Genomic DNA, 56,298 nt, shown 5'->3' with positions numbered 1-56,298 from the left:
CTGGCGACCTTTCTGTTCGCCAGCCATGACGGTTTGTCCAAGTACCTGACCGGCTTTTATCCGGTGGTGATGGTGGTGTGGGCGCGCTACCTGGTGCATACGTTGCTGATGGCCGGGATCTTCCTGCCGCGCAGCGGGCTGTCGGTGCTGCGCAGTCGGCGGCCGGGGCTGCAGACCCTGCGTGCGCTGAGCCTGCTGGGCACCAGCCTGTTCTTCACCACCGCGCTGTATTACATCCCGCTGGCCGAGGCCACGGCAGTCAACTTCCTCACCCCGTTGCTGGTGACCGCGTTGTCCGTGCCGCTGCTTGGCGAGGCGGTCAGCCGTGGCCAGTGGCTGGCGGTGCTGGGTGGCTTTGTCGGGGTACTGGTGATCGTCCATCCGGGTGGCGAGCTGTTCACCCCGGCGATCCTGCTGCCGTTCTGTTCGGCGCTGTGCTTCAGCCTTTATCAGTTGCTCACGCGCATCCTCAGCGAGGTCGACAGCCCGACCACCAGCAACTTCTTCGCCGGGCTGTGCAACACCCTGGTGATGAGCGCGCTGGTGCCGTTCTTCTGGCAACTGCCGAGTGTTGGTCATGGGGTGCTGATGCTGGTGCTGGGCGCCTGTGGCATGGCCGCACACCTGTTTCTGACCCAGGCCTTCCGGCATGCCGCGCCGGCACTGCTGGCACCGCTGGGCTATGGTCAGATCGTCTTCGCCGGGTTGATCGGCTGGCTGGTGTTCGCCCATGCCCCTGATCTGCTGGTGCTGGTGGGGATCGCGATCATCTGCATCAGTGGCATTGTCGCGGTGTGGCAGAGCCGGCCACGGCCTCGCTGATATTGTTCGATTATCGAACATAAAATTAACCAGTTGGACCATTTTTCCTATGCGGCGCCCGCGTGCCCGCCAATAATCAGGGCATCCCCAACAACGAGCACCGTGCACGGTGCCGACCCGGAGTTGAAGCATGCAGCGTTCAATTGCCACCGTTTCCCTCAGCGGTACCCTGCCGGAAAAGCTCGAAGCCATCGCCGCCGCCGGCTTTGATGGGGTCGAGATCTTCGAAAACGACCTGCTCTATTACGACGGCAGCCCGCGCGACGTGCGCCGCTTGTGTGCCGACCTGGGTCTGGCGATCACCCTGTTCCAGCCGTTCCGCGATTTCGAGGGCTGCCGCCGCGAGCGCCTGCAGCGCAATATCGACCGCGCTGAGCGCAAGTTCGACCTGATGCAGGAGCTGGGCACCGACCTGGTGCTGGTCTGCAGCAACGTCGCCGCCGACGCCCTGGGCGACCCGGATATCATCGTCGACGACCTGCGCCTGCTCGGCGAGCGCGCCGGTGCTCGCGGCCTGCGCATCGGTTACGAGGCCCTGGCCTGGGGACGCCACGTCAACACCTACCAGCAGGTCTGGAACCTGGTGCGCCAGGCCGATCACCCGGCCGTGGGGATGATCCTCGACAGTTTCCATACCCTGTCGCTCAAGGGCGACCCGGCGGCCATCGCCGAGATTCCCGGCGACAAGATCTTCTTCGTACAAATGGCCGATGCACCGATCCTAGCCATGGACGTGCTGGAGTGGAGCCGGCATTTTCGCTGCTTCCCCGGCCAGGGCGAGTTCGACCTGGCGGGCTTTCTCGCGCCGATCATGCGCACCGGCTACCGCGGCCCGCTGTCGCTGGAAATCTTCAACGACGGCTTTCGTGCCGCGCCGCCGCGGCAGAACGCGGCTGACGGTCTGCGCTCGCTGCTCTATCTGGAAGAGAAGACCCGTCAGCACCTCGAGCGCGAAGGCGTGGAGATCGAGCCGGGTGTACTGTTCAACACCCCGCCTGCCAGCCGCTACGGCGGCGTCGAGTTCCTCGAATTCGCGGTGGACGAGGCCTCGGGCGCCAAGCTTGGCAACTGGCTGGAGCGCCTGGGCTTCAGTCGCGCCGGCGCGCACCGCTCCAAGGACGTGACCCTGCTGCGCCAGGGCGATATCAACATCGTACTCAATGCCGAGCCCTATTCCTTTGCCCATAACTTCTTCGAGGCCCACGGCCCCTCGCTGTGCGCCACGGCGCTGCGGGTGACGGACGGCCAGGCGGCGTTCCAGCGCGCCTGTGATTATCGCGGCCAGCCGTACCGCAGCCTGGTCGGCCCCAACGAGCGGGAAATTCCCGCGGTACGCGCGCCCGATGGCAGCCTGATCTACCTGGTTGGCCCCGACCAGAACGGCCAGAGCATCTACCAGACCGACTTCAACCTGGCCGCCGAGGGCGAACCCAGCGGCGGCCTGCAGCGCATCGACCACATGGCCCTGGCGCTGCCGGCCGATGGCCTGGACAACTGGGTGCTGTTCTACAAGAGCCTGCTGGATTTCGAGGCCGACGATGAAGTGGTGTTGCCCGACCCCTACGGCCTGGTGAAAAGTCGCGCGCTGCGCAGCCGCTGCAGCTCGGTGCGCCTGCCGCTGAATATTTCCGAGAACCGCAACACCGCCATCGCCCACGCGCTGTCCAGCTACCGGGGTTCGGGCGTGCACCACATCGCCTTCTCCTGCGAGAACATCTTCCGTGAAGTCGAGCGGGCCAAGGATGCCGGCGTGCCCTTGCTCGATATCCCGCTGAACTACTACGACGACCTGGCCGCGCGTTTCGATTTCGACGACGAGTTCCTCAGCGAGCTGGCCTACTACAACGTGCTGTATGACCGTGACGCCCAGGGCGGTGAGCTGTTTCACGTCTACACCGAGGCGTTCGAGGAGCGGTTTTTCTTCGAGATCATCCAGCGCAAGAATGGTTATGTCGGCTATGGTGCGGCCAACGTTGCCGTACGCCTGGCAGCCATGGCCAAATCACGCAGTGGCGCAGCACGTCGGGCATCGCTTTAACAACCTGAAAAAGCGATGCTGTGCGCTGATTTTGCTTGTGTAGGAGCGAATTTATTCGCGATTGTGCCGTGAATGACGCGAATCAGGCAGGACGCCCCCTGCGCTCCTGCAGGGCGTTCAACCGTAACTCATACATAACCTAAAACAATCCGTGCGCGGCTCGAACCGCGCCACCGTTTCGTGAGCCCGTGATGACTGAATCAGCCGTAGCCGAACTGGCCGCCGTGGCGCCGCGCAAGGCGCGCAAGAACAACCCGGAAAAGACCCGCGAGAGCATTCTCCAGGCGGCCATCACCGAGTTCGTCCAGTTTGGCCTCAGCGGCGCGCGGGTCGATGCCATCGCCGAGCGCACCCAGACCTCCAAGCGGATGATCTACTACTACTTCACCAGCAAGGAGCAGCTTTACCTGGCGGTGCTGGAGAAACTCTACGGTGACATCCGCAAGACCGAGGGCACCCTGCACCTGGGCGAACTGAGCCCGCCGGAGGCGATCTGCCGGCTGGTCGAATTCACCTTCGATCACCACGACCGCAACGTCGATTTCGTGCGCATCGTCAGTATCGAGAACATCCACCACGGCGAGCATATCACCCGCTCCGAGGTAATCCCGACCCTGAACAATTCGGTGCTGCAGGCGATTGCCGACATTCTCCAGCGCGGCGAAGCCCTGGGGTTGTTCCGCCCAGGCCTGGAGCCGCTGGACGTGCACATGCTGATCAGCTCGTTCTGCTTCTATCGGGTGTCAAACCGCCACACCTTCGGCACCATCTTCCAGATCGACCTGTCCGCCGACGCCACCCGGCAGCGGCACAAAGCGCTTATCTGCGAATCGGTGCTGCGCTATATGCAGGTTTGATAGAAAAGGCGATGCGCCAATTGGCTGTTGCAACCCCGTGCAGGCCATAACGCTGCACCCTGTGGTAGGAGCCCCGCCTCGGGGCGAATCGATTGCAGCCATGCCACTAAATTTGCGTTGCGCATGACATTCGCCGCGGGGCGCGGCTCCTACGAAAAGCCGCGGCGCGGTGCAACACAGCACAGGAGCATCGCCACAGGAAAAGGGCCGGTAGGCCCTTTCGTAAGGCGTCAAAAACTCGCGAAATGTTCGAGCATGCGGTCAGCATCGGCCTCGCAGCCACTGAACAGCTCGAACGCCTTGACTGCCTGGAACACCGCCATATTGCCGCCATCCAGGGTGCGGCAGCCGAGGGCGCGGGCGTCGCGCAGCAGCTCGGTTTCCAGCGGGAAGTAGACGATCTCCGCGACCCATAGCGCCGGGTGCAGCAGGGTCTTGGGCACGGGTGTGCCCGGCAACTTGGCCATGCCCATGGGCGTGGTATTGACCAGACCGTCGGCGTGCGTCACGGCAGCCGCCAGGTCGCTGCCGAGCTGGGCGCGGGCGCCGCTGAAATGCTGGTTGAGGTTGTCCGCCAGGGCCTGGGCGCGGGCCGGCTCGACATCGAAGATATGCAATTGCTCAACGCCTTCGCTGAGCAGCGCATGGGCCACGGCAGCGCCAGCGCCACCTGCGCCCATCTGCACCACCTGGCGCCGCGCGACGCCGTTCAGACCACGCCGGAAACCTTCGGCAAAACCCAGGCAATCGGTGTTGTGGCCGATGCGCTTGCCATCCTGAAACACCACGGTGTTTACCGCGCCTATGCCGCGTGCTTCCGCTGATAGCTCATCGAGCAACGGGATGATCGCCTGCTTGCACGGGAAGGTGATGTTCAACCCGGTAAAGCCCATCTGCTGGGCCGCGTCGAGCAACTGCGGCAGGGCGCTGCTGTCGAGGCCGAGCTTGTCCAGGTCGATCAGCCGATACAAATAGCGCATGCCCTGGGCATCGCCTTCGCGCTCGTGCATGGCTGGCGTGCGCGAGCCCTGGATACCGGCGCCGATCAGGCCGGCAAGAATGCTGGGGGAGGTGGCGGACATGCTGGTTATCCTTTGAGCAACTGGCTGAAGTACTGCAGACCCAGGCGGTAGCCCTGGCTGCCAAGGCCGCAGATCACCCCCACGGCGATCGACGAAACGAAGGAGTGATGACGGAAGGCTTCGCGCTTGTGCACGTTGGACAGGTGCACTTCGAGCACCGGCAATTCGCTGGCCACCAGGGCGTCGCGGATCGCCACCGAGGTGTGGGTCCAGGCCGCCGGGTTGATCAGGATGCCGGCGCAGCGCCCACGTGCCGCGTGGATCCAGTCGAGCAGTTCGCCTTCCTGGTTGGTTTGGCGAAATTCTGTGCGCAGCCCGCATTCTTCTGCCGTGGTGGCGCAGAGCTGGGCGATATCGGCGAGGGTTTCGTGGCCGTAGGTGGCCGGTTCACGGGTGCCGAGCAGGTTCAGGTTGGGGCCGTTGAGCACCAGAATCAGAGGAGACATGGGTGAGCCTTATTGTTTTAAGTAAGGGGGCATAGCGCCTGGCCAGGAAAATGTACCAGCTGGTTAATTTGGTCAATCACTGTCGAACATGTTGGTCGCTGCGCCCTGGGTCGTTTAACCGCGAGGTATCCGCTGGCAGGGCTGTAGGCCACGCGTCACTAGGCGTACGGGATGTGAAGGGGTGTGTAGGGCGAGCGCGCTGAGGCAGGAAAAACCGTTCGTTTATCGAACGGCTGGGCTGGCCAGCGAGCCGGCGAGGCGTTGCACCTCGCCGGGCGGGTTCAGCGGCGTTCGAGCAGTACGCCGGCTTCCATATGATGGGTGTAGGGGAACTGGTCGAACAGCGCGCAACGGGTCACCTGGTGGGTATCGCTGAGCTGGGCGATGTTGGCGGCCAGGGTCTCGGGATTGCAGGAGATATACAGGATGCGCTCGAAGCGTCGGGTCAGCTCGCAGGTGTCCGGGTCCATGCCGGCGCGCGGCGGGTCGACGAACACGCAGCCGAAGTCGTAGCTTTTCAGGTCGACATCGGCCAGGCGGCGGAACGGGCGCACCTCGTTCAGCGCTTCGGTCAGCTCTTCGGCGGACAGGCGCACCAGGGTCACGTTGTCCACACTGTTATCAGCCAGGTTAGCCAGGGCGGCATTCACCGAGGTCTTGCTGATCTCGGTGGCCAGCACCTTGCGCACGCGGGTTGCCAGGGGCAGGGTGAAGTTGCCGTTGCCACAGTACAGCTCCAGCAAGTCATCCTGGCGCTCGCCCAGGGCGTCATAGGCCCAGCCGAGCATCTGCTGGCAGACCTCGCCATTGGGCTGGGTGAACGCGCCCTCCGGCTGGCGGTAGCGGTAGGTGCGACCGGCGACCTGCAACTGCTCTTCGACATAGTCGCGGCCGATGACCAGGCGCTTGCCCTTGGAGCGACCGATGATGCTCACCTGCAGGTCAGCGGCAAGTTTTTCCGCCTCTGCCTGCCAGGCGCCGTCCAGCGGGCGGTGGTAGCACAGGGTCACCAGGGCATCGCCGGACAGGGTGGTGAGAAACTCCACCTGGAACAGCTTGAAGCTCAGCACGCTGCTGGCCTGCCAGGCGCTTTTCAGGAGCGGCATCAGTGCGTTGATCTTGCGGCTGGCGATGGGGAAATCGTCGAAGAAGATCGGCGTGTGCTTGTCGCCGGCCTCGAACATCGCGTAGTGACGCTGCTCACCTTCGCGCCACAGGCGGAACTCCGCGCGCAGACGGTAATGCTCGCGCGGCGACTCGAACACCTGCGGCGCCGGCGCGGCGAAGGGCGCGAGCAGGGCATTGAGGCGTTCGACTTTCTCGTCGAGCTGGGCAGTGTAGGTGCTGGTGTCGAAGTGAGGACGGCTCATGGATGGTTCTTCAACAAAAGGGAGCGAGTGAGTGATGCCTCACCCGCAGGGCAACATGCAACGGCCTACAGATAGTCTGTAGGAGCGAATTTATTCGCGATTGACCTTGAAGACGCTGAAGTTTTCGCAGCTGAAGCGGAGAGCCGCCTAAGTGCCGATTTCATCGCCTTAGGCAAACCAGGCCAGCTTGACCACAAACAACGCCGAGAGAATCACCAGCGCCGGGTTGAGGTCGCGCCAGCGGCCGGCCAGCAGCTTGATCAGGGTCCAGGCGATAAAGCCGAAGGCAATGCCGTTGGCAATCGAGAACGTCAGCGGCATGGCCAGGGCGGCAACCACTACCGGTGCGGCGACGGTCAGGTCGTCCCAGTCGATCTGCGCCAGGCTGCTCATCATCAATACGGCAACGAACAGCAGCGCCGGGGCAGTGGCGAACGCCGGCACGGCACCGGCCAACGGGGCGAAGAACAGGCTCAGGAGGAACAGCAGGGCGACCACGCACGCCGTCAAACCCGTGCGTCCGCCGGCGCTGATGCCAGCCGCCGATTCGATATAGCTGGTGGTGGTGCTGGTGCCCAGCGCGGCGCCGGCCATGGTCGCGGTGCTGTCGGCCAGCAGGGCGCGGCCCAGGCGCGGCATCTTGCCGTCCTTGTCCAGCAGCTTGGCTTTCTGCGCCACGCCGACCAGGGTGCCGGAGGTGTCGAACAGGTCAACGAAGAGGAAGGCGAAGATCACGCTGAGCAGGCCGATGTCCAGCGCGCCCATGATGTCCAGCTGCATAAAGGTCGGCACCAGCGACGGCGGCATCGACACCACGCCGTTGAGCTGCGACAGGCCGAACAGAATCGACAGGCCGGTGACCAGCAAAATACCGATCATCACCGCACCGGTCACCCGGCGGTAGGCGAGGGCGGCGATCACGAAAAAGCCCAGGCAGGCCAGCAGCGGGCCGCCCTGGGACAGGTCACCGAGGCCAACCAGGGTGGCCGGGTTGTCGACCACGATGCCGGCATTTTTCAGAGCGATGATCGCCAGGAACAGGCCGATACCGGCGGCAATACCGGAGCGCAGGGCCAGCGGGATGCTGTTGATGATCCATTCGCGGATCTTGAAGATCGACAGCACGAAGAAGATCGCACCGGAGAGGAACACCGCGCCCAGCGCGGTCTGCCAGGTGTAACCCATGGTCAGGACCACGGTGTAGGTGAAGAAGGCGTTCAGGCCCATGCCCGGTGCCAGGGCGATCGGGTAGTTGGCGAGCAGCCCCATGATGGCCGAGCCGATGGCCGCGGCCAGGCAGGTGGCGACGAACACCGCGCCCTTGTCCATGCCGGTTTCGGCGAGCATGTTGGGGTTAACGAAGAGGATGTAGGCCATCGTCAGGAAGGTGGTGAGACCAGCGAGGATCTCGGTGCGCACCGTGGTGTTGTGCGCCTTGAGGTGGAATAGACGTTCCAGCATGCTCGTTTCCCCATGCGCGTGACGCGCCGTTGATGACCTGATCGAAAGCAAAGCACATCCGCGTAGGGATGCATGATTGTGCTGCCGATCGGAAAAAAGGCGCGCATCATAACAGCATGGCTAGACGTGGTGAATTTATGACCGAGTGGACAGCGTAGCCCTAGTGTCGCAACACAGGTCATCCGCCGCTCTCTGGAGCGAATTTATTCGCGATATGTCTTGAAGACGCTATAAAAGTCGCGGCTAAAGCCCCTCCCGCGCGACCTGGCATTGACCGACATTTGATTCATAGCCCCCTGTCTGCATAAGGAGTTGGACATGACCGCACGCGCTGTAATCACCGTCGCCGATGGGGTTGAAGACCTCGAATGCGTGACCCTGATCGACGTGCTGCGACGCGCCGATATCGAAGTCGTGGTGGCCAGTATCGAGGCCCGGCGCATGATCACCTGTGCCCGCGGTACCCGGCTGACGGCCGACGCCATGCTGGTCGATGTGCTGGCGCAGGAGTTCGACCTGATCGTGCTGCCCGGTGGCATGCCGGGCGCCCAGCGCCTGGCCGAGCATGAGCCCTTGGCCGAGCGGGTGCGCCAGCAGGCCAAGGCCGGCAAGCTGTTCGCCGCCATCTGTGCAGCGCCGGCGGTGGCGCTGCAGCACTATGGTGTGCTGAAACAACGGCGCATGACCTGTCACCCGAACTTCGATGATCGCCTGAGCGGTTGCAGCTACGTCGATCAGGCCGTAGTGGTCGATGGCAACTGCATCACCAGCCAGGGCCCAGGCACCGCCCTGGCGTTTGCCCTGACGCTGGTCGAACAGTTGCGCGGCAGAGGCGTACGCCGGCAGGTGGCCGAGGCCATGCTGGCCGAGTAACTGCGCAACTGCCAATCCGGCGTTCAACGCCCGGCTTTGGGCGTTGACGGTCGACCAGCAGCCGAGCAGCGCTGGTGAAGATTCTCACAGACTGAGGGCTGGAGTCGGTTGCGCACTTAAAGCACTTTACTGTCCAGAGCTGGGCCGCTGTAATAGAGTGCTGGCCGATGAATACACGCGATTCGAGGCCGTGACACATCGCATAAGGAGCCCGCGGCCAGATGATCATCGGAATAGACCTTGGTACCACCAACAGCCTGGTTGCAGTCTGGGACGGCGAAGCCGCCCGGCTGGTTCCCAATGCCCTCGGCAGCCTGCTGACCCCCAGCGTGGTTGGGCTAGACAACGATGGTCAGTTGATCGTCGGCGATATCGCCCGCGAACGGCTGCAAACCCATCCGCAGCTCACCACTGCCTTATTCAAGCGGCAGATGGGCAGCGCCCAGGACACCCGCCTGGGTGAGCGCTCGTTCCGCCCCGAAGAACTCTCGGCGCTGGTGCTACGCAGCCTTAAAGAAGACGTCGAACGAGCCTACGGGCAGCCGATCAGTGAGGCGGTGATCAGCGTGCCGGCCTATTTCAGTGACGCCCAGCGCAAGGCCACGCGTATCGCGGGCGAACTGGCCGGACTCAAGGTCGAAAAACTGATCAACGAACCCACTGCTGCAGCCCTGGCCTACGGCCTGCACCAAAAGGGCGAGGCAACCTTTCTGGTGTTCGACCTGGGTGGTGGCACCTTTGACGTGTCGGTACTGGAACTGTTCGACGGCATCATGGAAGTGCGCGCCAGTGCTGGCGATAACTTTCTCGGCGGCGAGGACTTCGATGATGCGCTGGTCAGCCACTTTCTGGCCGAGCAGGCAGGGCAGGGTTTGCCCGATGCCAGCCTGCCGACTATCCGCCAACGCCTGCGCCGTGAGGCCCAGCGTGTACGGCATGTGCTGGGCCAGCAGACCCAGGCCAGCTTCCAGTTGCGTGAGGATGGCCGCGAGTGGCTGCAGTCGATAAGCCAGGAGCAGCTGTTGCATATCTGCGGGCCACTGCTCGATCGCCTGCGCGCGCCTATCGAACGGGCGCTACGCGATGCGCGGATCAAGGTGGCCGACCTCGACGAGGTGCTGCTGGTCGGCGGCACTACGCGCATGCCCTTGGTGCGTAAACTGGTGGCCAGCCTGTTTGGACGCTTCCCGTCGATGAGTCTCAATCCGGACGAGGTGATCGCCCAGGGCGCTGCCATCCAGGCCGCGCTCAAGGCGCGCGACGCATCGCTGGAGGAGGTGGTGCTGACCGATGTCTGTCCTTATAGCCTGGGCGTGGAGATTTCCAGAGAGGTCGGCAACCAGCTTGAAAACGGTCATTACCTGCCAATCATCGAGCGTAACAGTGTGGTGCCTGTCAGCCGGGTGAAGAGCGTGCAGACACTCCGTGACGGGCAGAAACAGGTCAGCGTGCGGATCTTTCAAGGTGAAAGCCGGTTGGTGGCCAACAATATCTTTCTCGGCGAATTGGACATTGAGGTACCGCCACGCCCGGCTGGTGAAGTGTCGCTGGATATCCGCTTCACCTACGACATCAACGGCCTGCTCGAGGCCCAGGTGGACACCCCGCTGACTGGGGTCAGTCAGCGTCTCGTGATCGAGAATAACCCCGGCGTGCTCAGCCCCGAGGAAATCGCCGAGCGCTTCCAGGCGCTGCAGGCGTTGAAGGTGCACCCGCGCGATCAGCAGGTCAACAGTGTGCTGATGGCGCGGATGGAACGCCTCTACCAGGAAAGCCTGGGCGACCTGCGCGAGCACATCGGCCAATTGGCCGCGCATTTCGCCAGCATCCTGGAGCGCCAAGACGAGCGCGAGATCCGCGAGTCGCGTAGCGCGCTGTTAGCGAATCTGGACTCCATCGAAAACGGCTACTGAGGTGCCCATGAATCCCTGGAGCCTGCTCGGCCTGGATGCCGATGTCGACACGCGCAGCATCAAGCGCCGTTACGCCCAACTGCTCAAACAACACCGCCCGGACGAAGATGCCGAGGCTTTCCAGCGCCTGCGCGAGGCCTATGAGTGGGCCATGACGCTGGCTATTGCCCGCCAAGACGTCAATCCAGACGATGCGCTTGCCATGCCTGCACAAGGCCGCGCTGAGCTGCACCGTTCTGCAGACCTGGCGCAGGCGTTGACTGCACCCAATGTGGCGACAATAGCGGTGGATGCTCAGGCCCGCATTAGGCAATTGCTTGAGGCCTGCCCGTCGCTGGATGAGGCGTTTCGGCAAGCGCGAGCGCAAGGGCTGGATGCCGACTTTCAGCGCTACCTGCTCTCACGCTGTATGCCTTTCGATGAGCAAGGCGTGATCACCTTGCGTTGGTGCATGCAGCAGTTGCACTGGCTGTCGCCCTGGCAGGCGGACTACCTGCCGCAGGCTGCTCTCAATGACCTGGCTGTGCGGCTGCTGGCTCTGGAGTTGGAGCAACTGCAACGGCGTTTGCAGGCGGGCGAGGAGCGCGCCGTGCTGGAAGCTGTTGCCGCGCTGGTGGTGAGCGACTGGTTGCAGTCGTTCGACCGTCGCCTGCAACTGCAACTTGGGCTGATCCACATGCTTGAGTCGACCGAGCAGTGGTCCGCCGCGTTTTTTGAGCGGCTGGGAAAGCTGTTTGGCTGGGAGGAGGAGAAGGGCGAACTGCCTTGCTCCGCTGAACGCTGGTACAGCCTCTGCTGGCGTTGTGAACGCGAGGCGGCGGGGCAGCGTCTGCAGCAGCATTTACAAGAGTTCTGGCCGCTGAATGCCGAGCAGCGCGCCGCCTGGCTGTTACTCAAGCCCTTGACCGAGCGCGAGTGCAGGCGACTGGTCGATCAGTTTAGCGAGAACGACTGGCAGGCCTGCGAGGCATTGGATGAGTTGCTGAACGCGCGTTATCCCGATTTGCCGGCCCAGCTCGGGTTAGCAACTCCAGATGGCTGGCGCCGCTGGCAGCCGCGCAAATGGACGGCGCCAGCAGCAGCTTATGCCTGGCTGCTGCTGTTCGCTGCCCTGTTTGGCGATGCCCTGTACGGTTCGGGAGCTGTTGCAGCGCGCTCCAGCGAGATGTCTCAACTGGTATTCAATAGCCTGATAACCAGCCTGGGGCTGATCGCCATACTCGTCTGCCTGGTTCGTAGCTGGAGTTGGCTGGCGCGGTTTCTTACTGCGCTCGACGTGCGGCTAAGCCGCCTTTTGCTACCGGCAGCGTGGCGCGATCATGGCGCTGGCATGCTGCTGTTGCGCCATGGTGTGCCTGCGGCATTGTTCGCGGCGCTGGTTGCCTTTTTCGCGCCCGATATGCTGGAGAGTCGCGTGGTGTTTGCTGTTGCGTTCGCCTTGCAGCTAGTGTTTCTGCTCCTTGTCGGCAGTGGTCGCTCACCGTGGCCGCGCTTGGCGCTGTTCAAACGCCGGTTGTTCCGGACCGACTACAGCAGGCCGGCCGAGTGGTGAGCCCATGGAGCCTGCTCGGCCTGGATGCTGATGCCGACACGCGCAGCATCAAGCGCCGTTACGCACAATTGCTCAAGACTCATCGGCCGGATGAAGACGCCGAGGCTTTTCAGCGCCTGCGCGAAGCCTATGAACAGGCTCTGCTGCTTGCCGAGGGCAATGTGCGCGAGCCGGTTGACCCGGCACGTGCACCTGCGCAGCACTCGCTGTCTGCTCTCGCCACGCGGGGCGATGAAACGCTAATCCAGCTTCAGCCGGCGCCAGTGGAAACCCTTGAGGATGATCGCGCCGAGCGTCTGCTCGAACAGTCGGCATCGCTTGACGAGGCGTTGGCCGCTGCCCGTGAGCAGGGGCTTGAGCCAGCCTTGCAGCGGCATTTATTGACGCGCTGCCAGGCGCCCGGCGAAGACGGGTTGGCGATCCTGCGCTGGGCCATGGTTCGCTTGCAGTGGCTAACGCCCTGGCAGGCCGATTACCTGCCTTTGGTCCACATGAATATCCTTGCCATGCGCGTGTTCGATTCAGCGCTGTGCGCGTGGCGGCAGCAGCTCAATGCGGGGCAGGAACGCGCCGTTCTCGACGACGTTCAGCAGTTGCTTGCTGAGGCATGGCTGCAACCCTTCGACCGGCGCAGTCACGCGCAGCAGGAGCTGTTGGCGTTGCTGGAAGAGGGCGATGGCTGGTCGCTGATATTCTTCGATGGGCTATGCCAACTCCTTGGCTGGGATGAAGGGCAAGGCCAGATACCGTGCGACCGCCAGCGCTGGGAGCGTTTGTGTTTGCGCTGCGATGGGCTGGCTCTGCGCGATGAGCTGCGCCGTCTGCTGGACGAGGCGCGGCCTGAATACGCTCAGGCCCGCGCTGCATGGCTGTTATTCAAACCATTGAGCGACGCCGAGCGCCGGAAACTGACCGATGCTTTCGAGGAGGCGGACTGGCAGGCCTGTGAGTCACTGGCCAGGCGTCTGGAGCTGCAGGGCAGCAGTGGGCTGCTCGAGCTACTGGGCGTGTCCTATCTGCAGCAGTGGCGTGCATGGCGTCCTGGCCGTGGTTGGCGCCAACTCTACCCGCTGCTGTGGGCTGGTATCAGCCTGGTACTGTTGCTGTTGATCGTGCTGAAAAAGGATAAAGGCGTCGAAGGCTTCGCCGATCTGGCCATGACGCTGTGCATTGTGTCGGTCCTCGCGACCACCCTGGTGGTCATGCTCAGGTTCTTCGCGAAGGGCTGGAACCGGTTTGCCCGATGGCAGACACTGTTCGACGTGACGCTCAGTCAGTGGTTATTACCGGCGAGTTGGGCACGTCGAGGCACGGGTATCCTCGTGTTGCGCCACATCGTGCCCAGTGCGGTATTGGCTGGGCTGACATTCAGCTGGGCGGGGGATCTGCTCTACGCCCCAGTATTCGCGTTGCTGACATTTGCCTTGTGTGTGCAATTCGTCAATGTCGCCACGCGAGACGGTTTGCCGGCAGCCTGGTTGATTGTTATCTGGCGCAGGGTGGCGCCGCTGGGCAAGCAGATTCTGCTATGGCTGCTGATTCTGACGCTAGCGTTCGTTCTGTCACGGCTGCTGATTGAGTCGAAACGGCAGGAGCATGAGGCAACGGCTAGTCGTCCGTTGGAGGTATTGCACGAGGGCCTGGATTCTGGCGATGCATTGCAGCAAGGCTATGAAAACGCAATGAAAAGTCTACAAGAAGCCTTAGCCTAGCAGCCTGTCGGACTTAACACTGTTCTACTGCACAAAATCCGGATTTGGCCACTTTTGCTATAACACCTTGGCTGCGTGCTCTGTGGTCGGTTCGTGCATATGGTCACGGCGCGCCAGGGTTGGGAACAGCTTGATCCACAGGCCGGTGACGACGATGGCGCCAACGCCGCCGATCAGCACCGCTGGCACGGTGCCGAACCAACTGGCGGTGAGCCCGGCACGGAAGTCGCCGAGCTGGTTGGAGGCGCCGATGAACAAGCCGTTTACCGCGCCGACCCGGCCGCGCATTTCGTCCGGCGTCTGCAGCTGCACGAAGGCGCCGCGGATGACCATGCTGATCATGTCTGCCGCGCCCAGCAGCACCAGGGTCACCAGGCTGAACCACAGTGAAGTGGACAGGCCGAAGCCGATGGTCGCCACGCCGAAGATCGCCACCGAGCTGAACATCACCGGGCCGACTCGCCGCTCGATGGGATGACGTGCCAGGTAGATCGACATCAGCAAGGCGCCCACCGCCGGTGCCGAACGCAGCAAGCCCAGGCCCCAGGGGCCGGTGAGCAGGATGTCCTTGGCGAACACTGGCAGCAGCGCCGTGGCGCCGCCGAGCAGTACGGCGACCATGTCCATCGACACCGCGCCAAACACATCCGCGCGGCTGCGTATAAAGCGAAAACCGGCCAGCAGCGACTCGACGGATATCTTCTGTTTCAGCGGTTTCTGCTGCGCCGGCAGGCTCAGCATCAGGCTCAGAGCAATCACGTACAGCAGCGTGGCCGGGCCATAGACCCAGCCGGCGCCGAGGGCGTAGAGCAGGCCGCCGAGGGCGGGCGCGACTATGGTGGCGCTCTGCATCGCCGAAGCGGAGGCCGCTACGGCAGCCGGGAACAGGCCCGGCGGCACGATATTCGGCAGCAGCGCCTGGGTGGTCGGCATCTCGAAGGCGCGGGCGGTGCCGAGTAAAAAGGCGATCAGGAAGATCGTCTCGCGGCTGATGCCGTCGACCGTGGTGCCGATCAGCAACCCCAGCGCGACCAGGCCCTGAGCGCTCTGGCACAGGGCCGCGACCTTGCGCCGGTCAAAGCGATCGGCCACATGGCCGGTGATCAGGATAAACAGGATCTTCGGCAGGAACTCGATCAGGCCGACCAGGCCAAGGTCGAGCACGCTGCCGGTCAGTGAATACATCTGCCAGCCGATGGCCACGGTAAGCATCTGGAAGCCGCTGGCGGTGAACACCCGCGCCAGCCAGAAGGCGATAAAGGGGCGATGGTGGCGCAGCAGCAAAGTACCGTGGACGGACATGGCGATCGCTTAGCGTGAGGGCGCAAGGTAGGGGCAAGTAGGTAGCAGCCTATCATTTTCCTCGGTACGGAAGCAGGGCGTGCTGGCATTCGCGCGACAAATGACCACAGCGTTGGTGCGGTCTGTGCGCCGTATCATTTGCTTATGATTGATCCAGATCAGTCAGCGCAGTGACTGTTCATGCTGTGGGGCACCCCTTGGTGTCCCCTGTCGATTGTAAAAAACAAGAACAATTGAATCCGATTGCGCTCCAATTCCCGGAGCGTGCACATGGCTGTGCTCCGAATTAACCTGAACGAGGATGCTCTATGTTCGGCTTAGAGGCGTTAGACCTGGCACGAATCCAGTTCGCCTTCACCATCTCGTTTCACATCGTTTTCCCTGCCATCACCATCGGTCTGGCCAGCTACCTGGCTGTGCTCGAAGGCCTGTGGCTGAAAACCCGCGAAGAGGTGTACCGCGACCTCTACCACTTCTGGGCGAAAATCTTCGCGGTGAACTTCGGCATGGGCGTGGTCTCTGGCCTGGTCATGGCCTACCAGTTCGGCACCAACTGGAGCGCGTTCTCCGATTTTGCCGGCGCGGTCACCGGGCCGCTGCTGACCTATGAAGTGCTCACCGCCTTCTTCCTCGAAGCGGGCTTTCTCGGCGTCATGCTGTTCGGCTGGAACCGCGTAGGGCCTGGCCTGCACTTCTTCTCCACGGTGATGGTGGCCGTCGGCACGCTGATCTCGACGTTCTGGATTCTCGCCTCCAACAGCTGGATGCACACGCCTCAGGGCTTCGAGATCATCGATGGGCGAGTGATCCCCACCGACTGGTTTGCGGTGGTGTTCAACCCCTCGTTCCCGTATCGCCTGGCGCACATGGCCACGGCGGCGTTCCTCGCCACGGCATTCTTCGTCGGCGCCTCGGCGGCCTGGCACCTGCTGCGCGGGCGCGACAACCCGGCGATCCGCAAGATGCTGTCGATGGCCATGTGGATGGCTCTGTTGGTAGCGCCAGTGCAAGCGGTGATCGGCGACTTCCACGGCCTCAATACGCTCAAGTACCAGCCGGCGAAAATCGCCGCGATCGAAGGTCACTGGGAAAACGTCGGCGACGAGCCGACCCCGCTGATCCTCTTCGGCTGGCCGGACATGGAGCGCGAAGAGACCCGCTTCAAGATCGAAATTCCGGCCCTGGGCAGCCTGATCCTGACCCACAGCCTGGACAAGCAAGTGCCGGCGCTCAAAGAGTTCGCCAAGGAAGACCGGCCCAACTCGACCATCGTCTTCTGGACCTTCCGGGTGATGGTGGCGCTGGGCATGCTGATGATTCTGACCGGCCTGTGGAGCCTGTGGCTGCGCATGCGCGGGCGCCTCTACGAGAACCGCGCGTTCCTCTATATGGCACTGTGGATGGGCCCGTCGGGGGTGATCGCGATTCTCGCCGGCTGGTACACCACGGAAATCGGTCGCCAGCCGTGGATCGTCCACGGCCTGATGCGCACCGCCGATGCCTCGTCCGGGCACAGCTTTGCGCAGATGAGCCTGACCCTGGCGTTGTTCGTGGTGGTCTACTTCGCCCTGTTTGGCGCCGGTATCAGCTACGTGATGCGTCTGGTGCGCAAAGGCCCGGTGATCAACGAAGGCAAGGAAGAAGGCGCCGGTGGCCCCGGCCAGAAGCGTACCCCGGCGCGGCCGCTGTCGGCGGCCGATGAAAGCTTCGAAGAAGGTCAAAGCGACGACCTGGGCGAGAGGAATTGAATATGGGCATTGATCTGCCGTTTATCTGGGCCGTCATCATTATCTTCAGCATCATGATGTACGTGGTAATGGATGGCTTCGACCTGGGCATTGGCATCCTCTTCCCGTTCGTCAAAAGCGAGCGCGAGCGCGATGTGATGATGAACACCGTGGCGCCGGTCTGGGACGGTAACGAAACCTGGCTGGTACTCGGCGGTGCCGGTCTGTTTGGCGCCTTCCCCCTGGCCTACTCGGTGGTGCTTAGCGCGCTTTATCTGCCGCTGATCTTCATGCTGCTGGGGCTGATCTTCCGTGGCGTGGCCTTCGAGTTCCGCTTCAAGGCCAAGGCCGAGAAGCGCCACCTGTGGGACAAGGCGTTTATCGGCGGCTCGCTGACTGCGACCTTCTTCCAGGGGGTGGCGCTGGGTGCCTTTATCGATGGCTTTCAGGTGGTCGAGCGCAAGTTTGTCGGCGGCGCCTTCGACTGGTTTACCCCGTTCTCGCTGTTCTGCGGCGTGGCGTTGATCGCCGCCTATGCGCTGCTCGGCTGTACCTGGCTGATCATGAAAACCGAAGGCCGCCTGCAACAGCAGATGCACGACCTGGCCCGACCGCTGGTGTTCGTGGTGCTCGGCGTTACCGCGCTGGTAAGCCTGTGGACGCCGCTGGCCCACAGCCCGATTGCCGAGCGCTGGTTCAGCATGCCCAACCTGCTGCTGTTTATGCCGGTGCCGGTGCTGGTGTTGCTGGCGACCTGGGCGTTGCTGCGCGCCATCGCACGCAACGCCAATATCAGCCCGTTTATCCTCACCCTGGTGCTGATCTTCCTCGGCTACAGCGGTTTGGGCATCAGCCTGTGGCCGTACATCATCCCGCCGTCAGTGACCATCTGGGAGGCCTCGGCGCCACCGCAGAGCCAGGGCTTTATGCTGGTTGGTGCGCTGCTGATCATCCCCTTCATCCTGATGTACACCGCCTGGAGCTACTACGTGTTCCGCGGCAAGGTGACGGAAGAAGACGGCTACCATTGAGGGCTTCGTAATGGACGAGCACACCGAGAAAAAACCGTTTTGGCAGCGCTTGGGTTGGCTGGTGCTGATCTGGACCGGCAGTGTGTTGGCGCTGGGGCTGGTGTCCTGGCTGCTGCGCCAGTTTATGCAGGCCGCGGGTATGGGCACGCCCTGAGTCGCCTCTGCCGCTGAACGAAAAACGCCGCGATTCCTTCATGGGGTCGCGGCGTTTTTTATTGATTACAGTGTAATGGAATATCAATGACTCGGTTGGCGGGCTTGTTGTAGGAGCGAAGGGGGCGCCCAGCCTTTATTCGCGATGCTTTCGCGACGCCATCGCGAATAAATTCGCTCCTACAGGGGCGCAACAGGTCTGCGTTTTAGCGCAGCCCCCGCTTAATAAATCGCCTGGTACAGTCGCCGACGATACTGGGTCACCAGCGGGTGGTCATTGCCCAGCAGCTCGAAGACCTGCAGCAGGGTTTTGTGCGGCAGGCCGTCGGCGTAGCTGCGGTTGCGCACGAACAGGCGCAGCAGGCCGTCCAAGGCGGCGTCGTACTGTTGGCGGGCGAGTTGCTGCACGGCCAGTTGGTAGGTCGCTTCATCATCTTCTGGCTGCTGCGCCAGGCGCGTTTTCAGGCTGGCGACTTCCGGCAGGTCGGCGGCCTGGCGCAGGAAGGTCAGTTGCGCCCGCGCACCGGCCAGGGCCTGCTTGTGTTCGTCGCCGCTCACTGCGCCCAGCACCCGTTCGGCTTCGTCCAGCTCGCCGCGTTCGGCCAGGCAGCGGGCGTAGAGGATCAGCGCCGATGGGTTGTCACTGTTCTCGCCGAGCAACTGGGTCAGCAGCTGTTCGGCATCGCCACTGCGGCCCTCGGCGTACAGCGCTTTGGCCGCTTCCAGCAGGTCGGCTTGCGGTGCCGGCGGCTCGGCGACATGGGGTTGCAGCAGGGCGCGGATCGCTGACTCGGGCTGCGCGCCGGAGAAGCCGTCGACCGGCTGGCCATCCTTGAACAGCACCACGGTCGGCAGACTGCGAATACCGAAGCGCGCGACTATGTCCTGCTCCACGTCGCAGTCGACCTTGGCCAGCAGCAGCTCGCCTTGATAGCCCTCGGTGATCTGCGCCAGGATCGGCATCAGCGCCTTGCACGGCGCACACCATTCGGCCCAGAAATCCACCAGCACCGGCTTGTGGAAGGAGTTCTCGATCACCAGCTGCTCGAACTGAGCGGCGCCGCTGACGTTGAAGATATAGGGGGAGTCGCTCATGGTCGGTCTCGTTGGGCGAAAAGTCTTGGGGGCTGTTCCGGTTGCGCTCGCGGCTCGCGGCTCGCGACGAAATGGCAACAGACCCTATCACTATAAGTGCGGGTGCTCGGCGGCGAAAACAAGGTCGCCGTCAGCCGCGCCTCGCATGGTACAGGCTCACATGGCGAAATTCGGCAGGCTCGGCCAGATCCGGCCAGGTACTGGCCTCGTGCATGGCCAACTGGCGATACAGCGGGTGGCGGAAATCACGTACCCGTGAGTCGGCCACCAGGGCTTCGCGGCCGCGGCTGAGGAACTGGTCGAGCAGTGGCAGATTGGCGCGGTCGTAGAGCACATCGGCCACCAGGATTAGATCGAAGCGGTCGGCTTCGGCGAAAAAGTCTGCCGAATAACTCAGACTCACCCCATTCAGTTCGGCATTCGCCCGGCAGGCGTCGAGGGCCAGCGGGTCGAGGTCACAGGCCACCACTCCCAGCGCCCCTGCCTTGGCCGCGGCGATGGCGGCCACCCCTGAACCGGCGCCAAAATCCAGCACACGCTTGCTGCGCACCCACTCGGGATGGGCCGCCAGCCAGCGCGCCAACACCAGGCCACTGGCCCAGCAGAAGCACCAGTAGGGCGGCTCCTCGAGGATGCGTCGGGTTTCTTCGGGGTTGAACGCGCGGTCCATATTCGCCGCATCGATCAGCCACAGCTGCAGATCGGTGCCCGGCAGCGCCGTGGCGCTCAAACGGGCATCGCCAAGCAGCTTGCCCAGCGCCGTTTGCAGGGCGCCGGGTGGCGTCATGGGGCGCTGACCAGGCGCAGGGCGCCGAGGTCCTGGCTGTCGGTACCAGTGATGGTTTGCGGCGTCAGACGCAGAATCAAACGGCCATCGAGATGGGCACGGCCGTGCAGCTCGACGCGCCGCTCGGCCTTCACTGCCTGCGGGTTGAACGGCAGGCGAAAGGGCAGGGCGGCGCCGTTGCTGCGCACCTGGATATTACCCAGCAGGCCCTGGGGGCGACCGCGTTCGTCAACCTGCAGCAGCGCCAGTTCGACCACCGCATTGGCCGGCACATCCAGCAATTGGCCGCTAAGGGCGTGGCGGTAGTCGGTTTCCACCTCGGCTGGCGCCGGGGCCGCGGGAGGTGCGGTTGGCGCGGTAGGGGGCTGCGGCTGCGACGGCTCGCTGGAGCAGGCCAGCAGCGTGGCGCCAAAACCGATCAAGGCAAGGGCGCGCAGGGCGGGGCGAAAGGTGTTCAGGTCGATGAGCATGGGCAGGCCGTGTTCTCAATGGGTGCGCGCGCCTGTATACCGCAAAGGCGCTGGCTTGTCTTGCCGGTGGGATGCGCTAGGAGCCTGTCGGGCTTGACCGTTCGTAGCGAGGGAAAGATCGGTTTGCGACAGTTTTGCTGCTTTACCGAGGCGAATAGCGAGATATTTAACGAGGGAAAGCAGCAAAAATGGCCAAATTCGGCTTTCCCGCAGTAGAACAGTGTTAAGTCCGGCAGGCTCCTAGGGTCTGTTGCCGTTTCGTTCGCGGCTTGCGACGAAACGGGAACAGACCCTAACATGGCGCCTCGAACTTTCTGGCCTCGCTTTCCTATGCACTGTCCTTTCTGCGCTGCCAATGATACCAAGGTGATCGACTCCCGGCTGGTCGCCGAGGGCGAGCAGGTGCGCCGTCGGCGCGAGTGCCTGGCCTGTGGTGAACGCTTCACCACCTTCGAGACCGCTGAGCTGGTGATGCCCCGCTTGATCAAGCAGGACGGCAGCCGCCAGCCGTTCGATGAGGACAAGCTGCGCGCCGGCATGCAGCGGGCCCTGGAAAAACGCCCGGTGAGCATCGAGCGCCTGGAAGCGGCCATCGCCCACATCAAGCACAAGCTGCGTGCTACCGGTGAGCGCGAGATCAAGTCGCTGGTGCTCGGTGAGCTGGTGATGACCGAGCTGCAGAAGCTTGATGAGGTGGCCTATATTCGCTTCGCCTCGGTCTACAGGCGCTTCCAGGACCTTAACGAGTTCCGCGAGGAAATCGACCGGTTGTCCCGCGAACCTGCGCAATCCTGATGGGCGGTAACGACCACGCCTTTATGGCGCGCGCCCTGGAATTGGCGCGCAAGGGGCTGTACTCCACCCACCCCAACCCCCGCGTCGGCTGCGTCATCGTGCGCGACGGGGAGATTGTCGGTGAAGGCTGGCATGTGCGCGCCGGCGAGCCCCACGCCGAGGTGCATGCCCTGCGCCATGCCGGCGACAAGGCCCGTGGCGCCACCGCCTACGTCACCCTGGAACCCTGCAGCCACCATGGCCGCACGCCGCCCTGCGCCGATGCACTGGTCGCCGCCGGCATCACCCGGGTGGTCGCGGCCATGCAGGACCCCAATCCCGAGGTGGCCGGTAACGGCCTGCTGCGCCTGATGCACGCCGGCATTGCGGTGCAGAGCGGGGTGCTCGAAGCCGAAGCGCGGGCACTCAACCCTGGTTTTATCAAGCGTATGGAGCAGGGCCTGCCGTTTGTGCGGGTCAAGTTGGCGATGAGCCTGGACGGGCGCACCGCCATGGCCAGCGGCGAAAGCCAGTGGATTACCGGCCCTGCCGCCCGCGCCGCCGTGCAGCGTTTGCGTGCGCGCTCCAGCGTAGTGCTCAGCGGTGCGGACACCGTGATGGCTGATAATGCCCGCTTGACCGTGCGCCCCGATGAGTTGGGTCTGAACCCCGAATTGAGTTTTCTCGCCGCCAGCCGGCCGCCCCAGCGCGTGCTGGTCGATGGCCGTCTGCGCGTGCCGCTGAGCGCGGCGTTCTTCCAGGCCGGCCCGGCCCTGGTGGCGACCTGTGCGGCGGCCGCCTCGCGTGATCGCTATGCCGACGATGGACACGAACTATTGGCCGTGGCCAGCAGCAATGGGCATGTTGACCTGCGCAAGCTGCTGCTGGAGCTGGCGCGGCGTGGTGCCAATGAAGTGCTGGTGGAGGCCGGGCCGCGTTTGGCCGGGGCTTTTGCGCGGCAGCGGCTGGTCGATGAGTACCAGTTGTTTATGGCGCCGAAGTTTCTCGGCTCCAGTGCGCGACCGCTGCTCGACCTGCCGCTGGCGCGCATGGCTGAAGCGCCTGAGTTGACCATCGTCGACATGCGCGCGGTGGGTGACGACTGGCGCATCATCGCCGTGCCGTCGCCGAGCTGACTGCTGGGTCAGCGTCTGCCGTGCGGTACAGCCAGCGGGCAAATGTGGTAAAACGCTTACCGGCCACTGCGGTGGCCACAACGTTCTCAGGGCGGGGCGCAATTCCCCACCGGCGGTAATGACGCGCAATGCGTCTAGCCCGCGAGCGCTTGCCACGCTGGCAAGGTCAGCAGACCCGGTGTGATCCCGGGGCCGACGGTTACAGTCCGGATAAAGAGAGAGCGGGATTTGTAGACCCCGGCCTGCGCTTGCCTGCCGGAATGATCCCTATCGATCCAACACGCCCTGTTTTTCATTAAACAGGAGTTCGAACGATGTCCCATCAGTATTCCCTTTCTGCCGTAGGCCGCTTGCGCGTGCCCGGCGGCCGGGCTTTGTCCGCGGAGGCGCCATGTTCACCGGCATAATCGAGTCTATCGGCAGCATCCGCGCGATCACCCCCAAAGGCGGCGATTGGCGCCTCTATGTCGCCACCGGCAAGCTCGACCTGGGCGACGTCAAGCTCGGCGACAGCATCGCCGTGAATGGCGTGTGCCTGACCGCAGTCGAGCTGCCGGGCGATGGCTTCTGGGCCGATGTCAGCCGCGAGACCCTGGCGCGCACCGCCTTCGTCGACCTCAAGACGGGCAGCAAGGTCAACCTGGAAAAGGCCCTGACGCCGACCAGCCGCCTTGGCGGCCACCTGGTCAGCGGCCATGTCGACGGTGTCGGCGAGATCGTCGCCCTGGCGGAAAACGCCCGCGCCTGGCAGTTCACCGTGCGTGCGCCGAAGGAGCTGGCCAAGTACATCGCGCACAAAGGCTCGATCACCGTCGACGGCACCAGCCTGACGGTCAACGCGGTGAATGGTGCGGAATTCGAGCTGACCATCGTGCCGCATACCCTGGCCGAAACCATCATGCTCGACTACCGCCCCGGGCATAAGGTCAACCTTGAGGTCGACCTGCTGGCGCGTTACCTGGAGCGCCTGCTGCTCGGTGACAAGGCCGCAGAACCCAAGGCTTCCAGCCTGACCGAAGGTTTTCTCGCCGAACACGGCTACCTGAAGAATTAAGGACACTGCCCGATGGCACTCAACACCGCTGAAGAACTGATCGAAGACATCCGCGCTGGCAAGATGGTCATCCTGATGGATGACGAAGACCGCGAGAACGAAGGCGACATCATCATCGCCTCGGAATGCGTGACCGCCGAGCACATCAATTTCATGGCGCGCTTCGCCCGTGGCCTGATCTGCATGCCGATGACCCGCGAGCGCTGCGAACTGCTCAAGCTGCCGCTGATGGCACCGCGTAACGGCTCCGGTTTTGGTACCAAGTTCACCGTGTCCATCGAGGCCGCCGAAGGCGTCACCACCGGTATTTCCGCCGCTGACCGTGCGCGCACCGTGCAGGCCGCCGTGGCCAAAGGTGCCGTGGCCGACGATATCGTCAGCCCTGGGCATATCTTCCCGTTGATGGCCCAGGCCGGTGGCGTGCTGGCCCGTGCCGGCCACACCGAGGCAGCCTGCGACCTGGCGCGCATGGGTGGGTTTGAGCCGAGTGGGGTGATCTGCGAGATCATGAACGACGACGGCACCATGGCCCGTCGCCCGGAGCTGGAAGCCTTTGCCGAGCTGCATGGCCTGAAGATCGGCACCATCGCCGACCTGATCCACTACCGGCTGATCCACGAGCGAACGGTCGAGCGTGTCAGCGAGCAGCCCCTGGACACCGAGCTGGGCCAGTTCAACCTGGTCACCTACCGCGATGCGGTGGAAAACACCGCGCACATGGCCCTGACCCTGGGCACGGTCTGTGCCGAAGAACCGACCCTGGTACGGGTGCACAATATGGACCCGCTGCGTGACCTGTTTCTGGTCAACCAGCCGGGGCGCTGGAGCATGCGCGCGGCCATGGCCGAGGTGGCGAAAGCCGGCAGCGGCGTGGTGCTGCTGCTCGGCAACCCGCTCACCGGCCCGGAGCTGCTGGCCCTGCTCGGTCGTCAGCAGCCGTCCAATCCGGCGACTTACAGCACCGTGGGTGCCGGTTCGCAGATTCTGCGCGACCTCGGTGTGCGCAAGATGCGCCTGATGAGTTCGCCGATGAAGTTCAACGCGATATCCGGCTTCGACCTGGAAGTTGTAGAATACTTGCCCGCTGATTGACAGCCGACCACGGTCGGCACAGGCCTGACCCATCAAGGGCGGGCCTGGCGACAGACAGAATGCTTATTTCGGGGTGCCCAGCGCCCTGGCTCTTTACACACTGCGAGAACTCGAAATGACCCTGAAGACCATCGAAGGTACCTTCATCGCCCCCAAAGGCCGCTTTGCCCTGGTGGTCGGCCGCTTTAACAGCTTCGTCGTCGAAAGCCTGGTCAGCGGCGCCGTCGATGCCCTGGTACGCCACGGTGTGAGCGAGAACGACATCACCATCATCCGCGCGCCGGGTGCCTTCGAGATTCCGCTGGTGGCGCAAAAGGTCGCGCAGCGTGGCGACTTCGACGCGATCATCGCCCTGGGCGCGGTGATCCGTGGCGGCACTCCGCATTTCGAGTACGTTGCCGGTGAGTGCACCAAGGGCCTGGCCCAGGTTTCCATGGAGTTCGGCGTACCGGTTGCATTCGGCGTGTTGACCGTCGACTCGATCGAGCAGGCCATTGAGCGTTCCGGCACCAAAGCCGGCAACAAAGGCGCCGAAGCTGCGCTGTCGGCTCTGGAAATGGTCAGCCTGCTGGCGCAGTTGGAGGCCAAGTGAGCCAAGCCGACGGCAAGCAGCCGCAACCTGCCAAGAAAGGCCCCAGCGCCAAGACCCTGGCGCGTCGCGAGGCGCGCACCCTGGCCATGCAGGCGCTGTACTCCTGGCACATGGCCGGGCAGAGCCTGAACGAGCTGGAAGCGCAGTTCCGCGTCGACAATGACTTCGACAAGGTCGACGGCGCCTACTTCCACGAGATTCTCTACGGCGTGGCGCGCAACAAAAGCGACATCGACGGCGCCTTCGAGCCACTGCTCGACCGTCCGCTGGCCGAGATCGACCCGGTCGAGCTGTCAATCCTGCGCCTGTCGACCTTCGAGCTGAAGCAGCGCATCGACGTGCCGTACCGCGTGGTGATCAACGAAGGTATCGAGCTGGCCAAGGTCTTCGGCGCCACCGACGGGCACAAGTTCGTCAACGGCGTACTGGACAAGCTGGCACCGCAACTGCGGGCCGAAGAAGTTCGCGCGTTCAAGCGCTGATGCCGTTGGGTGAGTTCGAGCTGATTCGCCGCTACTTCGCCGCCGCGTCCTGTGCGCAGGGGGCGGCGGGTGTGGCGCTGGGCATTGGCGATGATTGTGCGCTGCTCGAACTCGCCGGCGACGAGCAACTGGCCGTGTCCACCGATACCCTGGTGGTGGGCGTGCATTTTCCCGAGCAGGCCGATCCTTTCCTGCTCGGTCAGCGTGCGCTGGGCGTGTCGGCCAGCGATCTGGCCGCCATGGGCGCGGCGCCCCTCGGTTTTACCCTTGCGATCACCTTGCCGGCGGCCGATGCCGACTGGCTGGAGGCGTTTGCCCGTGGCCTGGACTGTATGGCGGCGCGTTGCGGCTTGCGCCTGATCGGCGGCGATACCACCCGTGGCCCCCTGAGCCTGACCCTGACGGTATTTGGCCGCCTGCCCCGTGGCCAGGCGCTGACCCGCGCCGGTGCTCAGGTCGGCGACCTGCTGTGTGTTGGCGGAGCGCTCGGCGAGGCGGCGGCGGCGTTGCCGCTGGTGCTGGGGCAGGTGGCGGCCGATGGGGTGCATGCCGAGGCGCTGCTGGCGCGTTATTGGTCGCCAATGCCGCAGCTCGACCTGGGTCAGGCTCTGCGCGGCCGGGCCACGGCGGCGCTGGATATTTCCGATGGCCTGCTCGCCGACTGCGGGCATATTGCCCAGGCCAGTGCTGTGGGCCTGCGTATCGAACTCGAACATCTACCGTTGTCCGTGGCCCTGCGCGAGCAGGCTGGTGCTAAGGCACTGACCTGTGCCTTGGCCGGTGGCGACGATTATCTGCTGGCTTTCACCTTGCCACCTGCCGAGCTGGCGCCACTGCAACAGGCCGGTTGGCCGATCCAGGTGGTCGGCCAGGCGGTCGCGGGCAGTGGCGTTCAGGTAATCGACTGCAATGGTGCCCCCTTCGTGCTGTCTCATGGCGGCTACCAACACTTTGGACCTTCCCGTGACTGATCACCCCAAGCAAGTCCCGGCCGAGTTTGTGCCCCCTTCGGTGTGGTGCAATCCCTGGCATTTCATCGCTTTTGGCTTCGGCTCCGGCACCCTGCCCAAGGCGCCCGGTACCTGGGGTTCGCTGGTCGCGCTGCCGTTCGTGCCGTTGTGGCAGATGCTGCCCGACTGGGGCTACTGGCTGATGCTCGGGGTAACCATGCTGTTCGGCTTCTGGCTGTGCGGCAAGGTCGCCGAAGACCTGCGCGTGCACGACCATGAAGGCATCGTCTGGGACGAAATGGTCGGTATGTGGATCACCCTGTGGCTGGTACCCGAAGGTTGGGGCTGGTTGCTGCTGGGCTTTCTTATGTTCCGCCTGTTCGACATCGTCAAACCCTGGCCGATACGCTGGATCGACCGGCACGTGCATGGCGGCGTAGGCATCATGCTCGATGATGTGCTGGCAGGTGTTTTCGCCTGGCTGGCGATGCAGGGCGTGATCTGGGCCTGGGCCAACGGCCTGGGCGCTGGCCTGGGTTTCTAAAGCCTTCATTAGAGGTGCTTGTGCGAGCATGGTGTGGGTGCTTACTGGTGTTGCTAGCGCTTATGGCAAGCGTGCACGCAGGCGAACGCCCAGCGGACATTCGCCTGGCCAGCGAGGTGTGGGAGGACTACAGCGAGGAAGACGGTCGCGGGCTGGCCTGGGATCTGTTGCGCAAGGTATTCGAGCCCGAGGTTCGCCTGCGCATGCAAAGCGTGCCCTACACCCGCGCGATTGGTCTGGTGCAGCGTGGTGCCGCCGATGCCTGGGTTGGTGCCTATCGTGACGAGATCAGCGGCGGCGTGTTTTATCCGCGCTGGCCCTACGACTATGACCAGATCAGTGCGCTGGGGTTGACCGAACAACCGGCACCCACGCTGGACTCGCTGGGCGATTTCCGCCTGGTGTGGATGCGCGGCTACCAATACCAGCACTACCTCCCCGGTATCACGGCGTTCCGCGAAGTTCAGCGGCGTGGCGGTATTCTCGGCATGCTTAACTACCGGCATGCGGATTTCTATGTGGATGCGCGTCCGGAAATCGACGACTTGCTCACACGGGTAGCGGATGCCTCGCGCTACCGTGTCTACACCCTCAAGCGTTTGCCGTTGTACCTTGGCTTTGCCGATACACCGCGAGGGCGGGCGCTGGCAGCGTATTTCGATGCGCGCATGGATGACTTGGTGCCACAGGGCGCGTTAAGGCCTATTTTTGCCCGTTGGGGAGAGCCTTATCCTTTTGACTGATCGGGGTGTGATTCGATGCGTGGATTGATACGGCTGTGCTTAATGACCCTGCTAGCAGGTGCTGGCTGGGCTCAGGCTGCCAGCCAGGTACTGGTGGTTGGGTTGTTTCCGGGCGCAGCCGTGCTGAACGTCGATGGCCAGCGCAAGCTGGTACGGGTGGGGCAGACGGGCCCCGGCGGTGTGCAGGTCGTCAGCGCCGACAGCAAAGGCGCAGTACTGCGCGTGGATGGTGTCGAGCGTCTGTATCCCCTGAGTCGCGAGCCCAGCGAAGGCTTCGCCGCGCCAGGCAAGCGCAGCCTGAGCGTCGCCAAGGGCGTGGGCGGGCATTACTGGGTGGCAGGTTCTGCAAATGGCCAGCCGGTGCAGTTTCTGGTCGACACCGGGGCAACCTCGGTGGCGCTCAATGAAACCCACGCCCGGCGCCTGGGCATCGATTACCGCAGTGTGGGCACGCCGCTGCAGGTCAACACCGCCGGTGGCGTGGTCCGTGGCTGGCGGGTCAACCTTAGCAGCGTCAAGCTGGGCGACCTGGAGGTGCTGGGCGTCGAGGCCGTGGTCCTCGAAGGCGGTGCGCCGGGCGAAGCGCTGCTCGGCATGAGCTTTCTCAGCCGCGTTGGCTGGCGGGTCGAGCAGGATGTGCTGGTGCTCGAGTCGAAGTTCTAGGGCCTGTTGCCGTTTTGTTCGCGGCTTGCGCCGAAACGGCAACAGACCCTAGCACTGGCTCGATCCTTATCATCGGTAATTCAGGCTGACCCCGCAGCGGGGGCTGCTGTTACAATGCCGCTCTTATTTTCCTCCCTGTCTTAGGAGCATCCGGTGTCCGTTGTGTTCGTCGCCGCGTCCCTGCTGCCTACGCCGTTTGGCGTGTTCACCATGCATGGCTTTCTTGAAGAGGCCACGGGCAAGGAGCATGTGGCCCTGACTTTCGGCGATGTCGCCGATGGCGCACCTGTCCTTGGGCGTCTGCATTCCGAGTGCCTGACCGGCGACGCGCTGTTCAGCCTGCGCTGCGATTGCGGTTTTCAGCTCGAGGCCGCCCTGCGCGCGATTGCCGCCGAAGGCCGTGGCGTGTTGCTCTATCTGCGTCAGGAAGGCCGTGGCATCGGCCTGCTGAACAAGATCCGCGCCTACGAATTGCAAGATGGCGGCGCAGACACCGTGGAGGCCAACGAGCGCCTGGGCTTTGGTGCCGACCAGCGTGATTACGCGATCTGCCAGCCGATGCTCGAGCACCTGGGCATCGCCCAGCTCAAGCTGATGACCAACAACCCGCGCAAGGTCAAGGCCCTGGCCGACATGGGTATCCCCGTGGCTTCGCGCGTGCCGCTGCAGATCGAGCATAACCCACACAACAAAAAGTACCTGGCGACCAAGGCCGGCAAGCTCGGGCACATGCTCGGCAGCCTGCACCAGGGCGAGGCCGAGGGCAGCCTGTGACCCGCGCTCAGGTACGTCGGCGTCTGGCCCTGGCCTGGTGGAGTCAGTTGGCGCTGACCCTGGCACCACTGTTCCTGTTCAATCTGCTGTTTGGCGCAGCGTTTGAGCATGGCGTGCTGAGCATGCCGTTGTTTATTGCCGGCGTGGCCTCGATGTTCGTCAGCCTGCCGCTGTTCAGCGCCTACAAACGTGCCCTGATCGCCACCGAAAAAGCCCTGGATAGCCCCGAGGAGCCGGCCGCCTGGCTGGCCCTGGCGGAGCAGCGGCGCAAGGCCTTTCTCGGTGCCGGGCTGCCAGCCTGGATCGGCGCCGTGGCGGTGTTCGCCGGGCTCGAAGCCGTGCCGCTGGTGCTCTTGGCGCTGTCGAGCATCGTCCTGCTCTGCCTGTACCGAATCCCTCGCCAACTCGGCTGATGCGCACACTGCTGGGGTGCCTGCTGCTGTTCCTGGTCGTCCCATTGGCGGCGGCCGAGCGGGTGGTCAGCCTGGCGCCTTCCTTAAGTGAAATCATGCTCGACCTGCAGGCTGATGACCTGCTGGTCGGCGTGCTCGACGGTGGCGAACGGCCGCCTGCCCTGGCGCACCTGCCCTCGTTGGGGCGTTGGGGTCAGTTGCAAATCGAAGCCCTGTTAGCCCTCAAGCCGGACCTGGTACTGCTCTGGCCCAGCAGCGTCAGTGCCACCGAGCGCGAGCAACTGCAGCGCCTGGGGCTGGAACTGATGGTGGTGGAACCGGGCGATCTCGACAGCCTGGCCGAGCAGTTCGCCCTGGTTGGCGCGCGGGTCGGGCGGCGAGTCGAGGGTGAGCGCCTGCGCGATGCCTTCCGCGCGCGGGTGCAGCAACTGCGCGCGCGTTATGCCCGGGCGCGACCTTTGCGGGTGTTCTATCAGGTCTGGGATACACCGCTGTACACCCTGGGTGGACAGCAGATCGTCAGTGATGCGCTCAAGGTGTGTGGCGCGCAGAACCTGTTCGCTGACCTCAGCCTGCCGGCACCGCAAGTCAGTGTGGAGGCGGTGTTGCAGCGCGACCCCGAGGTACTGCTGGCGGCCGACGCCCGACAACTGGAGGCCTGGCGGCGCTGGCCACAGATGACGGCGACAGCCCGCGAGCAGCTATGGGTGCTTCCGGACAAGGGCCTGGAGCGGCCGAGCTGGCAGATGTTAGGTGCGGTGAAGATGTTATGTGAACAGTTGGCCGAAGCCGAGTAAATCGTTAAAACTACAAGGCCGCGCTTAAGCGCGGCCTTGTTACATGCTGTGCTGACTTAAAAGCGGTAGCCAACGCTCAACTGCACCTGCTCTTCCGGTGCAGAGCTGCGGTTAAAAAGGTTGGCGTACGCATCATAGTGTGTGCCGGTCAGGTTATTGATGCGCAGTTTGCTAGTTAACTGCTCGTAGTCATAGGTGATTGCCGCGTTAAGCAGTGTGTAGCCGTCTACGCGGTTTTGCGTATGGGCGTCGTCACCTGAGAGATACTGTGAGCCTGTGTATACCGCTTCTAATTGTGTATTCAAACCTGGCAGCAGTTGATACCCCAGCTGGATGCTAGCACTATGGCGAGCGACACCTGACACTTCATTACCTTTGAAACTGCCTTCCAGGTATTCGGAATCGGTATAGGTATACTGGCCTCCCAGGCTCAAGCGCTGGGTCAATTGGCGTTCTGCTTCAAGTAACACGCCTTTGCGCAGAGTCTTGTCTAGGTTAATGTTGGCGCCATCAAAACCGAACACGCTGTTAAGACCTTCCGCTGTTGGGTCGTAGAGCAGTTCGTCTTTCAGTTGCAGGCGATAGATGCTGGCTTGATAACGCTGTATAGCGTCATCCCATTCCACGCCGCCTTCCCACGACTCACCTGTTTGGGGTTTGAGGAAGGTGATGTTTGGGTTGGCAAACACATTCTCGTCAACGTTAGCCCAGCGCAATACGTCCTCACGTTTGATAAACAAGCGCGTCTTTTGGTTTGCTTGCCAGCTTAAACCGAGGCTGCTACTGCTTTCCCGTGCACGCTGCTCCAGGTTTTTGGATTTGATGGTGTCCTGCGCTTCGCTATTGCGGTAGCCCGCGGTTAACGTCAGGTCTTGACCGAGGTTCTGACTTAACTGGGTGTACCAGTCGCGTTGTGTTTGTGTCGCTAGGTTATTAAGCGCCGAGCTTTGGTACTCGTAATCGCTGCTGATATGGTCATGACCAAATAGCCACTCTACATGACCAAGGCTGTTGTCGAAGCGAGCCGTGATGCGCGGGCTAAAGGTTTCTATGCGGGTGCCTTGGGTGAAGGGCGAAACAAATGAGCCAAAGTTAAACGCCCCGATACCGTCTTGATCGCTGTAGCTGTAATCGAAGTTGGTGGACCAGATGTTGTTCAGCTGTTGTTCAAGCGCAAAGCGGTGCACCTGTGTCTTGCTGTTATTAAAACCATTGCCATTTGCATCAAAGCTGGCTTTTCTGTCGGCTCTTTGTTCGGCTAGGCTCAAGCTTCCTGGGTACAACAACTCATCATCGACTGTCTGGTATTCATACAGAGTGTGGCCGCTCTCATAGTCATAGCGCAGACGGGCGAAGGTATTACTGTAGTTGGCGTTGTTTCGGTCGCGGTAGTTGTCGGTGTTACGGGTTTCACCGCTGGCGTACACCGCAAAGCCGGCCCCCAATTGCTGGCTGATATGACCGCGGTAGGCTTCGAGATCGTGACTGCCGATGCTGCTTTCGATATAGGCTTCGTTGCTTGATGGGGTGCGGGTGATGATATTTATCACTCCGCCAACGGCCTGGTCGCCATAAAGCACGGTGCCGGCGCCTCGAATGATCTCGATGCGCTCGATATTGGCCAGCGGGACGCTGTTAAAGTCAGGGCCTGACTGGGCTGGCTGGTTAAGTCGACGGCCGTCTACGAGCACCAAGGTGTTATTGACTGAGTTCTCGCCAAAGCCGCGCAGGCTGATATTGGCGCGACTGCCATCACCGATGGTGTCACGTACTTGCACGCCAGCTTGTCCGCGTAATACATCTACCAGTGAAGTGGAGGCGCTCGCTTCAATTTCTTTGCGGTCAATGACTTTGACGCTCGCCGGGGCCGGTTTCTGCAGTGCGGTTGCGCGCGTGACGACCAGCGGTGGAAGTTCATAGCTGCTGGTATCGCTGGTGGCAGAACTGACGCTTGGCAGTAACGCTACGGCCAAGGCAATACGGGGCAATTTCACGTAGAGAATCCTCAAAAGGTCGAAAGGCTTTTGAGGAGGGCAGGGTGCAAGAACGGGCGCGCAGGCACCGAGCTTGACGGTGATGCCCTCCGCAACACCTGTCAGATCCACTCAGGGCCGGTCTCCGGACTCTCGACCTGCCTCGCTCCGCCTTCCCGGATTGATCCAGTGGCCTGTGGAGCGTGGTGCAGCACGCTGCGGTCGATTACCGTTGCGGGGGCAGTGCCGGGGTAGCTCGTTAAGCGCCCACCGGCTTCCCGTTTAACGCCAGTGTATGGCGAACCCTGAGGGACGATCGAATGGCGCGCACCTTAGTGCGCATTGGCTGGCAGCACAAGGGTTCTGCTGGGGTTACCAGACGGGCTGGTGCCCCCGGTGCTGTCCTGACGGCTCAGGCGGCTGGCGGTCTTGTGCAGGTCGAGTACCAACTGGGCAAGTGACTGGGCCGCCTGCAAGGTTTCGTCGGCGCTCTGGCTACTGCGCTCGGTGGCGCCGGTAATGGCCTGGGCCTGAGCGTTGACCGCCTCCACCTGTTGTAGCTGGGAGCGCATGACCTGGCTGATCTGGCCGAGGCGGTCCTGCATGCCGCTGACTTCCTGCTGGATGCGTTCCAGCGCCGTTGTCGCCTGGTCCGAGCGGGTGACGCTGCGCAGCGCCGCTTCTTGGCAGCGTTGCATGCCGGTCAGGGTATCGAGGGTTTGCTGGCGCACGCTGCCCAGGCTCGTGGCGATTTCGCTGGTGGCTTGCGCTGTGCGTTTGGCCAACCCGCGGACTTCATCGGCGACTACAGCGAAGCCGCGGCCACTGTCGCCTGCACGGGCGGCTTCGATGGCAGCATTGAGTGCGAGCAGGTTGGTCTGGTCGGCGATGCTGTGGATGGCCTCGGTAATATGCTGGATCTCTTCGGTCTGCCGGCTCAGGGCCTGCAAGGCCAGGCTCGAGCGTTCGATCTGCTCGGCCAGCTGACTCACGTCATCGGCATTTTGCTGTACCGCTGCGCTGCCTTCCTGGGTCATGGCCAGGGCCTGGCGAGAGGCGCTTTCACTGTCGAGGATATGGCTGGTCGCCGCACCTATGCTGTGATTGACGTCGAGCATGGCGCGGGCGGTCGCGACCGCTGCCGCCTGGCCCTGGCCCGCGCACTGGCTGGCGTCGATGGAGGTCTGCGTGAGTCCCGACGACGTACCTTGCAGGGCGCTGCCGGCGGTGACGATGCCTTGCATCGTGTGGTCCATCTTGTCGACGAAGCTGTTGACCCAGCCGGCCAGGGTGCCAGCCTCGTCGCTGTTGAAACGCTCCAGGGCCAGGCGGTTGCTCAGGGGCGCGCCGCATTCTGCGGTATCGAGAAAGAAGTCCGACAACGATTGCAGGGTGCGCGCGCGCTTGCGCAGGCTGAATGCCCAGAAACCGGCCAGCAACAGGCTGGCACAGGCGAAGGTCAAGGGGGCGGCATGCTCGATGGCTTGCTGCTGCAGCACCCACTGCAAACCACCCAGAGCGAGCAGGCCGGCGAGCAACTGGCTGGCCAGTGAGTAGCTGAGGCTGCGCTGGCGATAGACTTCTTCCAGATCGCCCTCACACATCATTCCCCAGGTATCCGGAGAGCCGGGTAGACGCAGGGTCAGCCCCGCGCCGATGACGGGTACGCGGCGGTAGTCCGGGTAGCCGGGGTAGAGCACGAACATATTACTGCCGTGGCGGATGGTTTCGCGCACACCGGGGTGCAGTTCGCCGGTCGCGGGGTCAGTGAAGCGCAGCTCGAATTCGGTGTGTTTTTGCACGCTTACAGTGCCGAACGGGGTGTGCACGCCCTGTTTCAGGTTTTCCCCACCGGTGAAGGCGTCGTCTTCAAAACGCGAGCGCGACAAAGCAGTCCCGGGTGCGACCTTGCCATCAGCGCTGGCCACCATAAACAGGTAATTGTCGCCGGAGTCGCGGTAGACATGCCCGGCTTCGCGTTGGATCAGGTCACTCATGACATCGTTGGGAATGCGTGCGCACAGGCAGCCGACCACCTGGCCGGCATGCTGCAGGGGCTGGTGGAACATCAGGGTGACGGCGTCATGAAACTTCGAGGTGGTCGGGCCGAGGCGCAGGGTCGCCTCATCGACATAGGGACCGAGCAGAAATTGGCCCTTAAGGCCCTTGGCCAGTGCGTCTGCAGGGTGAACCTGGCCCTGATGCGCGGCATGGGTGGAGGCGAGGATGCGGCCTTTGAGGTCGACCACGAACAGCTCGGAGACTTCCGGCATATGCCCGCGGGCCCGTTGCAGAATCTCGGGCGAGAGGTTGGGCCAGCGATGAGTCAGCGCTGCGCCGACCAGTTCGAGCTCCTGCCAGTACTGGCGCGTCCAGGTGGTGAGCAGGTCGACACGGGTCGCGGTGAGGCCGGCAAAGGTTTTCTCTACGCGCTCGGCCTGGTGGGCGTTGAGTAGCCAGGACCAGCGCATGGCCAGCTTGCCGGCTCTGCCGAACCAGGGCAGCCAGCGACGCTCATGGCCTTTGAAGTCCATCTGGTGACTGCGTAACTGCATATATGCGCCCCTATCCGCTGCTTAAACGACCTAAGCATAGCCCCGGCATATTGCAATAAATGAGCCGGAGGGGCGGGGCTTAGCCGTTTAACAGTGTTAGGCGCTCACGCACGGCGGCCTTGATACCCGCTTCGTCCAGTCCGCACTCGGCGAGCATTTGCGCCGGCTTGGCGTGTTCGACGTAGTAGTCCGGCAGGCCCAGATGAAGCATAGGCGTTGATAGGCTTTCCCGCGCGAGAAACTCGCTGACCGCGCTACCGGCGCCGCCCATGATGCTGTTTTCCTCGATGCTCACCAGCAGCCCATGGCTTGCCGCCAGCTCGCGCACCAGGGCCTCGTCGAGGGGTTTGACGAAACGCATGTCGACCACGGTGGCATTCAGGGTTTCGCCGACCTTGAGCGCTTCGCGCAGCTGCACGCCGAACACCAGCAGCGCGACGCCCTGACCCTGGCGACGGACCACCCCACGACCGACTTCCAGGGGCGACAGCCCCGGTTCGATCACCGCGTTAGGGCCGCTGCCGCGCGGGTAGCGCACCGCTGCCGGGCCGTCGTAGAGGTGGCCGGTGCTGAGCATGCGGCGCAGCTCGTTCTCATCGCTCGGGGTCATCACCAGCATGCCGGGGATGCAGCGCAGGTAGGAGAGGTCGAAGCTGCCGGCGTGGGTCGGGCCGTCTTCGCCGACCAGGCCAGCGCGGTCGATGGCGAAGAGCACGTCGAGGTGCTGCACGGCGACGTCGTGGATCAGTTGGTCATAGGCGCGCTGGAGGAAGGTCGAGTAGATCGCCACCACCGGTTTGGCCCCTTCGCAGGCCATGCCTGCAGCGAGGGTCACGGCGTGTTGCTCGGCAATCGCCACGTCGAAGTAGCGCTCGGGGTAGCGCTCGCTGAACGCCACCAGGTCCGAGCCTTCCTTCATCGCCGGGGTGATGCCGACCAGGCGCTCGTCCGCTTCGGCCATGTCGCACAGCCACTGGCCGAACACGCTGGAGTATTTCGGGCCAGTGGCCTGCTTCTGGATAGAAAGAGGCTGCGCCGCAGGTGCGTTGATCGGTTCCAGCTTGGTGATTGCGTGATAGCCGATGGGGTCGACTTCGGCCGGAGCGAAGCCCTTGCCCTTTTTCGTGACCACATGGAGGAACTGCGGGCCGTCGAGGTCGCGCATATTGCGCAGGGTCGCCAGCAGAATCGGCAGGTCATGGCCGTCGATGGGGCCGATGTAGTTCCAGCCCAGCTCTTCAAACAGGGTGCCGGGGACCAGCATGCCTTTGGCGTGTTCTTCGGTCTTGCGGGCGATTTCCCAGGCGCCGGGCAGGCGCGAGAGGACTTTTTTACTGCCCTCGCGCATGCTCGCGTAGGTGCGGCTGGAAAGAATCTTGGCCAGGTAGTTGGACAGCCCGCCAACGTTCTTGGAGATCGACATGTCGTTGTCGTTGAGGATCACCAGCATATTGGCGTTGACCTCACTGGCATGGTTCAGCGCCTCGAAGGCCATGCCGGCGGTCAGTGCGCCATCGCCAATCACGGCCACGGCCTTGCGCTTGCTGTTCTGCAACTGGGCGGCGATGGCCATGCCCAGGGCGGCGCTGATGCTGGTGCTGGAGTGGCCGACGCCGAAGGTGTCGTACTCGCTCTCGGAGCGCCGCGGGAAGGCGGCGATGCCGTCCTTCTGGCGTAGGCTGCCCATGCGCTCGCGGCGTCCGGTGAGGATCTTGTGCGGGTAGGCCTGATGGCCAACGTCCCACACCAGGCGGTCGTCGGGGGTGTCGAAGACGTAGTGCAGGGCGATGGTCAGCTCGATCACCCCAAGGCCCGCGCCGAAATGCCCACCGGTCTGGCCCACCGTGTACAGCAAGTACTGGCGCAGTTCGTCGGCCAGGGTGTCCAGCTCGGCTTCGGCCAGGCGACGCAGCGCGTCCGGCGTGTTCGCACGGTCGAGCAGGGGCGTCAGCGGGCGCTCACGGGGGATCTCATGAAAGGTCGTCGGCATCAGGCGGATCGTTATTCAGGCGTAGAAGCCTGGCAGTTTACCCGATGCACCCTATGTGACCCAAACACCGTGTGCGGTCTTGGTGTGCCTTTCAGCCCTTGTTCGCCTGCAGCATGGCGCTGGCGTCGAAGCCCAGGCGCAAGGTGCCCCAGTGACGGCCCTCAATGAAGAAGGGCACGTCGATCTCGGTCATGATTTCCCCGGTGTCGCGCACGTAGGTGTGCAGCAGGAAGCGCTGGGTGTTGCGCGCTGCGCGCAGGCCCGAGGGGTCGGTGAATTTGCGCTTGTCGCGGCTGCCGACCAGGTCCTTGCTGCGATCACCAGTGGGTGGGCGCGAGAACCAGCTGTTGTTGACCGGGCAGTAGCCCTGAGTGTCGACGATAAAGGCCACCTTGCCGCCCGGGGTGTCCTTGACCAGTTGGTCGCAGCTGCTCTGGCAGAGCTCAGCCAGGCGCTGGGTGTAGCCGGTCAGGTATTGCTGCGGGTCGGTGCCGGCGACCGGGCGGTAGTGCTGGTCGAACAGGTTGACGCCGCTACGCTGCAGGTCGACCAGCTGCACCTGCAACTGGTCACGGCACTGGCCGGCGCGGCTGATGGTCGCATCCAGCTCGCCGTGGCCGAGGACGAAGCGGCCGATGGTGTCCTGCACCTGCTCGGCGACGCTGGAGAGGTCGCGGGTGGCCTGGGAGGACTGCTGCATGCTCTGGTCGATGGCCTGGCTCTCGCTGTGGATCTGGCTGACCCGCTGGTTGATGCCGGCGTTGCTCACCGCGAACTGCTCGACGTGGGCGGCGATGCCGGCCAGGCTGTCGTTGGTGCTCTGGAAGTCGGTCACCAGTTGCGCGAAGTTCTCCGAGGCCTTCTGCACCACATCGCGGGTGCTGCTGGCGCGTTGGCTGATGGCCAGGGTCTGCTGGTGGGTGGTGCTGACTTCCTGGAGCATCGCGTCGATATTGCGCGCGATGTCTTCGGTAGCGGTGTTGACCTTCTGCGCCAGGCTGCGCACTTCGTCAGCGACCACCGCGAAGCCACGGCCGCTCTCGCCAGCCCGCGCGGCTTCGATGGCGGCGTTGAGGGCCAGCAGGTTGGTCTGCCCGGAAATGTCCTGGATCATCCCGACGATCGACTTGATGCTCGCCGAGCGCTGGTTGAGGCCGGCGACCAGTTGACTGAATTCGCCGAGCTGGGTGGAGATCAGGTTGATCTGCCCGGTGACTTCCTGCAGCTCGCTGTAGGAGTGCCGGGCCATGTCCAGGTTGTGCGCGGTGGTGGCGGCGATGCCCTGGGTTTCCTGGGAAACCTCGTGGATGCGGGCTACTGCGTCGCTGCTTTCGTCCATCACCTCCTGGGCGAAGCGGGTCTGGTGCTGGGTGCTCTGAGTAGAACCGAGGATGTTCTTCAGCGACTTGGCCGATTCCACGGCAATGCCCACGGTCAGGGCTTGAACGCTGGCGATGGTTTCGCGCTGCTTGGCCAGAAAGCGGTTGTAGGTGGCGGCCAACTGGCTGATTTCGTCGTGGGTCAGCTCTGGCATATCGCGGGAGAGGTCGCCCTCACCATTGGCCACGTCTTCCAGCGAGCCGATCATCTGCCGCAGCGGACGTACGATCAGGTGGCGGAAGTAGCCAACCATAAAGGCGATAAACAGCAGCGTGGCCAGGCCCGCCGCGAGGGCCGCATGACACAGGCCCGCGAGCTGTTCGGCGACGGCAGCCGTGACCTGGGCATCGACCCGAGCCTGGCTCAGCAACGCGAGTATCGTCTCGGCACTGTGCACGGCCAGAAAATAGAGCGCCACGCTCAGCAGCACCAGCAGAAACAGGCTGGCCAGTTTGCGGGTCAGCGAGTTGAACAGTACACGTTCGCAGTCATCGTACAGCGCCATCAGCAAGGCCATAGGTCGCTCCTCCAGGAGCAAGATCGGTCACATTCGGATCCAGTCGGCGTGCAGGCATGCTCACGGCTGCATGCAGGTTACCGCGCAGAGTCTATTGCTGCCGCTCTGGGGCGGCAGCGGGCGAAACGGCGACAGCCCCTATTTCATCGGCGCGTAGGCCATGAAGTTGAGGAAAGTAGGAAATTTTCCCGCGTGACTGTGACAGCTTAGGGTATGGCGCGGTGTGGCGTTCGGCGCCGCTCAGCTGCGCCGCTCGACGATATAACGTGCCAGCTCGCGCAACGGCTCGGCGGCGTGATCGAATGGGCGCAGGGCATGCAGCGCCTGATCGCGCAGCTCTTGGGCGTAGGCTTTGGCAGCGTCCAGGCCGAGCAGGGCGGGGTAGGTCGGCTTATCGTTCGCCTGGTCTTTGCCCTGGGTCTTGCCGAGGGTGGCGGTGTCGCTTTCCACATCGAGAATGTCGTCCTGCACCTGAAACGCCAAACCAATGGCCCGCGCGTAAGCGTGCAGGGCCTTGAGCGTGCGGTTGTCCGCATTGCCACTGGCCAGGGCGCCGAGGCGCACACTGGCTTCGATCAGCGCGCCGGTCTTGTGTCGGTGCATGCTTTCCAGGGCGGTCTGGTCCAGGCGCAGGCCGACCGAGCCCAGGTCGATGGCCTGGCCGCCGACCATGCCGGCCGGCCCGGCGGCTTTGGCCAGGCTGGCGATCATCGCCAGGCGCACCTGGGCATCCTGCGGGTTGCGCTGGCTATCGGCGAGCACCTCGAAGGCCAGGCTTTGCAGGCCGTCGCCGGCAAGGATCGCGCTGGCTTCGTTGAAGGCCTTGTGGGTGGTCGGCTGGCCACGGCGCAAGTCGTCATCGTCCATGGCTGGCAGGTCGTCGTGCACCAGGGAATAGGCGTGAATCAGCTCGACCGCGCAGGCCGCGCCATCGGCGTGCTCAACTGCGCCACCGAGGGCTTCGCAGGCGGCATAGACCAGCAGCGGGCGCACGCGTTTGCCGCCGTTGATCACGCTGTAGCGCATGGCCTGGTAAAGCGTGCCGAGGTCGGCCTGGGGCGCTAGGAACAGACTGTCGAGGGCGGCGTCGACGCGGCGTTGGCACTGGGCCTGATAGGCCGCGATCATGCGTTGGGTTCCGCGTCGAAGGGGGCTTCCTCCAGCTCGCCGTCGCGTTCGAGGAGAATCTGCACTTTCTGCTCGGCCTGGGCCAGGGCGGCCTGGCAGTCACGGGTCAGGCGAATGCCCTGCTCGAAGGCGCTGAGCGACTCTTCAAGCGACAGCTCGCCGTTTTCCAGGCGCTCGACCAGGCTTTGCAAATCGGTGAGGGACTGCTCGAAATCGAGCGCGACTTTTTTACGGGCCATGGCGGCGGGTCTCTGGCGGGTTCTGGAACCGGCGCGACACTAGCAGAGGCGCGCCTTGCAGGGCAAATCCGGTGGTCGTGTCAGGCGCCATTCAGACGGCGGCGTAGGTGGCCCAGAAGTAATACAGGGTCATCGCGCTGCCCACCAGGATCACCCAGGCGCGCAGCAGCGGCGCTGGCAAACGCTGGCCGAGGGCGCCGCCGACATAGCCACCGACGATGGCGCCGACCAGCAGGATGGCCAGCTCCGGCCAACTGACCCGCCCGGCGAGCACGAAGGTGACGGTGACCACGCTGTAAATCACTGCCGAAATCAAATTCTTCAACGCGTTACTGCGCGCCAGCGCATGCCCCTCGATGGAGAAGGCCGCCAGTTGCAGGATGCCCATGCCCGCGCCGAAGTAACCGCCGTACACCGACACGCCGACATGGGCGGCCAGTGACAACGGGCTGTGGGCCGGCAACGGCGCTTCGGCGCGGCGTGCCGCCAGCCAGCGGGCCAGCCAGGGGCTGGCGGCGAACAGCGCGGTGGCGGCGAGCAAGAGCCAGGGGATCAGCCGCGCGAACAGCGCATCGCCGCCCATCAGCAGCAGCGTTCCGCCGAGCAGCCCACCGAGCAAGCCGGCACCCAGCAAGGGCCACAGGTAGCTGCCCAGCGGGCGCAGGTTATACCGTGCGGCCCAGGCCGCGGCCACACTGGCCGGCCATAGCGCTACGGCATTGGTGGCATTGGCCGTTACCGGCGGCAAACCGACAGCCAACAGGGCTGGGAAGGAAAAGAACGTACCGCCACCCGCCAGGGCGTTCATGGCCCCGGCAGCAAAGCCGGCGGCGACCAGCAGAATCAGTTCAGGGATCGTCATGGAGCATCGCTCGCACCAAAAAGATGCGTGAGTATGCCCGAGATCGCGCGAGGACTTCATTGCTAGATGAGCTGCTAAGGGCTATGTCCTGGTTTTGTGTTGCGCTCAGGTGCTGGGGCTTAACGGTAGAGCCGTAGGGTGCGCCGTGCGCACCGCCTTAGGCTGCAAGACTCTTGGTGCGCGCGGCGCCCCTGCTACTCGTGCCGCGCTGAGGCTGAATCACCTGCTGAGATGGCGCGGTAAACCGATGGAAATCAACGCCGCCAACAGCACAAAGGCCGAGGAAATCCACAGGCAGGCCGCCAATCCATAGGCCTGATATACCCAGCCCGACAGCAGCGTGCCAAGCAGCCGGCCGAGGGCGTTGGACATGTAATAGAAGCCGACATCCAGCGACACGCCGTCTGCCTTGGCGTAGCTGACGATCAGGTAACTGTGCAGTGAGGAATTCACCGCAAAGAGCGCACCGAATACCAGCAGTCCGCCAAGCAACACCCACTGCGCCGATAACGCAGTGTCGAGGCCGAGGGCGATGGCGGCCGGCAAACCGGCCAGCACCGCAGCCCAAGCGAATGCCGCGCGGCCATCGGGCACCCGGCCGCTGGCCTTGCCGGTGATGGCCGGGGCGAATGACTGCACGATGCCGTAGCCGATCACCCAGATAGCGAGAAAGCCGCCGACCCGCCAGAAGTCCCAGTCAAACACGCTGGAGAGGTACACCGGCAGCGCTACGACAAACCAGACATCGCGCGCACCAAAGAGAAACAGCCGCGCGGCTGAAAGGATATTGATCGCTCGGCTCTTGGACAGCATGTCGCGAAACTTCGGCTTGGCCTTCGCTTTGCCCATGTCCTTTTTCAGCAGCAACAGGCTGGCCAGCCAGATCAGCGTCAGCACAGCCGCCATGACCAGCACCGCGCCGGCAAAGCCGAGCAGCGCCAGCAGCGCGCCGCCCATAAAGAAGCCCACACCCTTGAGCGCGTTTTTCGAGCCGGTAAGGATCGCCACCCACTTGTACAGCGTGCCCTGCTGGCTGTCTGGCACCAGCAGCTTGATCGAGCTCTTGGCGCTCATCTTGTTCAGGTCTTTGGCGATGCCCGACAGTGCCTGGGCACCCATGACCCAGGGAATCGTCAGCCAGACCGCCGGCACGGTAAGCATCAGCAAGGCCGCCACCTGCAGGCCCAGGCCGATATTCATGGTGCGATTGAGGCCCACGCGCGCGCCCAGGTAACCGCCGACCAGGTTGGTGATGACGCCGAAAATCTCATAGAACAAAAACAGCGCGGCAATCTGCAGCGGCGTGTAGCCGAGGCTATGAAAGTGCAGCACCACCAGCATGCGCAACGCGCCGTCGGTAAGGGTAAAGGCCCAGTAGTTACCGGTGACCAGCAGGTATTGGCGGATCTCGGGGGAAAGTCGGGCGAGAGCGTGCATATCGATCCTGCTGGGGAGGTAAGTGCGATCCGGTGGGAGGGCTGGGCGGCATTCCGTTTTAGCCGCGACAGCAGTTGAGGCAAGTCGCGGCTAAAGCCCCTCCCACATCATCGGGTCAGGCGGACTGGCCAACCATACGCGCCAGTTCCACCGCGCGGTTGGCGTAGCCCCATTCGTTGTCGTACCAGGCGTAGAGCTTCACCTGGGTGCCGTTGATCACCATGGTCGAGAGCGCATCGATGATCGAGGAGCGCGGGTCGGTGCGGTAGTCGATGGACACCAGCGGTCGCGCCTCATAGCCGAGAATCCCGGCCAGGGGACCGTCGGCGGCGGCTTTGAGCAGGGCATTCACCTCCTCCACCGTGGTCGGCCGCTCCACCTCGAATACGCAGTCAGTCAGCGAGGCGTTGGCCAGCGGTACGCGCACCGCATGGCCGTTCAGCTTGCCGCGCAGCTCGGGGAATATCTCGGCAATCGCCGTGGCCGAGCCGGTGCTGGTGGGGATCAGGCTCATGCCTGAGGCGCGGGCGCGGCGCAGGTCTTTGTGCGGTTGATCGAGGATGCTCTGGGTGTTGGTCAGGTCGTGGATGGTGGTGATCGAACCGTGGCGGATGCCGAGGTTTTCGTGGATCACCTTGACCACTGGGGCCAGGCAGTTGGTGGTGCACGACGCCGCCGTCACGATGCGATGCTGCGCCGGGTCGAACAGCTGTTGGTTAACGCCCATGACGATATTCAGCGCCCCGGCTTCCTTCACCGGCGCGCAGACCACCACGCGCTTGACGCCCTGGTCGAGATAGCCTTGCAGCACCGTGACGGTTTTCATCTTGCCGCTGGCCTCGATTACCAGGTCGCAACCGCTCCAGTCGGTGTCGGCAATGGCCTTGTTGGCGGTGACCTGGATGCGTTTGCCGTCGATCAGCACGCACTCGCCTTCACTGCTCGCCTCATGCTGCCAGCGGCCATGCACCGAGTCGAAATTCAGCAGGTGAGCGTGGGTCGCCGCATCGCCGGCCGGGTCGTTAATCTGCACAAACTCCAGCTCAGGCCAGCCCCAGGCGGCGCGCAGCGCCAGGCGACCGATACGACCAAAACCGTTGATGCCTACTTTAATAGCCATGGACAGATTTCCTCTCGAACGTGGTTAGGCGCCACGCGGCGCAAACATAATGATCGCCATGCCGAGCATCGCCACGGCGGCGCCCAGCAGGTCCCACTGGGTTGGGCGAATGCCGTCCACCAGCCACAGCCAGATAATCGCCATCGCCACATACACCCCGCCGTAAGCGGCATATACCCGCCCGGCGGCGGTCGGGTGCAGGGTCAGCAGCCAGGCAAACAGCGCCAGGGAGGCAGCGGCCGGCACCAGCAACCAGATGCTCTTGCCCTGCTTGAGCCACAGGTACGGCAGGTAGCAGCCGATGATCTCGGCCAGTGCCGTGAGGGCGAACAGCCCGATGGTATTGAGCATGCTTACCTCAAAAGCCGAGCCGCAGCTGGCCTGGTCGTATGTATGGGCTGTGCTCCAGCGCCTTAAATGGCCGCCTGATTGACCCGTTTGGATAGCTGTTCGGCTGACTCCTTGCGCTCGGAGTAGCGGTCCACCAGGTAGTCCGTTTGGCCGCGTAGCAGCAGGGTGAACTTGACCAGTTCTTCCATTACATCCACCACCCGGTCGTAGTAGGCCGAGGGTTTCATCCGCCCGGCGTCATCGAATTCGAGAAAGGCCTTGGCCACCGACGACTGGTTGGGGATGGTGAACAGGCGCATCCAGCGCCCGAGTACGCGCATCTGGTTCAGCGCATTGAAGGATTGCGAGCCACCGCTGACCTGCATCAGCGCCAGGGTCTTGCCCTGGGTCGGGCGCACCGCGCCCATGCTCAGGGGAATCCAGTCGATCTGCGATTTGAACACCCCGGTCATTGCGCCATGGCGTTCCGGCGAGCACCAGACCATGCCCTCACTCCACAGCACCAGTTCGCGCAGCTCCTGCACCTTGGGGTGATCCTCAGGCGCATCGTCCGGCAACGGCAGGCCGCTGGGGTTGAAGATCCGCGCTTCGGCGCCGAACTGTTCAAGCAGCCGCGCGGCTTCTTCGCTCAGCAGGCGGCTGTAAGAGCGCGTCCGGTTGGAGCCGTACAGCAACAGGATGCGCGGTTTGTGCGCCGCGACCGGTTGCGCCAGTCTGTCCGGGGTAGGAATGTCCAGCAGCGCGGGGTCGATATTTGGTAGCTCAGTGGTCATGACGTTTCTCCGCAATTCAGGGGTTCAGCCGCACAGCGCCGCGCGATCAGGGCGGTCACGCATGCTGTGCAGGCGCAAACGGTCTTCGGCCAGTTGCGGGTCGTCAGCCGTCAGTACCTGGGCCAGGGTCTGGTTCACCCAGGCCGGCAACAGCGGGTGCAACCGGTAGTAGACCCATTGCCCGGCCCGGCGGTCTTGCAACAGGCCGCTGCTGCGCAGCTGGGCCAGGTGGCGAGAGATTTTCGGTTGGCTTTGCTGCAGGGCGGCGGTCAGTTCGCATACGCACAGCTCGCCTTCCTGAACGATCAGTTGGGTCATGCGCGCGCGGGTGTCATCGGCCAGGCACTTGAACAAGGTGACCGGTGCCAGCATCTGCTGCGGGGCCTGGGCCTTGCTCTTGACCAGCACGAACATCTTGATGCGCTCGTGGATCTGCTGCAGACAGTGCTTGTAGGCATTCTGCTGCTGGCTGCTGGCCGGGTCCTCGAAGTCCCAGGCGATATATTCGCCGGCCCCGGGCAAGGTGCTGCACTCGAACGCGGACTTGTCGCACAGGGTGATCACGTAGTCGAACTGCTGACCGTCGAAGCTCTCCAGCGGCTTGCTGTGCAGGCCATCGGTGCTCACGCCCAACTGCTCCAGGGCCTGGCGCGCACGCGGGTCGACCTCACCAGGCAGCGTGCCGGCGCTAAAAGCCTCATAGCCCTCCGGGTCGGCATGGCGCAACAGCGCTTCAGCCATCTGCGAGCGGGCGGCGTTGGCCACGCAGAGAAACAGCACGCGGGTCTTTTGGCTCATAGCGATGGGTGTCATGCAAATACGGTTTGGCGAATATATTGATATCCGTATATCTTGTAAACCGTATATCTTCATAGCCCGACATTCGCCACCAGCGAGTCACCAAGGAGCGACTGCATGACCGCACAAGCCCCAGTGGGTGTGCTGATTATCGGCGGCGGCCAGGCCGCCCTGGCCACCGCCTACTTTCTACGGCGCACCCAGCTGTCGTTTCTGCTGCTGGATGATCAAGCCCAGCCCGGCGGCGCCTGGCAGCATGGCTGGGATTCGCTGCATCTGTTTTCTCCAGCCACCTGGAGTTCGATTGCCGGCTGGCAAATGCCCAACCCAGCGCCCGGCTACCCGCACCGCGATGCGGTGATTGACTACCTCGCCCAGTACGAGGCGCGCTATCAGCTGCCGATTGTGCGGCCGGTGCATGTCGATTCGGTGACGCGCGACGGCGAGCTGTTTGTGGTGCAGGCCGGCACCCAGCAATGGCGTTGCCGCGCCCTGGTCAGCGCCACCGGCACCTGGAGCAAGCCGTTTATCCCGGCTTACCCAGGCCAAGCGGAGTTTGCTGGCCAGCAGCTGCACTCGGCGCATTACCGTAACCCGCAGGCCTTTGCTGGCCAGCGTGTGCTGGTGGTGGGCGGCGGTAACTCCGGGGCGCAGATTCTCGCTGAGGTGTCGAAGGTCGCTGAGACCCTGTGGATCACCCCAGAGCCGCCAGCCTTTCTGCCCGATGAGGTCGACGGCCGGGTGCTGTTCGAGCGCGCCACCGAACGCTGGAAGGCCCAGCTGGAAGGCCGCGTGATCGACCAGCCGGTGGGCGGCCTGGGCGATATCGTGATGGTCGAGCCGGTACGCGAGGCCCGCGGGCGCGGCGTGCTGGTGGCCGAACGGCCGTTCCAGCGCTTCACCGCAGACGGTGTGGAGTGGGCCGATGGTCGCCGCGTATCGGTAGATGCGGTGATCTGGTGCACCGGCTTTCGCCCGGCACTGGATCATCTGCAGGGCCTGGGTGTGCTGGAAGCCGATGGCAAGGTCGCCGTCGATGGCACCCGCGCCAGCAAACAGCCCAACCTGTGGCTGGTCGGCTATGGCGAATGGACCGGAGCGGCCTCGGCCACCCTGATCGGCGTCACCCGCACCGCGCGCAGTACGGTCAATGAAATCACCGCAGCCCTGCAGGGCGATACAGATCAATAGCAAAGCAGCCAAGCGCCGCTAGAGTCGGCGTTCAGTTGCAAGGAAATCGCAATGTCCAGCCAGTGTGAAGTGATCAGCAAGCAAGCCGCAGGTGCCCCTCTGGGGTTTTTCGAGCGTTACCTGACGCTTTGGGTGTTTCTCTGCATTATCAGCGGCACCCTGCTCGGCCTGGTCGCCCCCGAAGCAGCGCAGGCGGTGGGCGCGCTGGAAGTTGCCCAGGTGAATATCCCGGTGGGCCTGCTGGTCTGGGTGATGATTATCCCCATGCTGATAAAGATCGACTTCAGCGCCATCGGCGAGGTCTACCAGCAGCGCGCCGGCCTGGGCGTGACCCTGAGCATCAACTGGCTGATCAAGCCGTTCACCATGGCCTTTATGGCCTGGCTGTTTCTGCGCCATGTGTTCGCCGACTGGCTGCCGGCCGAGCAGGTCGACAGCTACGTGGCCGGGCTGATTCTGCTCGGCGCCGCGCCTTGCACCGCCATGGTGTTCGTCTGGAGCAACCTGTGTAAGGGCAACGCCAACTTCACCCTGACCCAGGTAGCGATCAACGACCTGGTGATGGTGTTCGCCTTCGCGCCCATCGTTGCCTTGCTGCTCGGCGTGTCATCGATCCCGGTGCCCTGGGACACCCTGCTGTTGTCGGTAGTGATGTATATCGTCATTCCCCTAGCCATCGCCCAGTTTATCCGCGCGCGCCTGCTGCGTCGGGGTGATGCGGCGTTGCAAGCGGTGCTCGCCCGCATCGGGCCGTTCTCCATCCTCGCCCTGCTCGCCACCCTGGTGCTGCTGTTCTCCTTCCAGGGCCAGACCATCGTTGCCCAGCCGCTGATCATCGCCATGCTGGCGGTGCCGATTCTGCTGCAGACCCTGTTTATCGCCGCACTCGGCTATTGGATGTGCCGGCAACTCAAGGTGCGCCACGATATCGCCGGGCCGGCGGCGATGATCGGCGCGTCGAATTTCTTCGAGCTGGCGGTGGCGGTGGCCATCGCTCTATACGGTTTCAACTCCGGCGCCGCGCTGGCCACGGTGGTCGGTGTGCTGATCGAGGTACCGGTGATGCTCTGGCTGGTGCGCATGGTCAATACCAGCAAGGGCTGGTACGAGCATACGTAACTGCCTCCGTGCTGGAGTGGCCTTAACCGGTGCCGCCCCAGCCAGCCAACTGACTGGCCGTCAGCGCAGCAACAACAGCGGGCTGGCCGAGGTGCGGATCATCGACGTGGTGGTGCTGCCCACCAGGAATTCGCGGATGCGCGAGTGGCCATAGGCGCCCATCACCAGCAGGTCGACACCGTGGCTGGCCTGGTACTCATGCAGGGCCGGTTCGACATCTCCCTGCACCAGCGCCTTGTGCACCTCGAAACCTGCGCCTGCCAGCACGCTTGCCGCGTGCTCCAGTGGTTGCCAGTTGCTGGCGACGTCCGGGCCGACCATCACCAGGTGAATCGGCAGGCCTTTGAATAGCGGGCTGGCAGCGAGCATCTCGACACCTTTGTGGGTCGTCGCGCTAGCGTCGAACGCCAGCATCAGGCTTTGCGGCGCGCTGAAGATGTTGGGTGTGACCAGGATCGGCCGGTGCAGGCTGCGGATAACGCTTTCCAGCTGGCTACCCATCGGCTGGCCGGCGCTCGGGCTGGCATCGCCCTGTTTGCCGATCACCAGCAAGCGGATATCGGCTTCCAGCTCGTGCAGCGTATCGGCCAGGTCGCCATGGCGTTGTTGCAGAGCGACGGTCGCGATACCGCTGGCCATGACCCGCTCTTTGGCCGCACTGAGCATCAACTGGCCCTGCTCGAAGGCCAGCTTGCCGCGCTGCTCATCCAGGGCGGCGAGTTGTTCGAGCAGATGCTCGCGGCTACCCAGGCCGATGTTGCCGCTAAGGTCGCCCTTTTGCGGGTAGAGGCTGCGGTCAATGACATGCAGCAGGTTCAGCGGTGCGCCCAGGCGCGTGCTGGCCCAGGCGGCGAAGTCGCAGACGGCAGTGGATGAGGCAGAACCGTCGATACAGGCCATTACGTGGGTCATTTTTAGTGTCCTCTTGTTAGTGGCTCATAAGCTTGTCGATGGCATCGGGTTTGTCGTGCACGCCAAAGCGGTCGACGATGGTCGCGCTGGCCTGGTTCAGGCCCAGCACCTCGACCTCGGTCCCTTCGCGGCGGAATTTGATCACCACTTTGTCCAGGGCCGCGACGGCGGTGATATCCCAGAAGTGCGCGCGGTTAAGGTCGATCGTCACCTTGCTCAGGGCTTCCTTGAAGTCGAATGCCTCGACGAACTTGTCTGCCGAGGTAAAGAACACCTGGCCAGTCACAGTGTAGGTTCGCTGGCCGTCCGCATCCGCGCTGCTGGCGATATGCATGTAGTGGCCGACCTTGTTGGCGAAGAACAGCGCCGCCAACAGCACGCCGGCCAGCACGCCGAATGCCAGGTTGTGCGTGGCCACCACGACTACCACGGTGACCACCATGACGATATTGGTCGAGAGCGGGTGCTTCTTCAGGTTGCGCAGCGAGTCCCAGCTAAAGGTGCCGATGGACACCATGATCATCACCGCGACCAGCGCGGCCATGGGGATCTGGCTGACCCAGTCACTGAGAAACACCACCATCAGCAGCAGCACGACGCCGGCCACCAGGCAGGAGAGACGACCGCGGCCGCCGGATTTCACGTTGATCACCGATTGGCCGATCATCGCGCAGCCCGCCATGCCGCCGAGCAGGCCGGAGGCGATATTGGCCACGCCCTGGCCTTTGCATTCGCGGTTCTTGTCGCTGGGGGTGTCGGTGAGGTCATCGACGATGGTGGCGGTCATCATCGATTCCAGCAGACCAACCACGGCCAGTGCGGCGGCATAGGGGAAGATGATCGTCAGGGTCTCGAGGTTCAGCGGTACGTCTGGCCAGAGAAAGATCGGCAAGGTATCCGGCAGCTCGCCCATGTCGCCGACGGTACGGATATCCACGCCCCACAGCATGGCCACACCCGTCAGCAGCACGATGCATACCAGCGGTGACGGGATGACCAGGCTCTTGCTCCAGCGAAACAGCACGGTCGCCAGTGCCAGGCCTATGATCACCGCGCCATAGCCGAGGCGAGCATCAACACTGCCCAGTACCAGGGCAAAGCCGATGATCAGCGCGTACAAGCCAATGCCTGGGAAGCTGTACTTACCGAGCCAGGGCAGACCGTAGATCAGTACCAGCCCTGCAGCGGTCATGGCATAGACGTGCCAGGTGACATTGGTCAGCTCGGGCAGTTGCGCCATAAAGATCAGAATGGCCAGCGCATTGACGAAGCCCGTCACCACCGAGCGTGAGACAAAGCGCATCAGCGAGCCGAGTTTCAGATAGCCCGCGCCAATTTGCAGCAGGCCGCACAGCAGCGTGGCCGCCAGCAGGTATTCCAGGCCATGGTTCTTCACCAGGGTGACCATCAGCAGCGCCATGGCGCCGGTCGCTGCGGAAATCATGCCCGGTCGGCCGCCGACGAAAGCGATCACCACGGCGATACAGAAGGAGGCATAGAGGCCGACCTTGGGGTCGACGCCGGCGATGATGGAAAAGGCGATGGCCTCGGGGATCAAGGCCAGGGCCACCACGAGACCGGCGAGCACGTCGCCTTTGATATTGGAAAACCAGGTGTGTTTGAGCGAGTGGAACATCGGAATTCCCAGGGCAATAGACCGTACGGCGCAGCATGCATGGCGCATGTGGCAGTTCGATTCAGATTCATATTGTGGGTTTAAAAGGCTGTGGCAGGTCTCAGAACCGGGTGCACAGCAGCGCATGACCGCTGGCAGGGCAGACAGTCACGGGTAATGCGAGGGGGCGTAGCGCTATGGCGGCGTAGGCAGCCAGAGGGTGTTGGAAGTCATGGGCTCGATCGGTAGTGAGTTCACGTCGAAGCCGTGCACATTACAGCAAATGGCCGCAGGGTTCGACCCTGGCGTGCCCTGCGGGGAGTGCCGATGCGTGGTGGAGGTGCTGCGCGTATAGATTTTGCCAACCTTGACCGCACATCGTCGCTTGGCATAGAAACACGGCTTGTGGATGGGCTCTAGGATCTAATCTATTGATTTAAATTTATTTATTTTTATGCGGCCATCTGCCTGCGCGCTAACACTGCATTCATCCATTCTCTGGGTACATGGACAGATGCGTTGGGCAGCTGATACCTTCCTAAAAGGTAATACCTTTAGATAATGAGGGTTAGGCTATGGCCACTTCTATCAAGATTGATGACGAGTTGAAGAGTCGTATTCAGCATCTGGCGGGGCTGCGTCAACGTTCTCCCCACTGGATTATGCGCGAAGCGATAGCGCAGTACGTCGAGCGCGAGGAAGCACGCGAGAGCTTCAAACAGGAAGCCTTGGCGTCGTGGACGGCGTATCAGGAAACGGGTCGGCATTTGACCGGCCGAGAGGCTCGGGCCTGGCTTAATACCTGGGGGACTGAGGCTGAGGCGGAGCTTCCCGAGTGCCACGATTGATTATCACCGAAGGTGCGGCGCAAGGGCTGGAGCGCTGTCGTCAGTTTCTGGCTGGGAAAGGTCCGCAGGTAGCCCGGCGAGCCGCTCAGGCGATTGAGCGACAATTCTCTCTGCTGGAAAAAGGACCGGAAGTAGGTCGCCCATTTGCAGAGCTGCCGGAATTACGTGAGCTGATCATCGAGTTCGGTGATTCGGGTTATGTTGCACTCTACCGGCATGAGCGCGCGGATGACGCTGTTTATGTGTTGGCCTTTCGGCATCAGAAAGAAGTCGGTTACTGAGTTTTAATTCTTGTGATCACTACACGCTCTTCGCAGGTGGCGTGCTCTATCACGTTCTCGACCTGTTTCAGATTCAGTTTGCCGCCGGATGGGCTTGTCTAGACTTCCAGCTAGGGTTGTTTGGTTATTTCAGGCATAAAAAAACCGGCTTGTGGTCGGCTTTTTATATCCATTAAGCTATTGATATAAATAGATATTTTGTTTTTTGTTTAGTTTGTTCCTCCGTTTATTCCCCCATGCTGTCTTTGCGTAACTTGAACGGTTAGGCAGTTGCCCTCCGTCAGCCTAATGCAACATAGGCTGTGGGGCAGGACGAAGAGTCTTGAGGCCCAGTTGAACCCTCTCGCTAGCCCTTGTGTAGTGATCGGTTGTTGATGACGCTTGTAATTACCATGAAACCTTCATGGATATTGACTTTGCGGTCTCAGCAAGCGCGGAATACTCAGCCGGATCGTCGTGCGCCGGGGCTGACCGGAACGGCTGAAGATATGGGTGGGGGCAGAGATAAATTTGGCGTGTTTGGAAGGCTCAACTAATTCCGAGTCCCTTTGCATCGTGGATAACACGAACAACCCCAGAAGTGTTTCCCTGCATTGCGCCCTTTTTTTGCCATGCGTTTTACCATGGGTGAACGACAAACCGGGCAGCTCACAGGGGATGCTGCTCCCTGTCCAGCGCTTGAGCGTACCTGTTGGTGCGGTAGCGCCGCTTGAGGCTTTATCTGCTGCCGCTGTGGCTGTGGCACTGGCTTTTGGTACTGCGTATGAAACGGCTGAGTCGGTGCAGCCGGCCTCGGAATGGGCGGATTAATAGATCCATGAGGTGGTGTTTTGATTCCAAGAGCCGCACAGTCCCGCTCGGCCCGAGCGCGATCTGTTAACGCTTGCATTAGGGGCAATGCTGGCAAATTCTTGTTGGCAGCAAGCCTTGATGGTGCGTTCTGCAGCGCTGCCAATCCTGACCGCAACTTGGCCTGTAAAGCCGCTCTTTCAGTGGAAGCAGTTGCTCTTAAAGTATCCTCGTCCCTCTGGTCGGCAGGGTCATAAGCTGGGTTATATCGGAATTTCGCCTCATGATCCCTGCGCCATTGTAGGAGCTTACGCGTCAATGCCTCCCCAAACCCAGGTACCGTCATCACCGCTTGATAGTTGATATCGGCCGCAGACTCGATACCAAACGAAGCTAAAGCAGCCATCTTCGCCGGGCCGATTCCCGAAATCCTTACTCGGCTAAGAAGGAACCGATCAAGGAAAGCATGGCGCTGACGAGCTTCCCTGGTTGTTTTCAGCCGCTCTAGCGCATGGGTAAGCCCGGCCTCCAACTGTTGATATTTTGCGATGCAGCTTTCCAGCTCATTACGCAGATGGAAAATTTCTGTGAACCCAACTCTCTGTAGGTGAGTAAGGGAAGCCTCACGCACCCGATTGTCAGCATCGATATAAACCTTCAGCAGCGGAGCTGTATCGATCTTTGCCGTCATCAGAAGAGACAATCCGAACAGGCCAAGCATCCCCCATACTGCTACACCCTCTGGTAACGCCAAAAAGGCGAAAAAGGCAGTCAGCGCAATAGCGCCGCCAAGAAACCGTTGTCTTTTCCGCTTATTTTGGGCTTTCTGAATAATGGGAAGCTGCGCGCCCAGATCACCTATCCGCGTGGGCAAGATGTCATCGGGTCGAGGTAAAGGAGCTGCGCGAATGGCGGCTGCAATCTTGCTAAGGTCAAATGACAGATCGTCAGAAATATCCCCAGAAACTTTTCCTGCCGTGAAGTCGACAGGGAACATCTCCACGCCTGACTGTTCGGTAATTCGGCACCACACACAGCTTGATGCGACATGAGGGAAATAATGCGAGGAAAATTTGCTGCATCGACGCAGGCTTGTCTCGAGCTCATTTAGCAGTTTTACCCAGATTCCCGGATCTGGTCGGTTTGAGGGATCGAGACCAAATGCAGCTTCAAATGCAAGAGCAATTGATTGTGGGAAGTCAGTGAGCTGGATCGAGCCTGGTGGGGGTGTGGTACGAGTTGCGCTCCGCCGCGCCACCGAATATGCAAAGCGGTGTTGCGCAATCGCTTGGCCCAACGAAAGATCTTCGCCACTATAGCGGCCTGAATATGGATGTTTTCCCATGGCTAGTAGCTGGAAGATCGCCACCGCAAGGCCAAAGTTATCGTGGGCACGCGTGCGCTCTACCTGACTAAGATTTATGCCATGTAACTCTGGCGGCGTGAAGTCTTCTGTTCCAACCACACACGGAAAGGAGCGGCCGTTCAAGTTGAATTGAAAACTGTCGGCGTCGATGAGAGCCGCCGTGGCGTCGGTAGCAACGAGAACACCCGAGTGATTGAAGTCCCCAATAACACATCCGGCTTGATGTACTGTCGCGACCGCACGTGCAACGTTTTGCGCCGTTCTGATCAAGAAGCGATAGTCAGCCTTGGGAAATTGAATCTTCCGGGACTTCGGGCTGTAAAGCTCATGGATTGGCCTGAACCCCGACACCAATCGCATTGTGAAACCTGCGAAGGCTCCCGAATCATCGGTTACAACCGCAACAGGAAATGCAACTAGACTGGACTTCTCAGAGAGTCGCCCCTCCACCATGGCGCGAACTTTCGTCTCGCGCGAGCCTCGCAGATTTTCCTTGTAAACTTTGACCGCCTGATCAGGAAGTCCAGAGATAGCGTATACATCACCCTCACCTCCTCGTCCAAGTCGTTTTCCAAGGTCTGCGCTCTTTCCTGCGATGCGAATTGAAGCGGCGCTCATCGTTTTGAGATCAAGATCAGTGTTTTGTCATCATCCGTACGCTCGCAAATGCGCGGGGTCTCAAGATACTTGGCAAGTGCCTCCGACAGTCTGGCAAGCCGTCCATTTCCTTCAGCCTCATCAATAGCCTTTATCATTGGGTCAAAGAAACGGGCAAATGGTTGTTGAGTTGCCTGCTCTAGCGCGACGCTCTCCAATCCATCGGAAAAAAGAGCAAAAGCATCATGCTCAAGATCACCGCTCACACAGTGCAATCGCACCTCTGGATCATCGGTGACGAAAAATGTAGTGGACGCGAACTCGCCGTTCTCAGGCCAGCATAGAGCTTCCCATTCCCCATTCTTTCTCCCTACAAGCGCACTGTCACCAATTTGCAGAGTCAAGAATTGATCATTGGAAACAACCAGCATGACCAATGTTGCAGCGAATTGACGGCGGGTGAGCTCGTGCCGTGCCGCTACCACGCTCAGTCGGTCACGTAAGTCATCAATCCAGCACCGAACAGTATCGTCATCTGGAAGATGATTGTGATCTAAAAACCAGTGTCTAAAGGCGACAAGCAGGTGGCGACAAACCAACGAAGCACCCTCGCCCCCGTACGCAGCACTGCCAGCACCGTCGGAAACTACTGCAAGCAGAGCGCTAGAACTCAGTCGAACGCCATAGGCATCCTGCTTACGTGTTTCTAAGCGCTGGTGGGACGTGCCGATACTTGAGGCTGCTGCCCAGCGCCAACGAGGGTCAGCCCGCAACTGCCCACCCATCCGGAGCAGTAGGGTTCACCAGCGGAACAGCATCCCCTGGATTAGATTGCGAGACTGCACTCAGTGAACTGGAGAGCCATGCGAATAACTCACGGAAAGCCAGGCCCTTTAGCTTGAGAGGCTGTCGGGTAGCCAGTTGAGAAAGAGTGGAAATATCGGCTCCTTCAACTCCCACTGCATAGAACATGAATTCCTTGCGCTCTTCACCGCTGTGAACCCGTTGGCGAGCATCATGCCAGTTGTCTGTAGGCGCTCCATCAGTAATCAGAAAAACCCATGGCCGGTAATATTTGACGCCATTTGCTCGATACCGATCCTTGCGCTCACGCAAAAGATCCAAGGCGCAAACAATCGCTTCTCCCATGGGGGTACTGCCACTCGCCTCCAGCATTTCAGGATAGAAGCCGTCCACTGTCGTAAAGTCAGTTCTGACGCTGACAGGGCCGAAGGTTAGCAAGGCCAACTCTACTCGCTTGGCCGCCATTGCATCGGCCTGCAGATCCTCTTTGAAGAACTGAAGCGCTTCATTAAGCTCCCGAATTGGTGCTCCTTGCATTGAGCCGGATGTGTCTAGCAGAAGCACGCAGGGGCATCGCTGTTCAGGGTTTTCTGCAAACTCGGCGTCCGCAAAGGGTTGCTGTGTAGTGGTCTAATTTCCCCGGACACCTCGATAGGTGGAAAATACATCTATCGAGGAGTTTGCCCATGTCCCAAAAACGCAGAACATTCGATGACAGCTACAAGCTGGAAATCGTGAAGATGATTAAGGATCAAGGCCTTACCGTTGCACAGGTTTGCCGAGATCAGAGTATCGGTGAAACCGCCGTACGGCGCTGGGTACAGCAGTATGAGTCCGAGCAATTAGGGCAGGCCGGAATCGGCAAGCCGCTGACGGCTGAGCAGCAGCGCATTCGGCAGTTAGAACAAGAAAACCGGCAACTCAAGATGGATAACGACATCTTAAAAA

General features: G+C 62.5%; 53 protein-coding genes, 1 pseudogene and 2 riboswitches (1 of these 56 only partly in view). Of the genes and pseudogenes, 28 read left to right on the top strand and 26 right to left on the bottom strand.

The window, feature by feature from the left end; all coding sequences use genetic code 11:
- The 3 genes from BMW49_RS12600 to BMW49_RS12590 form a co-directional block, all read left to right on the top strand.
- Positions 1 to 822 carry the 3' portion of a DMT family transporter gene (locus tag BMW49_RS12600; protein WP_069519227.1) on the top strand. 66 nt of this gene lie to the left of the window's left edge, so only the last 822 of its 888 coding nucleotides appear in the window; the start codon falls outside the window, past its left edge; its stop codon occupies positions 820 to 822.
- 130 nt (positions 823 to 952) lie between these two features.
- Entirely contained in the window at positions 953 to 2,860 is a 1,908-nt protein-coding gene (gene quiC / locus BMW49_RS12595) for a 3-dehydroshikimate dehydratase QuiC (RefSeq protein ID WP_069519226.1), read from the top strand.
- A gap of 191 nt (positions 2,861 to 3,051) precedes the next feature.
- On the top strand, positions 3,052 to 3,717 hold the full coding sequence (locus tag BMW49_RS12590) for a TetR/AcrR family transcriptional regulator (protein ID WP_069519225.1): 666 nt from the start codon (positions 3,052 to 3,054) through the stop codon (positions 3,715 to 3,717).
- 230 nt (positions 3,718 to 3,947) lie between these two features.
- Here BMW49_RS12590 and BMW49_RS12585 read toward each other — a convergent pair whose 3' ends face one another.
- From BMW49_RS12585 to BMW49_RS12570, 4 genes are all read right to left on the bottom strand, one after another.
- Positions 3,948 to 4,799: a shikimate dehydrogenase gene (locus BMW49_RS12585; RefSeq protein ID WP_069519224.1), complete on the bottom strand. Its 852-nt coding sequence runs from the start codon at positions 4,797 to 4,799 to the stop codon at positions 3,948 to 3,950.
- Between the two features lie 5 nt (positions 4,800 to 4,804).
- Positions 4,805 to 5,245: a type II 3-dehydroquinate dehydratase gene (gene aroQ / locus BMW49_RS12580; protein WP_069519223.1), complete on the bottom strand. Its 441-nt coding sequence runs from the start codon at positions 5,243 to 5,245 to the stop codon at positions 4,805 to 4,807.
- A gap of 281 nt (positions 5,246 to 5,526) precedes the next feature.
- Positions 5,527 to 6,615: a tRNA (uridine(54)-C5)-methyltransferase TrmA gene (gene trmA / locus BMW49_RS12575; RefSeq protein WP_069519222.1), complete on the bottom strand. Its 1,089-nt coding sequence runs from the start codon at positions 6,613 to 6,615 to the stop codon at positions 5,527 to 5,529.
- Between the two features lie 168 nt (positions 6,616 to 6,783).
- Complete coding sequence (locus BMW49_RS12570) at positions 6,784 to 8,076, bottom strand: NCS2 family permease (protein ID WP_069519221.1); 1,293 nt, start codon at positions 8,074 to 8,076, stop codon at positions 6,784 to 6,786.
- A 318-nt stretch (positions 8,077 to 8,394) separates the two neighbouring features.
- Here BMW49_RS12570 and BMW49_RS12565 point away from each other — a divergent pair, with 318 nt between their 5' ends.
- The 4 genes from BMW49_RS12565 (at position 8,395) to BMW49_RS24975 (ending at position 14,126) form a co-directional block, all read left to right on the top strand.
- Entirely contained in the window at positions 8,395 to 8,949 is a 555-nt protein-coding gene (locus BMW49_RS12565) for a DJ-1 family glyoxalase III (protein WP_069519220.1), read from the top strand.
- Positions 8,950 to 9,170: 221 nt separating this feature from the next.
- Positions 9,171 to 10,862, top strand: a complete 1,692-nt coding sequence (locus tag BMW49_RS12560) for a molecular chaperone HscC (RefSeq protein ID WP_069519219.1) — start codon at positions 9,171 to 9,173, stop codon at positions 10,860 to 10,862.
- A 7-nt stretch (positions 10,863 to 10,869) separates the two neighbouring features.
- Entirely contained in the window at positions 10,870 to 12,414 is a 1,545-nt protein-coding gene (locus BMW49_RS12555; RefSeq protein WP_069519218.1) for a J domain-containing protein, read from the top strand.
- A complete protein-coding gene (locus BMW49_RS24975) occupies positions 12,411 to 14,126 on the top strand; it encodes a J domain-containing protein (RefSeq protein WP_177342781.1) in 1,716 nt (571 codons plus the stop codon). Before BMW49_RS12555 ends, BMW49_RS24975 begins: the two co-directional genes overlap by 4 nt.
- Before the next feature lie 57 nt (positions 14,127 to 14,183).
- Here the strand turns inward: BMW49_RS24975 and BMW49_RS12545 are convergent, their stop codons facing one another.
- Positions 14,184 to 15,428, bottom strand: a complete 1,245-nt coding sequence (locus tag BMW49_RS12545; RefSeq protein ID WP_069519216.1) for an MFS transporter — start codon at positions 15,426 to 15,428, stop codon at positions 14,184 to 14,186.
- 308 nt (positions 15,429 to 15,736) lie between these two features.
- Here BMW49_RS12545 and BMW49_RS12540 point away from each other — a divergent pair, with 308 nt between their 5' ends.
- From BMW49_RS12540 to BMW49_RS12530, 3 genes are read left to right on the top strand one after another with little or no spacing between them, the layout of a single operon-like run.
- Positions 15,737 to 17,176 (top strand): cytochrome ubiquinol oxidase subunit I, encoded by a 1,440-nt coding sequence (locus BMW49_RS12540; protein ID WP_069519215.1) that lies wholly within the window; start codon positions 15,737 to 15,739, stop codon positions 17,174 to 17,176.
- Between the two features lie 2 nt (positions 17,177 to 17,178).
- A complete protein-coding gene (gene cydB / locus BMW49_RS12535; RefSeq protein ID WP_069519214.1) occupies positions 17,179 to 18,186 on the top strand; it encodes a cytochrome d ubiquinol oxidase subunit II in 1,008 nt (335 codons plus the stop codon).
- 10 nt (positions 18,187 to 18,196) lie between these two features.
- The gene (locus BMW49_RS12530) at positions 18,197 to 18,340 is read left to right on the top strand and encodes a DUF2474 domain-containing protein (RefSeq protein WP_069519213.1); all 144 of its coding nucleotides are present in this window, start codon (positions 18,197 to 18,199) and stop codon (positions 18,338 to 18,340) included.
- 221 nt (positions 18,341 to 18,561) lie between these two features.
- Here BMW49_RS12530 and trxA read toward each other — a convergent pair whose 3' ends face one another.
- The 3 genes from trxA to BMW49_RS12515 form a co-directional block, all read right to left on the bottom strand.
- Positions 18,562 to 19,434, bottom strand: coding sequence for a thioredoxin (trxA, locus tag BMW49_RS12525; RefSeq protein ID WP_069519212.1), 873 nt, complete (start codon positions 19,432 to 19,434; stop codon positions 18,562 to 18,564).
- Between the two features lie 130 nt (positions 19,435 to 19,564).
- Entirely contained in the window at positions 19,565 to 20,221 is a 657-nt protein-coding gene (locus BMW49_RS12520; protein WP_069519211.1) for a class I SAM-dependent methyltransferase, read from the bottom strand.
- Positions 20,218 to 20,691 carry a YbaY family lipoprotein gene (locus tag BMW49_RS12515; RefSeq protein WP_069519210.1) on the bottom strand — a complete coding sequence of 158 codons (474 nt, stop codon included), beginning with the start codon at positions 20,689 to 20,691 and terminating at the stop codon, positions 20,218 to 20,220. Before BMW49_RS12515 ends, BMW49_RS12520 begins: the two co-directional genes overlap by 4 nt.
- Before the next feature lie 330 nt (positions 20,692 to 21,021).
- On the opposite strand from BMW49_RS12515, the gene nrdR reads away from it, so the two are divergent.
- The 13 genes from nrdR to BMW49_RS12450 all read left to right on the top strand — a co-directional run bounded on the left by nrdR (position 21,022) and on the right by BMW49_RS12450 (position 30,705).
- The gene (gene nrdR, locus BMW49_RS12510) at positions 21,022 to 21,486 is read left to right on the top strand and encodes a transcriptional regulator NrdR (protein ID WP_069519209.1); all 465 of its coding nucleotides are present in this window, start codon (positions 21,022 to 21,024) and stop codon (positions 21,484 to 21,486) included.
- Complete coding sequence (gene ribD / locus BMW49_RS12505; protein WP_069519208.1) at positions 21,486 to 22,601, top strand: bifunctional diaminohydroxyphosphoribosylaminopyrimidine deaminase/5-amino-6-(5-phosphoribosylamino)uracil reductase RibD; 1,116 nt, start codon at positions 21,486 to 21,488, stop codon at positions 22,599 to 22,601. The genes nrdR and ribD overlap by 1 nt, the downstream gene beginning before the upstream one ends.
- Positions 22,602 to 22,679: 78 nt before the next feature.
- A riboswitch (FMN riboswitch) is annotated at positions 22,680 to 22,828 on the top strand.
- Positions 22,829 to 22,992: 164 nt separating this feature from the next.
- Positions 22,993 to 23,655 (top strand): riboflavin synthase, encoded by a 663-nt coding sequence (locus BMW49_RS12500; protein WP_069519207.1) that lies wholly within the window; start codon positions 22,993 to 22,995, stop codon positions 23,653 to 23,655.
- A gap of 12 nt (positions 23,656 to 23,667) precedes the next feature.
- Positions 23,668 to 24,747, top strand: a complete 1,080-nt coding sequence (gene ribBA / locus BMW49_RS12495; RefSeq protein ID WP_069519206.1) for a bifunctional 3,4-dihydroxy-2-butanone-4-phosphate synthase/GTP cyclohydrolase II — start codon at positions 23,668 to 23,670, stop codon at positions 24,745 to 24,747.
- Between the two features lie 115 nt (positions 24,748 to 24,862).
- Positions 24,863 to 25,339, top strand: a complete 477-nt coding sequence (gene ribH / locus BMW49_RS12490; RefSeq protein WP_069519205.1) for a 6,7-dimethyl-8-ribityllumazine synthase — start codon at positions 24,863 to 24,865, stop codon at positions 25,337 to 25,339.
- Positions 25,336 to 25,821: a transcription antitermination factor NusB gene (nusB, locus tag BMW49_RS12485; protein ID WP_069519204.1), complete on the top strand. Its 486-nt coding sequence runs from the start codon at positions 25,336 to 25,338 to the stop codon at positions 25,819 to 25,821. The genes ribH and nusB overlap by 4 nt, the downstream gene beginning before the upstream one ends.
- Before the next feature lie 5 nt (positions 25,822 to 25,826).
- Positions 25,827 to 26,792, top strand: coding sequence for a thiamine-phosphate kinase (gene thiL, locus BMW49_RS12480; protein WP_170829053.1), 966 nt, complete (start codon positions 25,827 to 25,829; stop codon positions 26,790 to 26,792).
- A complete protein-coding gene (locus BMW49_RS12475) occupies positions 26,785 to 27,315 on the top strand; it encodes a phosphatidylglycerophosphatase A family protein (protein WP_069519202.1) in 531 nt (176 codons plus the stop codon). Before thiL ends, BMW49_RS12475 begins: the two co-directional genes overlap by 8 nt.
- Positions 27,316 to 27,377: 62 nt before the next feature.
- Positions 27,378 to 28,058 (top strand): ABC transporter substrate-binding protein, encoded by a 681-nt coding sequence (locus BMW49_RS12470; RefSeq protein WP_069519201.1) that lies wholly within the window; start codon positions 27,378 to 27,380, stop codon positions 28,056 to 28,058.
- A gap of 42 nt (positions 28,059 to 28,100) precedes the next feature.
- Complete coding sequence (locus BMW49_RS12465; RefSeq protein WP_090390956.1) at positions 28,101 to 28,721, top strand: retropepsin-like aspartic protease family protein; 621 nt, start codon at positions 28,101 to 28,103, stop codon at positions 28,719 to 28,721.
- A gap of 153 nt (positions 28,722 to 28,874) precedes the next feature.
- Positions 28,875 to 29,495 carry a GTP cyclohydrolase II gene (gene ribA / locus BMW49_RS12460; protein ID WP_069519199.1) on the top strand — a complete coding sequence of 207 codons (621 nt, stop codon included), beginning with the start codon at positions 28,875 to 28,877 and terminating at the stop codon, positions 29,493 to 29,495.
- Complete coding sequence (locus BMW49_RS12455; RefSeq protein ID WP_069519198.1) at positions 29,492 to 29,908, top strand: MFS transporter; 417 nt, start codon at positions 29,492 to 29,494, stop codon at positions 29,906 to 29,908. Before ribA ends, BMW49_RS12455 begins: the two co-directional genes overlap by 4 nt.
- Positions 29,908 to 30,705, top strand: a complete 798-nt coding sequence (locus BMW49_RS12450) for a cobalamin-binding protein (RefSeq protein ID WP_069519197.1) — start codon at positions 29,908 to 29,910, stop codon at positions 30,703 to 30,705. Before BMW49_RS12455 ends, BMW49_RS12450 begins: the two co-directional genes overlap by 1 nt.
- 56 nt (positions 30,706 to 30,761) lie before the next feature.
- Here the strand turns inward: BMW49_RS12450 and BMW49_RS12445 are convergent, their stop codons facing one another.
- From BMW49_RS12445 to BMW49_RS25345, 13 genes and pseudogenes are all read right to left on the bottom strand, one after another.
- The gene (locus tag BMW49_RS12445) at positions 30,762 to 32,810 is read right to left on the bottom strand and encodes a TonB-dependent receptor (protein ID WP_244168334.1); all 2,049 of its coding nucleotides are present in this window, start codon (positions 32,808 to 32,810) and stop codon (positions 30,762 to 30,764) included.
- A riboswitch (cobalamin riboswitch) is annotated at positions 32,798 to 33,001 on the bottom strand. It overlaps the preceding gene by 13 nt.
- A 9-nt stretch (positions 33,002 to 33,010) precedes the next feature.
- Complete coding sequence (locus BMW49_RS25625) at positions 33,011 to 33,715, bottom strand: methyl-accepting chemotaxis protein (RefSeq protein ID WP_371850873.1); 705 nt, start codon at positions 33,713 to 33,715, stop codon at positions 33,011 to 33,013.
- A gap of 1,597 nt (positions 33,716 to 35,312) precedes the next feature.
- Positions 35,313 to 37,223 (bottom strand): 1-deoxy-D-xylulose-5-phosphate synthase, encoded by a 1,911-nt coding sequence (dxs, locus tag BMW49_RS12435; RefSeq protein WP_069519194.1) that lies wholly within the window; start codon positions 37,221 to 37,223, stop codon positions 35,313 to 35,315.
- Between the two features lie 91 nt (positions 37,224 to 37,314).
- On the bottom strand, positions 37,315 to 38,562 hold the full coding sequence (locus BMW49_RS12430) for a methyl-accepting chemotaxis protein (RefSeq protein WP_371850872.1): 1,248 nt from the start codon (positions 38,560 to 38,562) through the stop codon (positions 37,315 to 37,317).
- 189 nt (positions 38,563 to 38,751) lie between these two features.
- Positions 38,752 to 38,811 (bottom strand): annotated as a pseudogene (locus BMW49_RS25620) (hypothetical protein); the annotation flags it as partial.
- Between the two features lie 549 nt (positions 38,812 to 39,360).
- Positions 39,361 to 40,248: a (2E,6E)-farnesyl diphosphate synthase gene (ispA, locus tag BMW49_RS12425; RefSeq protein WP_069519192.1), complete on the bottom strand. Its 888-nt coding sequence runs from the start codon at positions 40,246 to 40,248 to the stop codon at positions 39,361 to 39,363.
- Positions 40,245 to 40,487, bottom strand: a complete 243-nt coding sequence (locus BMW49_RS12420; RefSeq protein WP_069519191.1) for an exodeoxyribonuclease VII small subunit — start codon at positions 40,485 to 40,487, stop codon at positions 40,245 to 40,247. Before BMW49_RS12420 ends, ispA begins: the two co-directional genes overlap by 4 nt.
- A gap of 91 nt (positions 40,488 to 40,578) precedes the next feature.
- The gene (locus BMW49_RS12415; protein WP_069519190.1) at positions 40,579 to 41,349 is read right to left on the bottom strand and encodes a sulfite exporter TauE/SafE family protein; all 771 of its coding nucleotides are present in this window, start codon (positions 41,347 to 41,349) and stop codon (positions 40,579 to 40,581) included.
- Between the two features lie 219 nt (positions 41,350 to 41,568).
- Entirely contained in the window at positions 41,569 to 42,786 is a 1,218-nt protein-coding gene (gene arsJ, locus BMW49_RS12410) for an organoarsenical effux MFS transporter ArsJ (protein ID WP_069519189.1), read from the bottom strand.
- 115 nt (positions 42,787 to 42,901) lie between these two features.
- Complete coding sequence (locus BMW49_RS12405) at positions 42,902 to 43,906, bottom strand: ArsJ-associated glyceraldehyde-3-phosphate dehydrogenase (protein WP_069519188.1); 1,005 nt, start codon at positions 43,904 to 43,906, stop codon at positions 42,902 to 42,904.
- Between the two features lie 24 nt (positions 43,907 to 43,930).
- On the bottom strand, positions 43,931 to 44,257 hold the full coding sequence (locus BMW49_RS12400) for a YnfA family protein (protein ID WP_069519187.1): 327 nt from the start codon (positions 44,255 to 44,257) through the stop codon (positions 43,931 to 43,933).
- Positions 44,258 to 44,319: 62 nt separating this feature from the next.
- The gene (gene arsH / locus BMW49_RS12395; protein WP_069519186.1) at positions 44,320 to 45,030 is read right to left on the bottom strand and encodes an arsenical resistance protein ArsH; all 711 of its coding nucleotides are present in this window, start codon (positions 45,028 to 45,030) and stop codon (positions 44,320 to 44,322) included.
- 24 nt (positions 45,031 to 45,054) lie between these two features.
- Positions 45,055 to 45,828: a metalloregulator ArsR/SmtB family transcription factor gene (locus BMW49_RS25345; protein WP_069519185.1), complete on the bottom strand. Its 774-nt coding sequence runs from the start codon at positions 45,826 to 45,828 to the stop codon at positions 45,055 to 45,057.
- 117 nt (positions 45,829 to 45,945) lie between these two features.
- Here BMW49_RS25345 and BMW49_RS12385 point away from each other — a divergent pair, with 117 nt between their 5' ends.
- Together BMW49_RS12385 and arsB are read left to right on the top strand one after the other, a co-directional pair.
- Positions 45,946 to 47,019 (top strand): ArsO family NAD(P)H-dependent flavin-containing monooxygenase, encoded by a 1,074-nt coding sequence (locus BMW49_RS12385; RefSeq protein ID WP_069519184.1) that lies wholly within the window; start codon positions 45,946 to 45,948, stop codon positions 47,017 to 47,019.
- A gap of 51 nt (positions 47,020 to 47,070) precedes the next feature.
- Positions 47,071 to 48,138, top strand: coding sequence for an ACR3 family arsenite efflux transporter (gene arsB, locus BMW49_RS12380; RefSeq protein ID WP_069519183.1), 1,068 nt, complete (start codon positions 47,071 to 47,073; stop codon positions 48,136 to 48,138).
- Positions 48,139 to 48,198: 60 nt separating this feature from the next.
- Here arsB and BMW49_RS12375 read toward each other — a convergent pair whose 3' ends face one another.
- Together BMW49_RS12375 and BMW49_RS12370 are read right to left on the bottom strand one after the other, a co-directional pair.
- Entirely contained in the window at positions 48,199 to 49,050 is an 852-nt protein-coding gene (locus tag BMW49_RS12375) for a universal stress protein (RefSeq protein ID WP_069519182.1), read from the bottom strand.
- Positions 49,051 to 49,066: 16 nt separating this feature from the next.
- Complete coding sequence (locus tag BMW49_RS12370; protein ID WP_069519181.1) at positions 49,067 to 50,686, bottom strand: SulP family inorganic anion transporter; 1,620 nt, start codon at positions 50,684 to 50,686, stop codon at positions 49,067 to 49,069.
- A 554-nt stretch (positions 50,687 to 51,240) separates the two neighbouring features.
- On the opposite strand from BMW49_RS12370, the gene BMW49_RS12365 reads away from it, so the two are divergent.
- Both BMW49_RS12365 and BMW49_RS12360 read left to right on the top strand, forming a co-directional pair.
- A complete protein-coding gene (locus BMW49_RS12365) occupies positions 51,241 to 51,513 on the top strand; it encodes a CopG family ribbon-helix-helix protein (protein WP_069519180.1) in 273 nt (90 codons plus the stop codon).
- The gene (locus tag BMW49_RS12360; RefSeq protein ID WP_069519179.1) at positions 51,501 to 51,794 is read left to right on the top strand and encodes a type II toxin-antitoxin system RelE/ParE family toxin; all 294 of its coding nucleotides are present in this window, start codon (positions 51,501 to 51,503) and stop codon (positions 51,792 to 51,794) included. Before BMW49_RS12365 ends, BMW49_RS12360 begins: the two co-directional genes overlap by 13 nt.
- Before the next feature lie 532 nt (positions 51,795 to 52,326).
- Here the strand turns inward: BMW49_RS12360 and BMW49_RS25125 are convergent.
- From BMW49_RS25125 to BMW49_RS12350, 3 genes are read right to left on the bottom strand one after another with little or no spacing between them, the layout of a single operon-like run.
- A complete protein-coding gene (locus BMW49_RS25125) occupies positions 52,327 to 54,567 on the bottom strand; it encodes a topoisomerase DNA-binding C4 zinc finger domain-containing protein (protein WP_139133826.1) in 2,241 nt (746 codons plus the stop codon).
- On the bottom strand, positions 54,564 to 55,331 hold the full coding sequence (locus tag BMW49_RS12355) for a PP2C family serine/threonine-protein phosphatase (RefSeq protein WP_069519178.1): 768 nt from the start codon (positions 55,329 to 55,331) through the stop codon (positions 54,564 to 54,566). The genes BMW49_RS25125 and BMW49_RS12355 overlap by 4 nt, the downstream gene beginning before the upstream one ends.
- The gene (locus tag BMW49_RS12350; protein ID WP_083251754.1) at positions 55,309 to 55,914 is read right to left on the bottom strand and encodes a vWA domain-containing protein; all 606 of its coding nucleotides are present in this window, start codon (positions 55,912 to 55,914) and stop codon (positions 55,309 to 55,311) included. The genes BMW49_RS12355 and BMW49_RS12350 overlap by 23 nt, the downstream gene beginning before the upstream one ends.
- Before the next feature lie 122 nt (positions 55,915 to 56,036).
- Between BMW49_RS12350 and BMW49_RS12345 the strand changes: the two genes are divergently transcribed.
- A partial coding sequence (locus BMW49_RS12345) for a transposase (protein ID WP_139205700.1) occupies positions 56,037 to 56,298 on the top strand: 262 nt, incomplete at its 3' end.

Source organism: Pseudomonas cuatrocienegasensis, assembly GCF_900110925.1.
GTDB classification, from domain to species: Bacteria; Pseudomonadota; Gammaproteobacteria; order Pseudomonadales; family Pseudomonadaceae; genus Aquipseudomonas; species Aquipseudomonas cuatrocienegasensis.
Note: the sequence above shows the minus strand (reverse complement) of the source record. Positions and strands in the feature narration are given on the sequence as shown.

Coding starts and splice junctions, on each gene's coding strand:
- quiC (WP_069519226.1), top strand. CDS start 953: ATGCAGCGTTCAATTGCCACCGTTTCCCTCAGCGGTACCCTGCCGGAA.
- BMW49_RS12590 (WP_069519225.1), top strand. CDS start 3,052: ATGACTGAATCAGCCGTAGCCGAACTGGCCGCCGTGGCGCCGCGCAAG.
- BMW49_RS12585 (WP_069519224.1), bottom strand. CDS start 4,799: ATGTCCGCCACCTCCCCCAGCATTCTTGCCGGCCTGATCGGCGCCGGT.
- aroQ (WP_069519223.1), bottom strand. CDS start 5,245: ATGTCTCCTCTGATTCTGGTGCTCAACGGCCCCAACCTGAACCTGCTC.
- trmA (WP_069519222.1), bottom strand. CDS start 6,615: ATGAGCCGTCCTCACTTCGACACCAGCACCTACACTGCCCAGCTCGAC.
- BMW49_RS12570 (WP_069519221.1), bottom strand. CDS start 8,076: ATGCTGGAACGTCTATTCCACCTCAAGGCGCACAACACCACGGTGCGC.
- BMW49_RS12565 (WP_069519220.1), top strand. CDS start 8,395: ATGACCGCACGCGCTGTAATCACCGTCGCCGATGGGGTTGAAGACCTC.
- BMW49_RS12560 (WP_069519219.1), top strand. CDS start 9,171: ATGATCATCGGAATAGACCTTGGTACCACCAACAGCCTGGTTGCAGTC.
- BMW49_RS12555 (WP_069519218.1), top strand. CDS start 10,870: ATGAATCCCTGGAGCCTGCTCGGCCTGGATGCCGATGTCGACACGCGC.
- BMW49_RS12545 (WP_069519216.1), bottom strand. CDS start 15,428: ATGTCCGTCCACGGTACTTTGCTGCTGCGCCACCATCGCCCCTTTATC.
- BMW49_RS12540 (WP_069519215.1), top strand. CDS start 15,737: ATGTTCGGCTTAGAGGCGTTAGACCTGGCACGAATCCAGTTCGCCTTC.
- cydB (WP_069519214.1), top strand. CDS start 17,179: ATGGGCATTGATCTGCCGTTTATCTGGGCCGTCATCATTATCTTCAGC.
- BMW49_RS12530 (WP_069519213.1), top strand. CDS start 18,197: ATGGACGAGCACACCGAGAAAAAACCGTTTTGGCAGCGCTTGGGTTGG.
- trxA (WP_069519212.1), bottom strand. CDS start 19,434: ATGAGCGACTCCCCCTATATCTTCAACGTCAGCGGCGCCGCTCAGTTC.
- BMW49_RS12520 (WP_069519211.1), bottom strand. CDS start 20,221: ATGACGCCACCCGGCGCCCTGCAAACGGCGCTGGGCAAGCTGCTTGGC.
- BMW49_RS12515 (WP_069519210.1), bottom strand. CDS start 20,691: ATGCTCATCGACCTGAACACCTTTCGCCCCGCCCTGCGCGCCCTTGCC.
- nrdR (WP_069519209.1), top strand. CDS start 21,022: ATGCACTGTCCTTTCTGCGCTGCCAATGATACCAAGGTGATCGACTCC.
- ribD (WP_069519208.1), top strand. CDS start 21,486: ATGGGCGGTAACGACCACGCCTTTATGGCGCGCGCCCTGGAATTGGCG.
- BMW49_RS12500 (WP_069519207.1), top strand. CDS start 22,993: ATGTTCACCGGCATAATCGAGTCTATCGGCAGCATCCGCGCGATCACC.
- ribBA (WP_069519206.1), top strand. CDS start 23,668: ATGGCACTCAACACCGCTGAAGAACTGATCGAAGACATCCGCGCTGGC.
- ribH (WP_069519205.1), top strand. CDS start 24,863: ATGACCCTGAAGACCATCGAAGGTACCTTCATCGCCCCCAAAGGCCGC.
- BMW49_RS12470 (WP_069519201.1), top strand. CDS start 27,378: ATGGCAAGCGTGCACGCAGGCGAACGCCCAGCGGACATTCGCCTGGCC.
- BMW49_RS12465 (WP_090390956.1), top strand. CDS start 28,101: ATGACCCTGCTAGCAGGTGCTGGCTGGGCTCAGGCTGCCAGCCAGGTA.
- BMW49_RS12450 (WP_069519197.1), top strand. CDS start 29,908: ATGCGCACACTGCTGGGGTGCCTGCTGCTGTTCCTGGTCGTCCCATTG.
- BMW49_RS25625 (WP_371850873.1), bottom strand. CDS start 33,715: ATGACCCAGGAAGGCAGCGCAGCGGTACAGCAAAATGCCGATGACGTG.
- dxs (WP_069519194.1), bottom strand. CDS start 37,223: ATGCCGACGACCTTTCATGAGATCCCCCGTGAGCGCCCGCTGACGCCC.
- BMW49_RS12430 (WP_371850872.1), bottom strand. CDS start 38,562: ATGGACGAAAGCAGCGACGCAGTAGCCCGCATCCACGAGGTTTCCCAG.
- ispA (WP_069519192.1), bottom strand. CDS start 40,248: ATGATCGCGGCCTATCAGGCCCAGTGCCAACGCCGCGTCGACGCCGCC.
- BMW49_RS12420 (WP_069519191.1), bottom strand. CDS start 40,487: ATGGCCCGTAAAAAAGTCGCGCTCGATTTCGAGCAGTCCCTCACCGAT.
- BMW49_RS12415 (WP_069519190.1), bottom strand. CDS start 41,349: ATGACGATCCCTGAACTGATTCTGCTGGTCGCCGCCGGCTTTGCTGCC.
- arsJ (WP_069519189.1), bottom strand. CDS start 42,786: ATGCACGCTCTCGCCCGACTTTCCCCCGAGATCCGCCAATACCTGCTG.
- BMW49_RS12405 (WP_069519188.1), bottom strand. CDS start 43,906: ATGGCTATTAAAGTAGGCATCAACGGTTTTGGTCGTATCGGTCGCCTG.
- BMW49_RS12400 (WP_069519187.1), bottom strand. CDS start 44,257: ATGCTCAATACCATCGGGCTGTTCGCCCTCACGGCACTGGCCGAGATC.
- arsH (WP_069519186.1), bottom strand. CDS start 45,030: ATGACCACTGAGCTACCAAATATCGACCCCGCGCTGCTGGACATTCCT.
- BMW49_RS25345 (WP_069519185.1), bottom strand. CDS start 45,828: ATGAGCCAAAAGACCCGCGTGCTGTTTCTCTGCGTGGCCAACGCCGCC.
- BMW49_RS12385 (WP_069519184.1), top strand. CDS start 45,946: ATGACCGCACAAGCCCCAGTGGGTGTGCTGATTATCGGCGGCGGCCAG.
- arsB (WP_069519183.1), top strand. CDS start 47,071: ATGTCCAGCCAGTGTGAAGTGATCAGCAAGCAAGCCGCAGGTGCCCCT.
- BMW49_RS12375 (WP_069519182.1), bottom strand. CDS start 49,050: ATGACCCACGTAATGGCCTGTATCGACGGTTCTGCCTCATCCACTGCC.
- BMW49_RS12370 (WP_069519181.1), bottom strand. CDS start 50,686: ATGTTCCACTCGCTCAAACACACCTGGTTTTCCAATATCAAAGGCGAC.
- BMW49_RS12365 (WP_069519180.1), top strand. CDS start 51,241: ATGGCCACTTCTATCAAGATTGATGACGAGTTGAAGAGTCGTATTCAG.
- BMW49_RS25125 (WP_139133826.1), bottom strand. CDS start 54,567: ATGAGCGCCGCTTCAATTCGCATCGCAGGAAAGAGCGCAGACCTTGGA.
- BMW49_RS12355 (WP_069519178.1), bottom strand. CDS start 55,331: ATGGGTGGGCAGTTGCGGGCTGACCCTCGTTGGCGCTGGGCAGCAGCC.